The organism is Nocardia beijingensis NBRC 16342, from assembly GCF_001612785.1.
In the GTDB taxonomy this organism is placed as follows: domain Bacteria; phylum Actinomycetota; class Actinomycetes; order Mycobacteriales; family Mycobacteriaceae; genus Nocardia; species Nocardia beijingensis.
Genome location: NZ_BDBC01000066.1, coordinates 1 through 55083 on the forward strand (window position 1 = coordinate 1; position 55083 = coordinate 55083).

Sequence of the window (55083 nt, forward strand, 5' to 3'; positions counted from 1 at the left end):
GTCGAAGCGGCAGAAGCGGCAAGAGTACGACTCGATGCAGGCGCCCGCCGTCGGCGGCGTGCGGCTGCCGCGCGGCAACGGCGAGATCATCCGGCTCGCCCGCGGCGCGTCGCTGTCGGACTTCGCGGAGAAGATCGACGCGAACCCGGCCGCGCTGGTACAGGCCCTGTTCAACCTCGGCGAGATGGTCACCGCGACCCAGTCGGTGAACGACGAGACGCTCGAGCTGCTCGGCAGCGAGATGAACTACGTCGTGCACGTGGTCAGCCCCGAGGACGAGGACCGCGAGCTGCTGGAGTCGTTCGACCTCACCTACGGCGAGGACGAAGGCGGCGAGGAAGACCTCGAGCAGCGTCCGCCGGTGGTGACCGTCATGGGTCACGTCGACCACGGTAAGACCCGCTTGCTGGACACCATCCGCAAGGCGAACGTCCGCGAGGGCGAGGCGGGTGGCATCACCCAGCACATCGGCGCCTACCAGGTGCTCACCCACCTCGGCGACGAGGACCGGCTGATCACCTTCATCGACACCCCTGGTCACGAGGCGTTCACCGCCATGCGTGCCCGCGGTGCGAAGGCCACCGACATCGCGATCCTTGTGGTCGCCGCCGACGACGGCGTCATGCCGCAGACGGTGGAGGCGATCAACCACGCGCAGGCGGCGGACGTGCCGATCGTCGTCGCGGTGAACAAGATCGACAAGGAGGGCGCGAACCCGCAGAAGGTTCGTCAGCAGCTCACCGAGTACGGCTTGGTCGCCGAGGAATACGGCGGCGACACCATGTTCGTCGACATCTCCGCCAGGCAGAACATCAACATCGACGCGCTGCTCGAGGCGGTCCTGCTGACCGCGGACGCGGCGCTGGACCTGCGGGCGAACCCGGACATGGACGCGCAGGGCGTGGCCATCGAGGCGCACCTCGACCGCGGCCGCGGCCCGGTGGCGACCGTGCTCATCCAGCGCGGCACCCTGCGGGTCGGCGACTCGATCGTGGCGGGAGACGCCTACGGCCGGGTGCGCCGGATGGTGGACGAGCACGGCGAGGACGTCGACGCGGCGCTGCCGTCGCGGCCGGTCCAGGTCATCGGCTTCACGTCGGTGCCAGGCGCCGGTGACAACCTGCTCGTGGTCGACGAAGACCGGATCGCGCGGCAGATCGCCGACCGGCGCAACGCGCGCAAGCGCAACGCGCTGGCCGCACGCAGCCGCAAGCGGATCAGCCTGGAAGATCTGGATGCCGCGCTGAAGGAGACCAGCGAGCTGAACCTGATCCTCAAGGGCGACAACTCCGGTACGGTCGAGGCCCTCGAAGAGGCGCTGCTCGGGATCCAGGTGGGCGACGAGGTGCGCCTGCGGGTGATCGACCGTGGTGTCGGTGGCGTCACCGAGACCAACGTCAACCTGGCGTCGGCCTCGAACGCGATCATCATCGGCTTCAACGTCCGCGCGGAGGGCAAGGCCACCGAGCTGGCCAACCGCGAGGGCGTCGACATCCGGTACTACTCGGTGATCTACCAGGCCATCGACGAGATCGAGAAGGCCCTCAAGGGCATGCTCAAGCCGATCTACGAAGAGGTCGAGCTGGGCCGCGCCGAGATCAGGGCGATCTTCCGTTCGTCGAAGATCGGCAATATCGCCGGTTGCATGGTCACGTCGGGCTCGGTCAAGCGCAACGCCAAGGCGCGCCTGCTCCGGGACAACGTGGTGATCGCCGAGACGATGACGATCTCGTCGCTGCGCCGGGAGAAGGACGACGTCACCGAGGTCCGCGAGGGCTACGAATGCGGTATGACGGTCACCTACTCCGACATCAAGGAAGGCGACATCATCGAGGCCTACGAGCTGCGCGAGAAGCCGCGCGACTGATAGACCGAGACGAGACCGGACGCCGCGCGCCGAGCGCGGCGTCCGGCCGGTCTTCCTGAGCTGGGGAGGGTAAGGGTGTACCTGGGTGCACTGGAGTTCGACCTGCTGCTGGGTGATGTGCATTCACTGAAACAGAAGCGTTCGGTGATCCGGCCGATTCTGGCCGAATTACAGCGTTTCGGTGTGAGTGCCGCCGAAGGCGGGGAACACGATCTATACCGTCGCTCGCTGCTGGGCGTGGCCATGGTCAGTGCGGGCATGGATCACCTGACCGAGGTGCTGGACAAATGTGAACGGCACGTCGCGGCCCGCCCGGAGTTACAGTTGCTGGCGGTGCGCCGCCGAATCTTCGGGCCCGAGGACTGACGCGGCGCAGCGACGGAGCTCGGGTGGCGGCCCCGAGCCACACGACGACCGCCACCGAACAGAGTTGACAGTGAGGAGGAAACGGCCATGGTGGACCAAGCCAGGGCACGCCGACTCGCCAAGCGGATCTCCTCGATCGTCGCGACCGCGATCGAATACGAGGTCAAAGACCCGCGGCTGCGTTTCGTGACCATCACCGACGCCAAGGTCACCGGCGATCTCAGGGAGGCGACGGTGTACTACACCGTGATGGGTGAAACCCTCGACGCCGAACCGGATTACGAAGGCGCGGCGGCCGGACTGGAGAAGGCCAAGGGCGTCCTGCGCTCTAAGGTGGGCGCGGGAACCGCGGTGAAGTTCACCCCGACGCTGGCATTCGTACTCGACACCGTGCCCGACGCGGCACGGCAGATGGAGGAACTGCTCGCCAGGGCGCGGGCCGCGGACGACGAGGTCGCCAAGGTGGCGGCCACCGCAAGGCCCGCGGGCGACGCCGACCCCTACAAGGTCGAACGCGACGCCGACGAGTGACATGCGGTAGTCGATGACGACGATGCGGGAAACGGCCGGCTTGGACACGGCCGTGGCGGCGCTGGACGCCGCGCGCTCGGTGACCATCGTCTGCCATGTGCAGCCCGATGCGGACACCATAGGAAGTGGTCTGGCACTGGCGTTGGTGCTGCACGGGCGCGGCGTCGCGGTGCAGGTGTCCTTCGCCGAGCCGGCGGAACTGCCCGTGTCGATGCGGTCGTTGCCCGGCGTGCGGCACTTGGTGGCGCCCGCCGAGGTGCGCGCCGAGGTCGACCTGCTGGTCGCGGTCGATTGCGGCAGCGCGGGCCGGTTGGGGGCGCTGGCCGATCGATTGGCGGGCGCCGCAACGACATTGGTGATCGATCACCATCGATCGAACACGTGCTTCGGAGCGATCAATGTGGTCGACCCCGCCGCGGAGTCCACCACGAGCCTGATCGCCCGGTTGCTCGACGCGTGGGGTGTGCCGATCGATGCGGATGTGGCGCATTGCCTGTACGCCGGTCTGGTCACCGACACGGGTTCGTTCCGGTGGGTGCGGCCGGGTACCCACGAACTGGCGGAGCGGCTGCTTGCCACCGGCATCGACGGCGCGCACATCGCCAGGACCTTGATGGACACGCACCCGTTCGGCTGGCTGCCGATGCTGTCGCGTGTCCTCGGGACAGCGCAGCTCGTGCCGGAGGTGCGCGGCGGTGTCGGGTTGGTGTACGCGTTCGTGCGGCGCGACGACATCGACGACGTGCGCTCGGAGGAAATCGAGAGCGTCATAGATATCGTGCGCACGACCGCCGAAGCCGGAATCGCCGCGGTGTTCAAGCAATCCCGTGTGGTGCCGGATCGGTGGACGGTGTCGCTGCGCTCGCGCGACAGCGGAGCCTCCGCGGGTGACGGCGTGGACGTCGCCGAGGTCGCCACCTCACTGGGCGGCGGCGGGCACCGCTTCGCCGCCGGATACACCGCGCACGGCGCGCCCGAGGACTTGATCGGCGCGCTGCTGACCGCGCTCGGATGACCGTATGCCTCGACCTGGCGCATCCGTGTTCGTCGGTGAACCGTGCCGAGGTCGGAACGGCGGTGGTCTCGGAGGGAGCGACGTGTGGGGGAGGTGTTCGTGAGCGCGCAGAGTCCCGGCGACGCGGATATCGGTGATCCGGCCCTGCGAGTGAGTGAGCCGGGGCGCGTCAGCCGGGCTGCCGCTGCCGGTCCCGGGCGCATTCTCGGCCTCGCGTTGCCGACCCTCGGCGTGCTGGTCGCCGAACCGATCTACCTCTTGTTCGATCTGGCCGTGGTCGGCAGGCTCGGGGCGCTCGCGCTGGCCGGTCTCGCCGTCGGCGGGTTGATCCTGACGCAGACGAGTTCACAGCTGACCTTCCTGTCCTACGGCACGACCGCGCGCTCGGCGCGTCGCCACGGCGCGGGCGATCACCGGGGCGCCGTCGCCGAGGGTGTGCAGGCGACGTGGATCGCGGTGGCCGTCGGCGTCGCGATCCTGCTGCTGGTCCAGACCTTCGCCGTCCCGGTGACCAGCGCCATCGCCGGCGGCGGTGACATCGCGGCGGAGGCGATGGGCTGGGTGCGGATCGCGCTGTTCGGCGTGCCGCTGATCCTGATCTCTATGGCGGGCAACGGGTGGCTGCGCGGCGTCCAGGAGACCCGCAGGCCACTGGTCTACGTCGTCGCCGGACTCGTGGTGTCGGCGATCCTCTGCCCGGCGCTGGTGCACGGACTGCTGGGCGCGCCGCACCTGGGCCTGCCCGGCTCCGCCGTGGCGAACGTGGCCGGTCAGATCGTCACCGCGATCCTGTTCCTCAAAGCGCTGGCCCGCGAGGGGGTTTCCCTCGCACCGCACTGGTCGGTGATGCGCGCTCAGCTCGTGCTCGGGCGCGACCTGATCGTCCGCAGCTTCGCTTTCCAGGCCTGCTTCGTCTCGGCGGCGGCGGTGGCCGCGCGTTTCGGCGCCGCGTCGGTGGCGGCCCACCAGTTGGTGCTGCAACTGTGGAACTTCCTGGCGCTCGCGCTGGACGCGCTGGCCATCGCCGCGCAGACGCTCACCGGCGCGGCGCTCGGCGCGGGTGACGCCACCGGCGCCCGCGCCATCGCCAGGCGCGTCACCCGCTGGTCGGAGATCTTCAGCCTCGGGCTGGCCGCCTGCTTCGCGGCGGGAGCGGTGGCGGTGCCCGCGCTGTTCACCGACGATCCGGACGTACTCGAGCGCGCTCATGTGGTGTGGTGGTTCTTCGTCGCGCTCATTCCCGTGGCCGGTGTCGTGTTCGCGCTGGACGGCGTGCTGCTCGGCGCGGGCGACGCGGCGTATCTGCGCACCACCACGCTCGGTGCGGCGTTGCTCGGTTTCCTGCCCGCCATCTGGTTGTCGCTGATCTTCGACTGGGGCGTCGCCGGAATCTGGTCCGGCCTCGCCGCGTTCATGCTGTTGCGGCTGATCGCCGTCGCGGGGCGGGCGCTGTCGGGCCGGTGGGCCCTGGTCGGCGCCGAGCCGCCGAGGTGACCGACACCCGGCTCGGCCGGTGCGTGCGAATCCGAATCGATGTGCCAAGGTAGGTGTGGTGATACCCAAGTTGATGGCGGTGAGCGACATTCATGTCGGGCACCAGGGGAATCGGCCGGTCGTGGAGCAGATCAAGGCGGACTCGCCGGAGGACTGGCTCATCGTGGCCGGCGACGTGGGGGAGAAGACCGACGACATCCGCTGGGCGCTGCAACTGCTGCGCGGCCGGTTCGCCAAGGTGATCTGGGTGCCGGGCAATCACGAGCTGTGGACGACGGCGAAGGACCCGGTGCAGATGGTCGGGGCGGCGCGCTACGACTACTTGGTATCGATATGCCGCGATCTCGACGTGCTGACGCCCGAGGACCCCTTTCCGGTGTGGCAGGGCGCAGGCGCCGAGGAGCACGGCGGAGCGGTCACGCTGGTGCCGATGTTCCTGCTGTACGACTACTCGTTCCTGCCGGAGGGAGCCACCACCAAGGCGGAGGGGCTGGCGATCGCGCGTGAGCGCAACGTGGTGGCCACCGACGAATTCCTGCTCTCGCCGGATCCGTACCTGACCAGGGACGCTTGGTGCCACGCCAGGGTGCAGGCGACCAAACGCAAGCTCGACGCGCTGGCTCCCGGCACCCCACTGGTCCTGATCAACCACTTCCCGCTGGTGCGGCAGCCGACCGACGTGCTGTTCTATCCGGAGTTCGCGCTGTGGTGCGGCACCGAGCTGACCGCGGACTGGCACACGCGCTACAACGTGGTCTGCTCGGTCTACGGTCACCTGCACATTCCGCGGACCTCGCACTACGACGGCGTCCGGTTCGAGGAGGTGTCGCTGGGCTACCCGCGCGAATGGCAGCGCCGTGGTCTGCCGGAGCGATTGCTGCGCCAGATCCTGCCCACCCCGGAGTATCCGCCGGGCACGCTGAACAAGTGGGGCGGACATTTCCAGGTGACTCCCGAGATGGAGGCCGCAGCGGCGGAGATGCGCAGCAAGGCGCAGCAGCGGCGCGGGCTGGCGTAGTCCGGCGCATACGGCGCTGCGATCCGATCCGGTGCGCCTGCACTACGCTCGTCGGTGATGATCGAGAACATTCTGCCCGCGGGTGTGGCCTCGGCCGAGTTGCTGGCGTACCCGGAGGATCTGCGACCGCATCCGGCGGAGGAGCATCTCATCGCCAAGTCGGTGGAGAAGCGGCGCCGTGATTTCATCGGCGCGCGGCATTGCGCCCGGCTGGCGCTCGCCCAGCTCGGCGAGCAACCGGTCGCGATCGGCAAGGGCGAGCGCGGCGCTCCGGTGTGGCCGCGCGGAATCGTCGGCAGCCTGACCCACTGTGACGGCTATCAGGCCGCCGCGCTCGGGCACAAATTGCGCTTCCGGTCCATCGGCATCGATGCCGAGCCGCACGCCACGCTGCCGGACGGCGTGCTGGACTCGGTCAGCCTGCCGCCGGAGCGGGAATGGCTGAAGACGACCGATTCCGGATTGCACCTGGACCGCTTGCTGTTCTGCGCCAAGGAGGCCACCTACAAGGCGTGGTTCCCGCTGACGCTGCGCTGGCTCGGCTTCGAAGACGCGCACATCACCTTCGACATCGAGGACAGCTCCGCGGATTCCGGGCGCGGCAGCTTCCACACCGAACTGCTGGTGCCGGGCCAGACCACCGACGGCGGCACGCCGCTGCTGTCGTTCGACGGCCGCTGGCTGATCACCGACGGCTACATCCTGACCGCGATCGCGCACGTCTGATGGACGGACTCGGCGGGCTGCTCGTCATCGACAAGGCCGGTGGCTGGACCAGCCACGACGTCGTCGCGAAGTGCAGGAAGCTGCTGCGCACCAAGAAGATCGGCCACGCGGGCACGCTCGACCCGATGGCGACCGGCGTGCTGGTGCTCGGCGTGGAACGCGCGACCAAACTGCTCGGCCTGCTCACCCTGACCACCAAGGCGTACACCGCGACCGTCCGGCTGGGGCAGGCGACCAGCACCGACGACGCCGAGGGCGAGGTGCTGACCACGACTGCGGCCGGCCACCTCGCCGACGACGACATCGCCGCGTGCACGGCCGAACTGACCGGCGACATCGAACAGGTGCCCGCCACCGTGAGCGCGATCAAGGTCGACGGCGAACGCGCCTATGCCCGCCACCGGGCGGGTGAGCAGGTGCAACTGGCCGCCCGTCCGGTCACGGTGTCACGCTTCGATGTGCTCGCCCGGCGCGACGCAGGCGATTTCGTCGACCTGGACGTGGTGGTCGAGTGCTCCTCGGGCACCTACGTGCGTGCGCTCGCCCGTGACCTCGGCGCCGCGCTCGGCGTGGGCGGCCACTTGACCGCGTTGCGCCGCACCAGGGTCGGCCCCTTCACCCTCGAACACGCCCGCACCCTGGACGAATTGGCCGCCGCCGCGGAGTCCGGCACGCCGCGGCTGAGCCTCGACATCGATGCCGCGGTGCGAACGGCGTTCCCGCTGAGGGACATCGACGACAAGCAAGCCGACGACCTGCGCAACGGCCGCTGGCTCGAACCCGCCGGGATAGCCGGCGTGTATGCCGCCGTCGACCCGGAAGGCCGTGCGATCGCACTGCTGCGGGAAAGCGGCAAGCGAGCCGCATCGGTCATGGTGGTGCGTCCGTCCAATCTCTGAGGGTCCTCGGGTGGTCCGAGCCCGTCCGGCCTCCCGTGACGCCGACGGCGCGCGCTCCCGAACGGCAGTCGCCGCGTCGCTGCCGTCGTGTCGCCGCACGAGTCAGCTCGCGGGTCTTCCGGAGCTGTCCGCGCCGCTGATATCGATGACCGGACCCAACGCGCCCAGCAGCGCGCCGAGTGAGATCTCGCGCATCTGGGCACGGGTCGGTGTGCCGTGCTCGAGCCACTCGACGGTGAGCACCCGCACGAAGGTCAGCCAGCTCGTCAGGATCGCCGACACGGTGGCGCGCGGCGGTCCCTCCAGTCGCAGCGCGTCGAGTACGCGCTCGCGCAGTTCGCCGAGCTCGCCCGCGATGATCGCTTGGATGGACGGGTCGGTGGCCAGCACGCGGTTGGCCGCGAGCACGCTGTTGGCGTTGGCCTCGAAGTAGGCGAAGTGCGTGTCCAGGCCCGCGGCGAGCTGATCGACCAGGGGCGCTTCCGCGTCGAACGTGGTCGCGACCAGCAGTTGCTCGGAAGCGAGCTGGTAGACCGCCGCGAACAGGTCGCGTTTGCTCGGGAAGTGGCGGTAGAGGAGGGCACGGGACACGCCCGCCTCGGCGGCGACGTCCTCCATGAGCACCGTGTCGTAGGGCCGGTCGGCGAAGAGTTTCGCGCCCGCGTCGAGGAGTACGCGGCGGCGCTCATCCGGGGACAGTCGGCGGCGGGGCACCTCGTGAGCCTAGTTGACGCGTGTCTACTACAGGTCGTAGCATTCTTAGTAGACGAACGTCTACTAAGCGGGTGGGTCGGCCACGATCGGTGCGCTGTGCGCCCGCCGGAACGTCGCGTGCATCCGGGAGGCATGTATGTCCAATGCGCTCAAATGGCTGTCCATGGTGATGGGCGTCGCCTGCGTGGCGATCGGAATCCTGCATATCGCCCTCGGTGTCGACTCGGTGCCCGACATGGGTTCGGCCGGAGTGACCGCGGACAGTCAGAGCCGGTTCTTCGGCGCGATCTTCGTCGGATACGGCCTGGCGTGGATCCGGGCCGCGCGGCAGTCACCGATACCGGCGGCCGCGGTGCGGATGCTGGCCGGGATCTTCCTGCTCGGTGCGGTGGCCCGCTTCGTCTCGGTCGCCGTGCACGGCTGGCCGCACTGGTTCCAGATCGTCCTGACCGCTGTGGAACTCGTGCTGCCACCCGTCTACTTCTGGCTCGCCGCCGCCGACGAGAAGCGACTCGAGGGGACGCCTCCTGTACGGCGTGTTCTCGCCGCGGATTGAGCCCCGCACGCACACAACGTGATCCGTACGGTCAGGGAGGACGGCGACGGCTATCTCTCGCTGCCCGCCTTCCGCGGCCTGCTGGATTTCCCGTCCCGCCGGCGCACCGCGCTCAAGAGCCGATCTGGTGCCGGAGGCGCTGCACGGCGTCGTCCATGTGCTCGACGAGCAGAGCGCGGGGCCGCGCCGGCTCTCCGGCGCCGATCGCCTCGCGCAGGCCGACGTGTTCGCGAGCCTGTTCCCGCAGGTCCGGGTAGGTCGTCTGCAAAGCGCCCAAGCACATGCGCGTCTCGATCAGCAAGGTGCGCGCCGCCCGTACCAGCCGCGGACTGGCCGCGCTCTCCACCAGCGCCTCGTGGAAGGCCTGATCGGCATCCGACACTCCCACCGCGTCGCCGCGCTCGGCGCACGCGGTCATCTCCTCGACGCTGGAGCCGAGCGCCTGATAGGCGATCGGCCGGCGGCCGTCCAGGATCAGTTCCAGCGCGCCGCCTTCCAGCGCGGTCCTGGCCCGGTAGATGTCGACGACGTCATCGAGGCTCAGTTCGATGACGAAGATGCCGCGGTGGCGGATGCTGTGCAGCAGCCCCTCGGAGACCAGCCGCTGCATCGCTTCACGCACCGGGCCGCGCGAGACCGCGAACCGCGCGGCGAGATCGGCTTCGCCGAGCTGCGACCCGGGCGCGAGGCTGCCGCGCATGATCGCCTCGCGGAGCCGATCGGCGATCATCTCCGCGGTCGACTGCCGGTTCACCGGCTCGAAATCAACGACGGACATCGATCTGCCTTTCCGCGAACAAGCTCCCGAAGCCGGGAACGACCGGTTCGGCGCCGGCCAGCCGCAGCCCCGCCCAGATCGTGACCTGATTGGCCGTCAGCACCGGTTTGCCCAGCGTAGCCTCCAGGTCCGGCAGCACCGCCACGGTGTGCATCGCGGTGTCGGGAATGAGCAGCGCCTGCGCGTGGGGATGGTCGTTGTCCGCCGCCAGCCGCAGCACCTGGGCCGGGGTGAGGGTGCCCACCTCGGCGGCCGTGTCGATGCCGGCGCTGGACATGCGGACGACGTCGATCCCCGCGTCGGCGAGGAACTCCACGAACAGCCGCGCGACGTCGTCGGGATAGCTGGCGGCGACGGCGACGGTACGCGATCCGATGGCGTGCGCGGCGTCGGCGAACGCGATGCTGGTGCTGGTCGCCGGGACGCCCGCGACCTCGGCCAGCGCGCGCACTTGCTCGCGCGCGCCCGCGGGTCCGTAGACGAAACTGCCGGAGGTGCAGGCCCAGACGATCGCGTCGGGGCGGTGCCGGGCGAGCAGCGACGCGCCGAGCCGCAGTTTCTCCGGGCTGCCGAGCTCGAGCAGTTCGGGTACGGCGTGCAGATCGGTGCCGTAGATGTGGGCCACCGGAAGGTGCGCGCCGAGCGCCGCCGCCGCGAGCGGATAGTCGTCCTCGGCCGCGTGATCGGGATAGATGAAACCGACGGTGGGTGTGCGCATGGGATGTTCTTCCTTCAGAAAACGTTGAGCAGCCACTTGCCCGGACCCATCATGGGGAGCTTCATCCGGCCGAGACATGCCCACATGGTGAGCTGGTTGGCGGTGAGCACCGGCTTGCCGATGGCCTTCTCCAGCGGCTCTATCACGTCGTAGGTCGGCAGGTTGGTACAGCTGACGAAGACGGCCTGGGCCGCAGGATCGTCGGCGGCGACGATGCGTTCGGCGATCGTGCGGTAGGCGACCTTCCAGATGCCGCCGCCGAGCCCGAGATGGTCCGAGCGAACCACCGAGCACCCGGCTTCGGCGAGGAATTCGTGCAGCCGGTGGGTCAGGATCTCGTCGTACGGGGTCAGCACCGAGATTCGGGTGAGATCCAGATGGCGGATCGCTTCGAGCAACGCGCCCGAAGTGGTCACCGCGTCCTGCGCCCCGGCCCGGCAGATGGTGTCGCGCAAGGACTTCTCGTAGGCGAGGCCTTTGATGAAGCTGCCCGACGTGCACAAGTAGGCCACGACCTCGGGTTCCACGTGCAGCACATTGTGGGTGGCCGCGGTGAGATGCGCCGCGTCGGAGACCAATTCGGCCATCTCCAGCGACACCGGGACCGGTTCGTAGGGTGTGCGGGCCAGGTGCAGGCTCACCTCCAGCGGCGCCCAGCGCCAGAGCTCGCGTTCGAGGGCGAGGTCGAAGGGTGCGATGATCCCGATACCCCGTTGCGCGACGGGCCCATCGAGGTCGGGAAAGCTCAGATCCACTGCGGCCCCTCTCGCGCTCAGCCGGGACGACCTCCGAACACGATCGGATTGTTGACAATCATACGATGCCCTCTTACTGTGTCAATGTGGAACAGGGCCCGATTGTCGTCGTCCTGCACAGCGACAGTGTGCCCGACGCCGAACGAATGGACCGAGTAGCAAGCCGCGCCACCGTCCGGTACACCGAAGCACCCGGATTGGCGGACGCGCTGCGCGGAGCGGAGGTCTTGTTCGTCTACGACTTTCGCACCCGGGCGCTGCCCGGCGCCTGGCATGCCGCGGATCGCTTGCGCTGGGTGCACATGGGATCGACCGGTGTCGATCCCGCGATGTTCCCCGAGTTGCGGGCTGGCGACGTGGTGGTGACCAATACCCGAGGCGTCTTCGACACCGCCATCGCCGAGTACGTGCTCGGGCAGATCATCGGCTTCGCCAAGGACCTGTCCGGCTCGCTGCTGCTGCAACAGCGGCACGAGTGGCGGCATCGGGAATCCGAGCGGGTGGCGGGGGCAACGGCGCTGATCGTCGGCACCGGCTCGATCGGACGCGGGATCGCCCGATTGCTGCGCGCGGCCGGGATGACCGTGCGCGCCGTCGGCAGGCGCGAGCGCACGGCGGACCCGGATTTCGGCGAAGTGACCACCGATCTGCACGCCGAACTGGCGCGCGCCGATTACGTCGTGGCGATCGCGCCGCTGACCGAGCAGACCAGGAACATGTTCGACGCCGCCGCCTTCGCGGCGATGAAGCCGCACGCCAGGTTTGTCAACGTCGGCCGAGGGGAACTCGTTGTGACCGACGATCTCGTCGCCGCGCTGCGCACCGGATCGATCGCCGCGGCGGCGCTCGATGTGGTGGACCCCGAGCCGCTCCCCGCCGATCACCCCCTGTGGGATCTGCCGAACGTCCGGATCACCCCGCACAACTCCGGTGACTTCATCGGATGGCGCACCGAGATCGTCGACGCGTTCACCGAGAACTTCGACAACTGGATCGCCGGACGTCCGCTGGACAACGTGGTCGACAAAAGGCTGGGATACGTGCCCGGCTGAAGGAGTCCATCCATGAGCTACCCCGACAAGAACCACCCCACCGACCCGACCGCCATGACCGCGGTCGAGCTGGTCTCGGCCTACGCGGCGGGAGTGTTGTCGCCCGTCGAGGCGACCGAGGCGATGCTGCGCGCGATCGCCGACCGCGACGGCGCGCTCAACGCCTTCTGCCTGGTCGATGCCGATCGCGCCCTGGTGCAGGCGAAGGACTCCGAGGCGCGCTGGCAGTCCGGTCACGCCAAGGGTCTGCTCGACGGCGTGCCGATCTCGATCAAGGACGTCTTCCTGACCGAGGGCTGGCCCACCCGGCGCGGCTGCACGTCCATCGACCCGGCCGGGCCGTGGCCGGTGGACAGTCCGGTGGCGGCGCGGCTGCGCGAGGACGGCATGGTCTTCCTCGGCAAGACCACCACCCCCGAGATCGCGTGGAAGGCGGTCACCGACAGCGCCCTGACGGGTGTCACGCGGAATCCGGCCGACCCGGCCACCACCGCGGGCGGATCATCCGGCGGTAGCGCCGCGGCGGTCGCGGCGGGCATGGGCCCGGTCTCGGTGGGCACCGACGGCGGCGGCAGCGTGCGCATACCGGCCGCCTTCTGCGGCATCGTCGGGTTCAAACCCACCTACGGGCGGATTCCGCTGTTCCCGGCCAGCCCGTTCGGTCCGCTGGCGCACGCGGGCCCCATGACGCGCACGGTCGAGGACGCGGCGCTGCTGATGGACATCCTGTCGCTGCCCGATCCGCGCGACCCGACGGCGCTGGCTCCCACGCTCACCGCGTTCCGCGCCGAAATGCACCGGGACGTGCGGGGATTGCGCGTGGCCTACTCGCGGGCGCTCGGCTACGCCACGGTCGACCCCGAGGTCGCCGCGATCGTGGAGGCGGCGGTGGCCCGGCTGGCCGGCGCCGAACTCAGGGTCGACGCCGCCGATCCCGGATTCGACGATCCGCGTGCGGCGTTCGAAGTGCTGTGGGCGGCCGGCGCGGCCACCATGCTGTCCGGCTTCCCGGAAGGCACGCGCGAACGCGTCGACCCCGGCCTGCGCGCGGTGTGGGAGCGCGGTGAAACCCTCACCGCCGTCGACTATCTCGCCGCGCGCGACGTGGCCGCCCGGATCGGTATCACCATGGGTGCCTTCCACAACGACTACGACGTCCTGATCACCCCGACGGTGCCGATTCCGGCGTTCGAGGCGGGACACGACGTGCCGCCGGGCAGCGGCCTGCGTGACTGGCCCGAGTGGACGCCTTTCACCTACCCGTTCAATCTCACCCAGCAACCCGCGATCAGCATCCCGGCGGGCACAACCCGGGCGGGTCTGCCGGTCGGCTTGCAGATCGTCGGCCCGCGCCACTCGGATGATCTGATCCTCGCGGTGGCTCGCTACGCCGAATTCGTGCTGGCCTCCTGAACGCCGGTGGCCCCGCGGAAGACCGCGGGGCCACTGTGTCGCCGTCGCTCAGGCGCGGGCGAAAGCGAGTGTCTCGCCTTGCACGCCGTGCGACCACAGCGCGTTGCATGCCGCGGCCATTTCGGCGAGCCCTTCCTCGATGGTGGCGAACACATTGCCCGGCACCCACCCGAGGTCGCCGTTGATCAGCAGATTGTTGCGGCCGTAGAACAGCGCGAGATCGGTCGCGCCGCGTTCGTGTTCGGCCGCGGAACCGGGCTCGTAACCGTAGGCCGGGTTGCCGATCTCCCACGGCTCGAAATCGAACAGGCACACATCGCCCGGGATGGGCGTCACCGTCGGATTCTCCCGATGCGGCGCCGCGCCGATCCGGGGCAGCAAGGTGTACACCTCGTTGCGGGCGTACTTGGCGTGGAAGGCATCGCCTTCCAGCGGCAGCGCGTTCCACACCGCGGCACAGGTCTGCGGCGCTTCTTCGTCCAGCAGGCGAGCGCGGCAGGAGACGGCGGCCTTGGTGAGGGTGATGGTGATGTAGCGGGCCATGCGGTCCTGCTTCCTGATCGGGCCCGTGCGGCGGGCGCTGCGGACGGAGTGGTGAGCGCTACAGCTCGGCGAGCACCTCCGACCAGATCGCCAGAGCGTCCTCGATCTGCGTGTCGGTGACGATCAGCGGCGGGATCATCCGCACCACGTTCATGTGCGCGCCGCAGGTCAGCAGGAGCAGCCCTTTGTCCACCGCGGCGCGCTGAGCGGCCGCCGCGGTAGCGGTGTCGGGCTCGCCGGTGGCCGTGGTGAACTCGGCTCCCACGAGCAACCCGAGGCCGCGGACATCGCCGATCGCCTTCGTGGCGCGGGCGCGCAGCCCGCGCAGCAGTTGCTCCCCGCGGGCGGCCGCGTTGTCCACCAAGCCCTCGGATTCGATGACGTCGAGCGTGGCGATCGCCGCCGCGCACGCGACCGCGTTGCCGCCGTAGGTGCCGCCCTGCGAGCCCGGCCACGCCCGCGCCATCAGTTCGCGCGGCGCCGCGATGCCCGACAGCGGGAAGCCGCTGGCCAGACCCTTCGCGATGGTGATGACGTCGGGCCGGACGCCGAAGTGCTGATGGCCGAAGAACTTTCCGGTGCGCCCGAAACCGGTCTGGATCTCATCGAAGACCAGCAGGATGCCGTGCCGGTCCGCGCGTTCGCGCAGCCCTCGGAAGAACTCGGCGTTGCCGGGGACGTAACCGCCCTCACCGAGCATCGGCTCCACGACGAACGCGGCGGTCTCGGCGGGCGAGGTGAGCGTGGCGAACAGGTAGTCCAGTTCGCGCAGCGCGAAGGCGGTGGCTTCGCGCTCGCTCCAGCCATAGCGGTAGGCGGTGGGGAACGGCGCGACGTGCACGCCAGGCATGAGCGGGCTGAACCCGGCGGAGAAACGGGTGCCGGAGGTCGTCATGGTCGCGGCGGCCACGGTGCGGCCGTGGAAACCGCCGTGGAAGACGACGACGTTCGGCCGGCCCGTGGCCTGGCGCGCCAGGCGCAGCGCGGCCTCGACCGCCTCGCTGCCGGAGTTCGCGAAGAACAGCGTGTCCAGACCTTCCGGAAGCACCGCGCCGAGCCGTTCGGTCAGCTCCAGCAGCGGCCGGTGCAGCACGGTCGTGTACTGGCCGTGGATCAGTGAGGCCACCTGCGCCTGGGCGGCGGCGACCACTCTCGGGTGGCAGTGGCCGGTGCTGGTCACGCCGATGCCCGCGGTGAAGTCCAGATAGCGGCGGCCGTCGGTGCCGTAGAGGTAGCACCCCGCGCCGTGGTCGACGATCACCGGCGTGGCCTGTTTCAGGATCGGCGAGAGCTCGGTCATGGTCGTTCGCCTCCCGGTGCGGGTGGGTGTCTATTGTCGGATTGTCGACAATATGCATAACATGGCGGCACGGGTCGCAGCAATGGCCGGACGCTGCGCGGTGCCGAAAGGAGCCACCGATCATGCTCACCGACAGCGCGCTGAGCGCCGACGAGCGCGCCGCGATCGACACGGTGCCGCGCGGCTTGTTCATCCAGGGCCGGTGGCGGACGACCGCCGGGACGCTGCCGGTCTTCGATCCGGCGACCGGCGCGCTGCTGTGCGAGGTAGCCGACGCGTCCCCGGACGACGGACTCGCGGCGCTGGACGCGGCGTGCGCCGCGCAGCCGGACTGGGCGGCCACCGCACCGCGGGAGCGCAGCGATCTGCTGATGCGCGTGCATCGCGCGTTGCTGGCCGATACCGACCGGCTCGCGCTGATCGCGACCCTGGAGATGGGCAAGCCGCTGGCCGAGGCGCGCGGCGAGATCGCCTACGCCGCGGAGTTCTTCCGCTGGTTCGCCGAGGAGGCCGTGCGCCTGGACGGCGGATATATGCCCGCGCCGACCGGCGGATCGCGCTTCCTGGTGACCCGCCAACCGGTCGGTCCGAGCCTGCTCGTCACGCCATGGAACTTTCCCGTCGCCATGGGTGCGCGCAAGATCGCGCCCGCGCTCGCCGCGGGCTGCACCTGCGTGGTGAAACCGGCCGAGCAGACACCGCTTTCGATGCTGGCGCTGGCGCGGGTACTGGCGGACGAAGGGGTGCCCGCCGGGGTGGTCAACGTCGTCACGACGGCGGACCCCGCCGCGGTGATGACGCCGCTGATCCTCGACGACCGCTCGCGCAAGCTGTCGTTCACGGGCTCGACGGCGGTCGGCAAGCAGTTGCTCGCGCAGTGCGCGCACACCGTGATGCGCACCTCCATGGAACTCGGTGGCAACGCGCCGCTGCTGGTGTTCGACGACGCCGACCTCGACGAGGCGGTCGAGGGCGCGCTGGCGGCGAAGATGCGCAATATCGGCCAGGCGTGCACCGCCGCCAATCGCATCCTCGTCCAGCGCGGCGTCGCCGAGGTCTTCGCGCGCAGGCTCGCCGAGCGGATGGCGGCCCTGCCGATGGGCCGCGGCACCGAGCCGGGCGTCGTGGTCGGCCCGCTGATCGACGCGGAGGCCGTCGCCAAAGTGCGGCGGCTGGTCGACGACGCCCGCGCCCGCGGCGCGACGGCGTTGATCGGCGCGACCGCCGCGGACGGACCGGGCACCTTCTATCCCGCCACCGTCCTGGTCGACGTGCCCGACGACGCCGAGTTGTGCCGCACCGAGATCTTCGGACCGGTCGCCGCGATCGGCGTCTTCGATACCGAGGACGAAGCCGTGCGCCGGGCCAACGACACTCCCTACGGGCTGGTGAGCTACGTGTTCACCGAGAACCTCCGGCGGGGATTGCGGGTGTGCGAGGCGCTGGAGACCGGCATGGTCGGGCTCAACCAGGGCGTGGTGTCGAACCCGGCCGCACCGTTCGGCGGCGTCAAGGAATCCGGGCTCGGACGTGAAGGCGGACCGACCGGGATCGACGAATTCCTGGAGACCAAGTACATCGGAGTGCGACTGTGAAGGAGAGCCGGTGAGCGCGTACCGCCTTGCCGCCATCCCGGGGGACGGGATCGGAGTCGACGTCACCGCCGCGGCGGTGCGCGTGCTCGACGCCGTGCTGCCCGGCCTGACCTGGACCGAATTCGACTGGTCCTGCGCGAACTACGCGCGCACGGGCGCCATGATGCCGCCCGACGGCGCGCGGCGGCTCGCGGACTTCGACGCGATCCTGCTCGGCGCCGTCGGCTTTCCCGGTGTGCCCGACCACGTTTCGCTGTGGGGCCTGCTGATCCCGCTGCGCCGCGCGTTCGGCCAGTACGTCAACCTGCGCCCGGTGCGCCTGCTGCCGGGCACGGAGTCAGCGCTGCGCGGCCGGACCGCCGAGGATCTGGACATCCTCATCGTGCGGGAGAACTCCGAGGGCGAGTACTCCCGGATCGGCGGCATCCACAACGAGGGCCGCCCCGACGAATTCGTGCTCCAGGAATCGGTGTTCACCCGGACCGGATGCGAGCGGATCATCCGCTACGCCTTCGAGCGTGCCGCCGAACGATCCGGCCGCTTGTGCTCGGCGACCAAGTCGAACGGGCTCATCCACTCGATGCCCTACTGGGACAGCGTGTTCGAGCGCGTCGCGGCGGACTATCCCCATGTGCGGACGCGGCAGATGCACGTCGACGCGCTGGCCGCCGAAATCGTGCTGCACCCCGACCGGCTCGACGTGATCGTCGGCTCGAACCTGTTCGGCGACATCCTTTCCGACCTCGCCGCCGCGGTGACCGGCGGGCTCGGCCTGGCCGCGTCCGGCAACATCAATCCCGAGCGCACCGGCCCATCGATGTTCGAGGCCGTGCACGGCAGCGCCCCCGACATCGCCGGTCGAGGCATCGCGAACCCCGTCGCGCAGATCCTCGCGGGCGCGATGCTGCTGGATCATCTGGGCGAGTCCACCGCGGCCGCCGCGATCGACCGAGCGGTCTGCGACGTGCTCGCCGCCGGAGAGGTTCGCACCCCCGACCTCGGGGGCGCCGGCACCACCGCCGAACTCGGCGACGCCATCGCCACCCGAGCGGCCGAGCTCGCCCAGCGGGCCGCCACGGCCGACCGCGGCTGACTCGTCCTCGACAGGACGACGATGTCGCGGCAGCGAACGCGGCCTTCTGCTTCGACCGGGGAATGTGGCAATCGCCCCGGAGCCGGAGACCTGCCTCGCCCTCGAGATCTCGCCGACGGGACCGATCAGGCGGTGAGCCAGATGGCCTCGGCGGCGGGGCGTCCGAGGTCGGTTGGCGCGTCAGTGGCGCCGATGCGGATGGCGATGGTGCCCGCGAAGTCGCGGCGTTCGACGACCGCGATGGTGGTGTCCAAGGCGATGCCGACGGAGTCGAAGTAGCGCAGCATGTCGGGATCGGCGTCGGAGATGCGCGCGACCCGCCCGGATTCACCGGCGCGGAAGTCGCTGAGCTGGCGCGCGGGCGGGGTGGGCACCGCGCCGTCCACCGAGGGGATCGGGTCGCCGTGCGGGTCGCGATCGGGGTATCCGAGTTTGGCGTCGATCCGGGCCATCAGCAGCTCGGAGACCGCGTGCTCGAGCACCTCCGCCTCGTCGTGCACTTCGTCCCAGCCGTAGCCGAGCTCGTTCACCAGGAACGTCTCGAGGAGCCGATGCCTGCGCACCATCGCGACGGCCGCCCGGCGGCCCTCCGGGCTGAGGGTGATCGCGCCGTAGCGGGCATGCTCGACCAATCCCTGATCGGCGAGTTTGCGCACGGCTTCGGACACGGTCGAGGCCGACACGCCGATCCGTTCGGCGAGCAACTTGGTGGTCACCTTCTCCTGCGACCACTCCTGCGCGGTCCAGATGACCTTCAGGTAGTCCTGGGCGACCGAGGACAGCACAGGCGCGATCGTCGCGGTACCGCCGTGCGCATCGCCCGGCGCCGGTGCGTCGGCCAACTCGCGTCGAGTGGCGATATCTCGTTTACCTGGCACATACCCGAGCTTAGGCACTGGCGTGCCGATACACACATCCTCGACCTGTAGTCGGCAGGATCGACAACGAATCGCTATGCGCCGTTCACCCGCCGGGTCGTACCGTTCTCGACAGGTCGAGTGCGTTCCGATGCGCGGCCACGCCGTCGAATCGGCGACCGGTCAACCGGGCGGTCGCCGGTGCGCCCACCGGCTCGCCGGACAACTCGTAGAACGTCGCCGTGGCGAGCCCGGTGAACTCGTCGCCGGTCACGTCGAGGTCGAAGGCGACGATCCCTTTGCGCACAACGTCGGGATCGGCGCGATCGACGGTGAACTCCAGGAAGGCGCCGATGACCCGGTCGCCCGCGCAACGCCAGGTGCCCATGCCGTTGCTGTCGCTCGTCGTGCGATTGCCGTGGTCGGGGTTCGATTGCAGCATCGTCCCGTCGGAGTGGAACTGCATCACGTGGTAGCCGAACGGAGCGCCGTCGGCGTGCACCTCCCAGGTGCCGAGCACCGGATGCGGCTCGCTCATGCTGTGTCCCTTTCGGCATGAGCGGGGCCCTGCGTGGTGACGCTGCGCTGCCGCCTCCGGGCCTGACCACTCATGCCGTGTCCCCCGCAGACGGCCGCGAGCGCGGCGATGCCGCGATCGATGTCCTCGCGCGGTACGTTCGCGAAACTCAGCCGCATGGTGTTGCGGTGCTCCGCGACGTCGTCGGCGTAGAAGGCGCTGCCGGGCAGGAACGCGACCCCCTGCCGCAGTGCCCGCGCCAGCAGCGCGTCGGCATCGAAATCGGGCGGGCCCTCGACCCACAGGAACATCCCGCCCTCCGGCTCGATCCAGCGGAACCCAGCCGGGAAATGCCGCTCGAGCGCCACCGACAACGCGTCCAGCTTGGCCGAATAGGCGTCGACGACGTGAGCCAGGTGCTTCACCCCGGCCGCGCTGGCCAGGAATTCGGCGGCAATCGCCTGGCAGTACGTCGAGGTCTGCATATCAATGCCCTGCTTCAACGCGAGCACCGTCCGGAGGAGATCCGGGGGCATGACGGTGATTCCGACACGGATCGCGGGAGCGAGCGTTTTCGACAGTGACGTGATGTAGATCGAGTTGTCCGGGGCGAAAGACGACAGTGCGGGCTGTGCCGCGCCGCGGTAGCGCAGATCGGCGTAGACGTCGTCTTCGACGACCAGTGTGCCGTGCCGGATGACGATCTCGGCGATTCGTTCCCGTCGATCGGCGGGCATCGTCCGCCCGGTCGGATTCTGGAAAGTGGGCAGTAGATAGACGAATGCCGCGTCGAATCGGGCCAAGGCTTCCGCGAGCGCTTCGGGCACGATGCCGAATTCGTCGGAAGGCACCGCGACGACGGTCGCTCCGTGGCTGCGGAATTCCTTGACCGCCGGGCCGTAAGTGGGGGTTTCGACCAGAACGACGTCCTGCGGGTCGAGCAGCGCCAAACACACATTGTGCAATGCGCCGGAGCCGCCGGTCGAGATATGCAGGCGATCGGGTGTGCACCGAATAGCGCGGTTGTGCAAAAGGTTTCGCGCTTGGTCCAACAGCGGGGCGAATCCCTGGGTCATCCCGTACTGGAGCACGGCGCTGCCGTATCTGCCGACGACCGTCTGCGCCAGCGCGGCGACGAGTTCGCTCGGCAGGAGAGCGGGGTCGGGCGCACCGACGGCGAAGGACACCACGTCGGGGCGGCCGGCCAGCGCAGCGAAGATGTCGTCGATGGGCCCGCTGGTCACCTCGGCCGCGCCGCGGCTGCGTTTGCCGACAGCCATGTCAGCCGACCGGGTCGAGTCGCCGCAGGCGGGCGACCACTTCGGGTACGCCGGCGTCGTATTCCGGCGTCAGCACCACGTCGGCGTTGAACAGCGGATCGGTCCGCATTTCCACCGCGACCAGATCCTCGGCCTCGTCGAGGTTCACCGCCACGTGCACGACGCCTTCGGGGATGTAGATGAACTCGCCAGGACCGTGGAAATGAGGTGTCAGTTCCGGGCCGATCAGGGTGACCGCGCGCCCGCGCAGGCAGACGACCACGATCTCGCTGTGCGCGTGATAATGCGCTTTCGACATCGCACCCGGGGCCATGTTGACCATGCCCGCCGAGATACCGGTGGCGCCACAGGTTTCGGTGGTGACGCAAGGAATGAGGCGTTGTCGTTGCCTTCCGATTGTTTCGGCCGAATCGGACGGTTTGATCACACGCACGTGCTTGACTGCACTTTTCATGGCTACTCCGGGGCACTCCGTCACCGACGAATTGGACGCTAGACCATTCCCGCTGCTGGCGAGACGAGCTTGTGGGCCGGTGGAAAACCAGGGGTGTATCGGCTCTTTCGCGAATCCGTACGGTGCCTTTCCGGTGAGCGAAGATTTCCTCGGCGATGTCGTCGCCCCCGACGTCGCGGCGCAGCGACGCGCCGTCGTGCGGCGGGCACGGCCACATGCTGGTTACCCCGCGGCCGGTGTCGTGCCGCGGCTGAGGGTGGCCCGACCGATCGGCGCCCGGCCGCTCGCGCCTGCGCGTCGGCTCACGGGAGCGGAACCGTTGTGTGAGATCAGCACGCCCGAATACTGTTCGCTACCTGATTTGCGTAGGCTGCGCACTGTGCAGAGATGGCGAAGTCTCGACGAGGTGCCCGCGGACTGGGGGCGCTGTGTCCTCACGATCGGTGTGTTCGACGGTGTGCACCGCGGCCACGCGCAGCTGATCAGCCGGGCCGTGAAGTCCGCCGCCGCGCGCGGCGTGCCCGCGGTGCTGATGACGTTCGATCCGCACCCGATGGAAGTGGTCCGCCCCGGCTCACACCCCGCGCAACTGACCACCCTCACCCGTCGCGCCGAGCTGGCCGAGGAGCTGGGCGTCGACGTGTTCTGCGTCATGCCCTTCACTCAGGAGTTCATGAAGCTGACTCCGGCGCGTTATGTCCACGATCTGCTGGTGGAGCGGCTGCACGTGGTGGAAGTGGTGGTCGGCGACAACTTCACCTTCGGCAAGAAGGCCGCGGGCACCGTCGAGACCATGCGCGAACTCGGCAGGCGCTTCGGCTTCGAGGTCGACGGGGTGAGTCTGCTCGCCGAACACGCCGTGACCTTCTCCTCCACCTACATCCGCGCGTGCGTGGACGCGGGGGACATGGCGGCCGCGGCCGAGGCGCTCGGGCGCCCGCACCGGGTGGAAGGCGTCGTCGTGCACGGTGACGGCCGCGGCAAGCAGCTCGGTTTCCCCACCGCCAACGTCGCGCCGCCGATGCATGCCGCGATCCCGGCCGACGGCGTGTACGCCGGATGGTTCACTGTGCTCGGCCCCGGCCCCACCATCGGCACCGTCACCCCCGGCGAGCGGGCCATGGCGGCCGTCTCGGTGGGCACCAACCCGACCTTCTCCGGACGCGCCCGCACGGTGGAGGCGTACGTGCTCGACGGCGAGGCCGACCTCTACGGTCAGCACGTCGCGGTGGACTTCGTCGAGCACATCCGGGGCCAGCGCAAATTCGATTCGGTGGACGAGCTCATCGAGTGCATGGGCCGCGACGTGGAGACCGCGCGCAAGATCCTCACCGCCGTCGACGCCCGCTGAGCGGTCAGGACTTCATGAACTCGAGCAGGTCGTCGTTGAGCTGCTCGGCGTGCGTGACGTACAGGCCGTGCTCGGCGGTCGGGTACTCCTTGTAGACGCAATTCGGGATGAGTTTCGCGGTGCGCCTGCTCGGCGGGCCCGCGATTTCGGCGGATAGGTCCCGGTCCGGTAGGGTGGTCCCTCGGGTTTGCTGCGGTCCGCGGTGGCGCCCACACCCGGGTGACCGGAGATTCGAGCGCGGAACTGAGAAACAGGAGTGGATGCCCCATGGCACTGACCACCGAGCAGAAGTCGGCGATCCTCGCCGAGTACGGCCTGCACGAGAAGGACACCGGCTCGCCGGAGGCGCAGATCGCGCTGCTGTCCAAGCGCATCGCCGACATCACCGAGCACCTGAAGAAGCACAAGCACGACCACCACACCCGCCACGGTCTGATGGCGCTGATCGGTCGTCGCAAGCGGCTGTCGAAGTACCTGCAGGACAACGACATCAACCGCTACCGTTCGCTGATCGAGCGGCTCGGGCTGCGGCGCTGATTTCCAGCGCCTTCGGCGCTGGGTGTTCGCGGCCCTCTTATGGCTCGCGTCCGAGTGGCCGCCGCTGGCGACTTCGTCGCGGACGCGGCGGCCACTCGGACGCGAGCCGGGCCGCGAACGGCGGATGCTCGGTCTCGCTTCGCTCGAAAGACGTGGTCGAGGTGGGCTGGGCGCGTTCTGTTGTGAAGGCGCTACCGGGTGATTGCCTGTCGTAGCGAGGTCGCGGTGGCTGACCGTGTAGGCCACCGGCCCGCGCGCCAGAAGATTGCTAGGCCACTGCCGCGGTGTCGCCGGGTGCGGACGCCTCGTGCCCGCGCACGGTGACAGATTTGTGCACGTCTGTCGTAGCGGGGCCGCGGTGGTCGGGCTGGTCGGTCGATGAGGCCGCCTTGCCCAGGGTGTTCCGGAACTATCCGTTCGATCGAGCCGTGTAGCCCGGGGTTCGTGCGGGAACTGCTCGTCGGTGAGGCCGCGACTTCGGTTTGTTCACTGTCTGGCCCGCTTCGATTGGGAGTTGATCGACAGGGAGGTTCTGCCCTGTGGTGGCCGTCGCTCGTAGCGATTCCGGTCTGCCGGACCGGTGTGCTTCTACTGATCGTGACGGCGATTGCCGTGGTTCCACACGGACTGGACGTGCGCTAGGTGGTGGTCCGGCGCCTGTCGCGTCGAGTGACCGGCGATATCTCGGTTCGGCCGTGCGTTGCGTGGTTTCCGGCCGTGGTCACCGGCGTCCGGTGCGCCGACGGAGTGGTAGGTGGCCGCTCGACACGGGGGTGTCCGAGGCGGTCGCTGGTTCGGCCAATGGGGAGACGTACAATCGCACCGTTGGCTATATGTGGACAGGGGAGCGGATCGCCCCCGTCGCACGACAACATTGCACAGCCGTATGCACCCGTCGCGTGGCGTCGGTCTTCGGTAGTGGCCTATCGGCAGCGAGTTGCGCCGTCGGGCTTCGATCGATGACCGCCTCCGCGTCGCCGTATCCAAGGGGATTCGGCCGGGTGTGCGCGTCGCAGCCAGGAGGGTTGCCGCGCGTCCGTACCCGGTACGGCTGACGACAGCCGGATCGCGCCACCGTGCGCTCGAGCCGGCGAAGACGAGAGGTTGAGAAAGAAGAAATGACCGAAACAACTGAACGCAAGAGCTCTGCCGTCGAGGTCGAGCCGGGCGTGTTCGAATCCGTCGCGCTGATCGACAACGGCAGCTACGGCACCCGCACCATCCGGTTCGAGACCGGACGCCTCGCCCGGCAGGCCGCCGGTTCGGTCGTCGCCTATCTGGACGACGAGACCATGCTGCTGTCGGCCACCACCGCGGGCAAGCAGCCCAAGGACCAGTTCGACTTCTTTCCGCTGACGGTCGACGTCGAGGAGCGGATGTACGCCGCGGGCCGCATCCCCGGTTCGTTCTTCCGTCGCGAGGGCCGCCCCTCCACCGACGCGATCCTGACCTGCCGCCTGATCGACCGTCCGCTGCGTCCGTCGTTCGTCGACGGCCTGCGCAACGAGATCCAGGTCGTGGTCACCGTGCTGAGCCTGGACCCGAAGGACCTCTACGACGTGGTGGCGATCAACGCCGCCTCCGCGTCCACCCAGTTCGCCGGCCTGCCGTTCTCCGGCCCGGTCGGCGGCGTTCGCGTCGCGCTGATCGATGGCCAGTGGGTGGCCTTCCCGACCACCGAGCAGCTCGAGGGCGCCGTGTTCGACATGGTGGTCGCCGGCCGCGTGGTCGACTCCGGTGACGTCGCCATCATGATGGTCGAGGCGGAGGCCACCGAGAACGTCATCGCGCTGGTCGACGGCGGCGCGCAGGCGCCGACCGAGGCCGTGGTCGCCGAGGGGCTCGAGGCCGCGAAGCCGTTCATCGCCCGCCTGTGCCGCGCGCAGCAGGACCTCGCCGAACTGGCCGCCAAGCCCACCGAGGAGTTCCCGCTCTTCCCGCCGTACGGCCAGGACATCTACGAGGCCGTCGAGGGCACCGCGAAGCGCGAGCTGAGCGAGGCGCTGAGCATCTCCGGCAAGCAGGAGCGCGAGGAGAAGATCGACGAGATCAAGCTCGCCGTGCTCGACCGCCTCGCCGACGACTACGCCGGACGGGAGAAGGAGCTGGGCGCGGCGTTCCGCTCCGTCACCAAGAAGCTGGTCCGCCAGCGCATCCTGTCCGACGGTTTCCGCATCGACGGCCGTGGGCTGGCCGACATCCGCGCGCTGTCGGCCGAGGTGGCCGTGGTGCCGCGGGCGCACGGCTCGGCGCTGTTCGAGCGTGGCGAGACCCAGATCCTGGGCGTCACCACCCTGGACATGGTGAAGATGGCCCAGCAGGTCGACTCGCTCGGCCCGGAGACCAGCAAGCGCTACATGCACCACTACAACTTCCCGCCGTTCTCCACCGGCGAGACCGGCCGGGTCGGTTCGCCCAAGCGCCGCGAGATCGGCCACGGCGCGCTGGCCGAGCGGGCGCTGATCCCGGTGCTGCCCAGCCAGGAGGAGTTCCCGTACGCCATCCGCCAGGTGTCGGAGGCGCTGGGTTCCAACGGCTCCACCTCGATGGGTTCGGTGTGCGCCTCCACCCTGTCGCTGCTGAACGCCGGTGTGCCGCTGAAGGCGCCGGTCGCGGGCATCGCGATGGGCCTGGTGTCGGACACCGTCACCAACGATCAGGGTGAGCAAGAGGTCCGCTACGTCGCGCTGACCGACATCCTCGGCGCCGAGGACGCCTTCGGCGACATGGACTTCAAGGTCGCGGGCACCCGCGAGTTCGTCACGGCGTTGCAGCTGGACACCAAGCTCGACGGCATCCCGTCGCAGGTGCTGGCCGGTGCGCTGAGCCAGGCGCACGACGCGCGCACCACCATCCTGGACGTGATGGCCGAGGCCATCGCCACCCCGGACGAGATGAGCCCGTACGCGCCGCGCGTCACCGCGATCAAGATCCCGGTCGACAAGATCGGTGAGGTGATCGGCCCCAAGGGCAAGGTGATCAACCAGATCACCGAGGACACCGGCGCCAACATCTCCATCGAGGACGACGGCACCGTGTTCGTCGGCGCGACCGACGGCCCGTCCGCGCAGGCCGCGATCGACGCGATCAACGCCATCGCCAACCCGCAGCTGCCGAAGGTCGGCGAGCGCTTCCTCGGCACGGTCGTCAAGACCACCGCCTTCGGCGCGTTCGTCTCGCTGCTGCCCGGTCGCGACGGTCTGGTGCACATCTCCAAGCTGGGCAACGGCAAGCGCGTGGCCAAGGTCGAGGACGTGGTGAACGTCGGCGACAAGCTGCGCGTGGAGATCGCCGACATCGACAACCGCGGCAAGATCTCGCTCGTGCCGGTCGAGGAGAACGCCGAGGAGCCCGGCGACGACGCGGCCGATGCGGGTTCGGCCGGGACCGAGTAGTACTTGTCTCTGTGACGAAGAAGAAGACGACAACCCCTCTGCTCAGCACCGGGCAGGGGGGTTCGTCACTCGAGCTGCGGGCGGACTCGGACAGTGGCGTGCGGCGCACCGTATTGCCCGGTGGATTGCGCGTGGTCACCGAACATCTGCCCGGGGTGCGTTCGGCGTCCGTCGGCGTGTGGGTGGGCGTCGGGTCGCGCGACGAAGGCCCGACCGTCGCGGGGGCCGCGCACTTCCTGGAGCACCTGCTGTTCAAGGCGACGCCGACGCGGTCGGCCCTGGACATCGCCGAGGCGATGGACGCGGTTGGCGGCGAACTGAACGCGTTCACCGCGAAGGAGCAGACCTGCTACTACGCGCACGTCCTCGACGACGACCTGCCCTTGGCGGTCGACATGGTCTCCGACGTCGTGCTCAACGGCTTGTGCCGGGCTTCGGACGTGGACGTGGAGCGGCAGGTGGTGCTCGAGGAGATCGCGATGCGCGACGACGACCCCGAGGACTTGGTCGGCGATTCCTTCCTGTCCGCGCTGTTCGGCGATCATCCGATCGGGCGTCCGGTGATCGGCTCGATCGAATCCATCGAGGGGATGCGGGCCGCCCAGCTGCGGTCGTTCCACCTGCGGCGCTACCGGCCGGACCGGATGGTGGTCGCGGTCGCGGGCAACGTGGAGCACGACCACACCGTGGAATTGGTGCACCGGGCCTTCGAGAACCGGCTCGACCCGGCGGCCATGCCCGCCCCGCGGCGCGAGGGCCGCTTCCGCCCCCACGGCGACCCGCGGCTGCACTGGAGCCACCGCGACAGCGAACAGGCGCATCTCGCGTTCGGTGTGCGCGCCTTCGGGCGGCACGAAGGCGACCTGCGCTGGCCGCTGTCGGTGCTGAACACCGTCGTCGGCGGCGGGCTGAGTTCCCGGCTGTTCCAGCGCATCCGGGAGGAGCGCGGGCTGGCCTACTCGGTGTATTCCAGCGTCGACACCTTCGCCGACACCGGCGCGTTCTCGGTGTACATCGGCTGCCAGCCGGAGAACCTCGGGCAGGTGGCGGCGCTGGCGCGCGGCGTGCTGGAGGAAGTCGCCGCCGACGGCATCAGCGACGCCGAGTGCGCCCGCGCCAAGGGCTCGCTGCGCGGTGGACTGGTGCTCGGCCTGGAGGACTCCGCCTCGCGCATGAACCGGCTCGGGCGCAGCGAACTCAGCTACGGCAACCACCGCAGCGTCTCGGAGACCCTGGCGCGCATCGACGCCGTCACGACCGACGAAGTGTCGGCCGTCGCGCGGACGCTGCTGGCGCGGCCGTTCGCCGCGTCGGTCGCCGGACCGTACAAGCGCACCCGTGACCTGCCGGCCGCCGTCCGGCGGCTGGTGCCGAGCTGATCCGCGCGCGGGCGAGTCGCGGCTTGGCGCAGCATCGGCTGCCGCGATACTGTTTCGGCCGCCCGGCCGTCGGTCTTCGCCGGAGGGCGCTGAACTCGATTGTCCGGGCGTCGGATCCGGCGATCTCTGGCAAGGAGTCGAGATGAATCGAACGAGTCGTGCCCTTCGCCTGCTCGGCGCGGTGGCGCTGCCCGTCCTCGTGCTGGCCGGGTGCGGCGGGACGGACGCGGACGCGGGCAAGCCGGGTGAGCCGACCGAGGCGGCCCTGCGCGCGGACGCCGAGAAGATGAACGACGCGCTGGCCGATCACGACTACGCCGCCGCGTACCAGTTCCGTTCCGCGCGTTGCAGACTCACGCTCAACGAGGACGACTTCGCGGCATCCATGGCGCAGCTCTACGACGGCAGGGACCTGAAGTCGAAGCCGTCGGAGATCACCGTCACCGTCTCGGGGTCGACCGGGACGGTCACGGTCAAGAATTTCGACGCTCGCGCGTCCGTGGACGACGCGAAGCCGAAGACCTGGACCTTCGTCGACGGGCAGTGGCGCTTCGACGCCTGCTGACCAGGGAGCTGGCCGGCCGGATTGTTGCCGGACGAGCACCGGCGCTTCGACGCCTGACACCGGGGACCCGCTCGGCCGGGTCGCTGCCGGACGGGCAGTAGCGCTTCGACGCTGTCGACCGGGACCCGCTCGGCCGGGTCAGTCCCGGCGGGCGCGGTTGGCTGCCGCCACGATCGTCGGCAGCAGGCCGGGCAGGGCGGACTCGAGGTCGTCGGTGCGCAGACGCTGGCAGGTCTGGCCGTCGATGGTGAGGCGTTCGATCACGCCCGCCTCGCGCAGGATCTTGAAGTGATGGGTGGCGGTCGACTTGTTGATCACCTCGTAGAGCGCGCCGCAGCGCACCGCCGTTCCCGCATTGCTGAGCCTGCGCACCATCTCCAAGCGCACCGGGTCCTGCAGGGCGCTGAGCACCACGGGCAGCGCGGCGACCGGGGGCGCCTGCTGGTCCGCGTCTCGGACATCGGCCATGATCTGGCTCACTCTCGGGTTTGATGATTGTCGTACCGGAGGTATCGTCGATTGCTGTTCGATCATCATCAAACTTACCCGATCGGAGTTCCGATGGCAGCGACGATGGCGGTGGCCGTCGAGGAGCAGACCGCGCAGCGCTGGGCCTACGCCCTGGTGCTGTCGGCCAGCGGTGTGGCGCTGGGGGTTTCGGGCGTCCCCGCGCCGCTGTACGGCATCTATCAGAAGCAATGGCATCTCTCCCCGCTCACCACGACCATCGTGTTCGCGGTCTACGCGGTGGCCGCCCTCGGGGCGGTGCTGGTGTCAGGGCGGATCTCCGACGTGGTCGGCCGGAAGCCGGTGCTGCTCGGCGCTTTCGCCACCATGGTCGCCGGATTGCTGGTGTTCGTCCTCGCCGACAGTGTGCCGATGCTGCTGCTGGCGCGTGCGCTGCACGGCGTCGCGGTCGGCTCGACCGTGGTCGCGGGCGCGGCCGCGCTGCTCGACCTTCGCCCGCACCGTGGCGCGCGGTCCGGCCAGCTCAGCGGTGTCGCGTTCAACGTGGGCATGGCGGTGGCGATCCTCGGCTCGGCGCTGCTGGCGCAGTACGCGCCGCATCCGTTGCGCACGCCGTACGTCGTGATCACCGTCGTCTGCCTCGCGATCGGCGTCGGCGTGCTCGCCCTGCGCGAACCGCATTCGGCCCGGGTGGCCGGACGCATCCGGATCGCGAAACCCGCGGTGCCGCCGGAGATCCGGGCCGACTTCTGGTTCTCGGCGATCGGCGTGATGGCGGCCTGGTCGGTGCTGGGCGTACTGCTGTCGCTGTACCCCTCGCTGGCCACCCAGCAGACCGGCATCCACAACCTGGTCTTCGGCGGTGCCGTCGTCGCCTCGACCGCGCTCTCCGGCGCCACCGCGCAATTGTTCGCGACCGGAGTGCCGGCCCGGCGCGCCGCGATCCTCGGCGACACCGGCATGGCGCTGTCGCTGGTGCTGACGGTGCCCGCGCTGGCCACGCACAACTGGGTGGCGGTGCTCGCCGCTGGCGTCGCGCTCGGCGCGACCTTCGGTCTCGGTTTCGGTGGATCGCTGCGTCACCTGTCCGAAGTCGTGCCGCAACACAAGCGCGGCGAGACCATGTCGGCGTACTACTTGCTCGCCTACTCGGCCATGGCGCTGCCCACCATCCTCGCCGGTTGGGCGGCCACCACCTGGGGTCTGAGCACCGTGTTCCCGTGGTTCGTCGGTGTCGTGGCCGTCGCCTGCCTGATCGCGGCCGGTCTCGGCCTGCGCGGCGACCGGCGGGCGGCCGATCGGGCATGAGCGGCGATTGGCTTTTTGCCACGCGTGTCCGCTAATGTTCTGTGTCGCATCGCGGTCACCGCGATGCGAATGCGGATGTAGCGCAGCTGGTAGCGCATCACCTTGCCAAGGTGAGGGTCGCGGGTTCGAATCCCGTCATCCGCTCCACGAAATCACCCGATCGCCCGCGCTGATGGCCTTGTCGGACAAGCGCTTCCGGGTCACCCGCGATCACATCCCCTCGGCTTTCTCCGTAAGCCTCCTTCGGAGGGCGATCGAGCGCGAATCGGGTCTCCGTCACCTCCGGCGATCACCGCCGGTCGGTGGTCAGCGGTGGTCGAGCAGGTCATCGATATCGCGGCGCACGTCCGCGGTCCGCACGCCCGCGACGAACGACACGTCGTGCGGGCAGCGGGGCAGTTCTTCGTCGGTGCAGTCGCGGTGGCAGACCGGGCAGGCCGTGGTCCACGACATCAGCACGCGGTCGCGGGCGCGGCCGAGCGGCCCGGCGTTGATCACATTGCCGATCCAGAAGATGCCGACGGTCGGGGTACCGAACGCCCTCGCCAGATGGCGCGGCCCGCTGTCGTTGCCGACGAAGATCGCACTGCGGGCCAGGACACCGCACAGCGCGGGCAGCGGCGCGCCGATCACCGCGCGGACCTGTCGATCCCGGACCGCGCAGGGTACGCGCGCGCCGATGCGCGAGCGGAGGTCGTCCACGAGGTCGCGATCGGACTCCGAGCCCAGGATCACGACCGCCAGGTTCCGGTCCAGGCAGTGGGCGGCGACCTCGGCGAAGCGGTCAGGAGGCCAGCGGCGGCGAGGATCTCTCGCTCCGGGATGCATGGCCGCGATCGGTCCGCGCAGGCCGCGCAGCACCTGGTCGGCGGCGGACCGGTCCGACGGCGTCGACTCGAGGCGAGGTTCGAGCAGCACGGGCGCCGCGCCGGCCAGACCAACCACCTCGAGCGCGCGCAAGGTCTCGTGCTGGTAGTAACGGAACGGCAGCACGCGGGACAGGGGAGCCGCCCCCGCGGCGCGCGAACCCACCGTCCACCGTGGTCGCAAGCTGGTGAGGAACGGATTCGACCACGCGCCTCCGCCGTGCAGCTGCACACCCAGATCGATCCGACCCAGCCGCTGCTCGACCTCGCTGTCTGCGCTGCCCTGCTCGGCGACGACCACCACCTCGTGGACCGGGCCCGGCCGGTTGCCCAGAAGTTCGGCGTGCTCCGCCGACCCGAGCAGGACGATGCGAGCGCCTGGATACGTCGCGGCCAGCGCGTGGATCGCGGGGAGAGCGAACAGCAGATCGCCGAGACCGCCGCCGCGCAGTACCGCGATGCGCCGCACATCGGGAAAGACCTCGCCGAGCGGGCCGAGCGCCGGACGAGAAGCGAGTTCCGCGCGGGCGGTCGTGCCGCTCGGCGGTGCCATACGACCTCCTGCGGGGATGATCAGACGGCCAGGAACGAAATGTCGTCGTTCTACCCGGGAGCCGACGGCGCAAACCACGCCGCCTCCGGGGTCGGATGTTTCGGCCCGGTCGGTCCGGGCATGTCCGCAGGTGCGGGCTTCGCCGCGAGGCCCGGATCGTTACCGCGTTCGATCCAATCGTCCTCGGCGAACGGAGCCGGCAGTGCAGATCGCCACGGTGACCGAGCACGCGAGCCCGCTGATCGAGCGCGGTGGTGTGGACGCCGGTGGCCGGAATCGTCATACTGCCGAGTGTGCGGCCACGGCCCGGCACGGGCACGACGGCAGGCACCGCGGGCGGCGGATGCCGACCGGCGCGATGGCGATGACCGGGCCGTCGCCGACTTCGCCCGCGTCGCCGTGCCACGACGCGATCGGCATCCGGCCCTATGCCGTGGTGGCGACGCGGCAGCCCCGTCGGAAGCCCGCCCACGGGCCCGCCCGAGGATCGGAACCGCGGTGACGGCAGCGGGCGGTCCGCTCGTCGTGGTCGGCGACGCGCTGCTCGACATCGACCTCGACGGCCGCGCCGACCGCTGCAGCGCGGGGTCGGCGGCTCCCGTCGTCGACGTCGCGCACCGGACGTTCCGCCCCGGTGGCGCGGGATTGGCGGCCCGGCTCGCCGCGGCGGACGGCGCGGAAGTCGTGCTGATCGCGGGCTTCGCCGCCGACGAGGCCGCCGCCCGGCTGCGCGGGCTGCTCGACCGGCACGTGCGGGTCGTCACCCTTCCGCTCCGTGGTTCCACGATCTGCAAACAGCGGGTGCGGGCGATCGGGCCCTGGGCCGCCCCGAACGGCCACACCCGGGCCCGGCAGTCCCGCAGGCCCGTCCTGATCACCAGAATCGACTCCGGCGCCGGGCGGATCCGCGCCGACCCGCTTCCCGAGGAAGCGGTCGCCGTGCTGACGACGGCGCGCGCCGTCCTGGTCTCGGACCACGGTGGCGGAGCCGCGGCCCACCCGCAGATCCGCAAGCTGCTGCGCGCTCACGCCGACCACGTCCCGACCGTCTGGGATCCCCACCCGCGCGGTCCCGTTCCGGTCCCGGGCGCGGCCCTGGTCACCCCCGATCACGCGACAGCGCTCACCCTGCTGTCCGGGCGGCTCGACGACGGGCCTGACCTGTGGAAACTCGCCAAAGGGTGGGCCGTCGACGCCATCGCGGTGACCCTCGGAACGGAAGGCGCCCTGCTCTGCCTGCGTGCGTCGGGCAAGCGGCTGCGCATTCCGCTTCCGTCCGTGGCGAGGGCGCCGGATGGCGGTGACACCTGCGGTGCGGGCGACAGCTTCGCCGTCGCCGCCGCCGTTCGCTTGGCCGAGGGTCGCGGACCGGAGAGCGCGGTGCGTCGTGCGGTGCTCGCGGCAGCCGAGTTCGTCGGGGCAGGCGGCGCCGCGGCGTACTCGGAGACGGAACCCGTGGCGGTTCGCGAAGCGACTGCCGACTGGGACCCGCTGCGGACCTGATCAGGGCTCGTCCCCGCAGTTTCGCCCGCACCGCGCAGCGGCTCGTGGCTGCGACCCATCGGTTTGTCGGAGCGGACCGGAACCGACCTCCACCGTTGTCCGCGCGCTGGAAACCGTTGTGTGCCAGGAGATCACCTCGAAGCACCAAGGCATGGCCCTGCCTGGCTTCTACGGCGGTAACCGAGCCTCTTCGCGTCCGTGTCTGACCCGGGTGACATACTGGATCGCAGGTCACCGGCTACCGCCACGAAGGTGTGCGCGCGCCGGCCGTTGAGTCAACAGCGGATTCTCGGCCGTACACGCCCGCGTACGCGTGATCCCGACGACGGGATGGCGGTGATCCGGGTAGTGTCGCGGCCGCAAGCCCCTTGTATCTCGGAGAGGCATTGCACTCATGACTCAGCACATGCAACCCCATGTGTCCGACGTGCCCGCCGAGGGCTCCGTACTGCCCGATCAGCCCGCGGTGGGGAGTTTCCGGTTCTGGTTCGCTACTCGTCGCTGGGAATGGTCGGCCGAGGTGTATCGCATGCACGGCTACCGGCCCGGCGAGATCGAGCCCACCACGGAGTTGTTGCTCGCGCACAAACACCCGGACGACCGCACGCACGTCGCGGAGATCATCGAGCGGGCCGTCGAGCACGGGGAGACCTTCTCCAGCAGGCATCGGTTCATCGACCTGTCCGGCCACGAACACACTGTGCTCGTCGTCGCCGACCGCATCCTGGACGACACCGGCGCCGCGGTCGGTACCTCCGGCTTCTACGTCGACCTCTCCGACACCATTGCCGAGGCGCACCAAGCCATGCTCGCGGCGACCCTGCCGGGGCTCTACGAGAATCGCGCGGTGATCGAGCAGGCTAAGGGTGTGCTCATGCGCATCTACCAGATCAGCGCGGATCAGGCGTTCCAGGTCCTGCGCTGGCGTTCCCAGGAGACCAACACCAAGCTGCGCGCCCTCGCCCAGCAATTGATCGCCGAACTCCCGCTCGTGCCGCCGCCATCCGCGGATCTGGTCGCGGCGTTCGATCACATCCTGCTCACCGTCCACCACCGCATCCCCAGCGAGTGACCGGGTGCGGTGCGTCGGTGCGGCGCGGGCACTTCGTTTTCCGGATACCCGCCGCGTCGGACTTCGTCTATCGCGCTGACATCCACGCCGATGCCTGTCAGGCTCAAGCATGCGGTCTTGTGCCGACACCGGCCGCCGGAGGTGCGCATGACCCGTCAGCACGGCGTGGAAGGCATCCCAACCGCGGACGGCCTCCTTCTCCTCACACACGGTGAACTGGATGCGGCGACCGCCGACGAGTACTTCACCGCCATCACCGATGTCGTCGAAAACTACTGCGACACAACACTGAAACCCACTTCGGTCGTCATCGACCTCTGCGGCGTGCGTTTCCTGTCCTGCGCGGGCGTGCGCACGGTGCTTCGGCTGGCGCGATGGGGCGCGAGAGCGGGCGTCCCGGTCGGCATGACCGTGCCCGACCACGGTCCTGTACGGCGCATCGTGGACGTTCTCGACGTGGGAAGGAACGTGCCGGTCGTCGCGTGCCGCGCGCACGGCGGCATCCCCGCCCGGAGCGCGTGCCGATCGCCGGGAGTGCAGCCCCGGCGGCGTTCCCTCGAGGCGAACGGTCCCGAGAACGCACACCAGGGCCGTCGGCCGTCCGAAATACGAACAAGACCGCCCGCGAGCGCTTGAGGCAGCCGTAGCGGCGGTATCCGGCGATCATCGCTTCGCTCACCTGCTGGTGAGCGCGCCGATCGCAGAACGGAATCGAGGAAGCTCATGTCATTGGCGACCGCGAACCACAGGACCGCCACGCCCCGGCGGACACGACGCGGAACCGACAGCTACGACGGCATCGAGCCGTGGCTGGAGAAATTGTCCGCGATGGAGGAGAACGATCCGCGACGCCCGCGGTTGCGGGAGGAGATCCTGCGCCGGTGTCTGCCGCTCGCCGAGCACATCGCCCGCCGCTTCGTCGGCAGGGGGGAGAACTACGACGATCTGTACCAGATCGCCGCGGTGGGGCTGGTGCTCGCGGTCGATCGGTTCGACCCGGCGCGGGGGCCGTCGTTCCTGTCGTTCGCGGTCCCTACGATCATGGGCGAGGTGCGCCGCCACTTCCGCGACCACAGCTGGGCGGTTCGGGTGCCGCGCCGCATCAAGGAGATCCAGCTGACCATCGGCCCTGCCGTGGAACGGCTCTCCCAGCGCTTGGAACGGATGCCCACGGCCATGGAGATCGCCGTCGAGCTGAACCTGGACCTGACCGAGGTCACGCAAGCGCTGTTGGCGGGCAACGCCTATTCCACGAACTCGATCGACGCCGTCGTCGAGGACGACGACACCGGAAGCACATCGCTGCGGGTCACGGAGACCTTGGGCCAAGAGGACCCGTCCTTCCAACTGACCGACGAGGCCCTCGCGATCGCTCCGTTGCTCGCCGAACTGCCCGAGCGGGAGCGGCGCGTGCTGCACATGCGCTTCTTCCAGGGGCGGACGCAGGCGCAGATCGCCGCCGTGCTCGGCGTCTCGCAGATGCACGTCTCCCGGGTCCTGTCCCGGACGCTCGCGGACCTGCGCGAGCGCGCCATGCGGGACTGACCGCGAACACGCTCGGAGAATCCGTCGCGGTCGCTCCGCGTCACGCGTTGAGCGTGGTGTGTGGGGATCGTCCGTACGCGCCGCGATAGGCGGTCGCGAACCGCCCGGGGTGCGCGAAGCCCCAAGCCGCGGCGATCGAGGTCACGGTGTGGCCGTCGTCGGGCGAATAGTCGCGCAGCTGTTCGTGCGCCCCGCGCAGGCGAAGCCGCCGTAGATACGCCATGGGCGTGGTGTCCAGATGGCGGCGGAACGCCAGTTGCAGCGCGCGAACGGTGACATAGGAAGCCGCGGCGACATCGGCCACGCTGATGTCGTCGCGCACGTGCGCCTCGAGATACGCCAGCGCGCGCCGCACGGTGTCGGGGTGGGCGTCGTTGCGGTCGCTCGCCGTCGGTTCCAGGTGCGCGGTGCTCGGCAGGGTGTGCAGCACGGTGGCGGCGAGGTACTGCACGGCGGTGGAAGCGATCAGCGGCGCCTCGCCGGCGACGCCATCAGCGGCGAGACCGCGCAGGTGCCCCAGCACGCCGGACAGCTGCCGCGCCGCGACCGCGGAGACCGGGCGGTACCCCGTCAGGCGGACCGGTTCCAGGTCGTGCTGAGGGGCCGAAGCCGCGACCCTGGTCAGTAGCGCGGGGTCGAACATCGTGATGCGATAGCGAGCGTGGTGGATCACCCCGGAATACGGCAGGTCCGGGGGAGTGAGCAGCCCTAGTTCGCCGGGGCCGAAGATGTCGGTGGTGCCGTCGGTGTAGTTCTCCTCGATCGATCCGGAGTCCACCTCGCACAGGCAGATCTTGCCCAGCGGCTGGGCGTCGTAGTTCATGTCGAAGCTCAAGTCGAGATCGTCGAGGCTGACCGGACCGAGCATGGTGCGGGTGATGTCCGTCCGCACCGGTGCGCCCGTGCTGTTGCCGATCCGCATCCTGGTGTAGTTGAGGTTGAGGAAGTCCTCGGTGTCGCCCAAACTGTCGCTGTGGAAGGCCAATGACTCCATCGCCGCGACGCTCCTGCTTTTTCGGATACGGCATCCCGCCCAGCACGTCGTAGAGGTTTGTCGAGCCACTCTGCTCGCGTACGGACTGGTCACAACCGTTGTCACGAGGACAGGGAGGTGCGGTTGGTACCACTCGGCGCGGCGAGATCGCGATCCCGCGGCACACTGCAACAGGGGTTACCCACCCCGGCTCGGATTCAACCGGCAGGTGATCCCACTCTACCGCGCGGCCGAATCGCAAAACCGGTCGAGCGGTCCGCGCGGCCGGGCCGGGTACGTCTCGCGTGTTTCGTCCGCACCCGAGCGGCCACCCTGAGCACGAGGGGCGAAACGCCGTCCCTCCACGGAAACGTCGAACAGACGAGGGAGGTCCTATGGTCTCGCAGGACACGATCGCGCAGTTGCGCCAGGACATCACCACCGCCGCCGACGCGGGTGACGAGGCGAATGCCGAGCGCCTGCGCCGTGAACTCGCCGAAGCGCTCCGGGAAGCCGAGCAGAGCGGTGACACCGAGCGGCAGTGACCGATCGGCGGGAGCGCAGGCCGGCGCCACCGGCCTGCGCGCCGATCACCCTGCGCTCTCCCGGTTCTCGAGCCCGACGGCGTCGGCGAGTTCGCGGCGGTGACGCAGCAGCTCGGGATGCTCGGAACTCATCTCACGCATCAGATCGGCCAGTCCGTCGGCGATGGCGTTGAGCTTCTGCTGGACGGCGGCGTCGGAGCGGCTCTGGGTGTTCTGCAGCAACGCGACGAGCAGGAACGTGATGATCGTCGTCGCGGTGTTGATGACCAATTGCCAGGTGTCGACGCTCGGCAGGACGAAAATCGTCGGCGCCCACACCAGGACCAGGATCACGCAGAAGACGAAGAAGCCCGCTTTGGAGGCCAGCGCGCTGGCCGCTGTCGCGAAGCGGTCGAACACCGACAATTTCCCCTTGATATCCGACGGCATGGTGGGGGGCCTTCCGGCGGTGCGCTTTTCGGTGTGCTGAGCCATGCGAGTCCTCTCGAAAATGCCGATCCAGACGGGTTTCGAGTACCGCGAGCGGTCCCGCCGAAACGCCCCGGCCGGTCGAGGGGGCGCCGTAGCCGCGGCGCTGCCCGCGGAACCGTTGTGGTCGTTGGTTATTCGTCGGGCTCGTCGCGCGGCGGCAAGTAGGGCTCGTCGTCCTCGGGGTGGCCGTGGGCCATGCTGCGCGCTCGCGCGAGTTCGGCGTCGAGTTCGGCGCCGAGCAGCACCGCGATGTTCGAGATCCACAGCCACACCAGGAACACGACGACGCCACCCAAAGAGCCGTAGACCCGGTTGTAGGAACCGAAGTGGCCGACGTAGAACGCGAATCCCCAGGACGCGCCTGCCCAGACCAGGACGGCCAGCGCGCTACCGGGAGTCAGCCAGCGGAATCCCGGTTGCCGCACGTTCGGCGCCGCCCAGTACAGCAGGGCGAAGACCAGAGCGATCAACACCATCATCACCGGCCATTTGACGATGCCCCAGACCGTGATCGTGGCGTGCCCCAACCCCAGCCACCGGCCGATCTGCTCGGCCAGCGAACCGCTGACGACGACGCCTACCGTGCAGACACCCAGCAGCACCACCACCGCGGCGGTCAGGGCGACCCGCACCGGAACGGTCTTCCAGACCGGCCGCCCCTCCGCGATGTCGTAGATGGCGTTGGTCGCGCGCATGAACGCGCCGATGTAGGCCGATGCGGTCCACAGCGCCGACGCCAGACCGAGCAACGCCAGCGGCCCGGCCGGGGTCTGCGCTTCCTCGATGTTGTTCACCGCGTCGACGAGCAGATCGGTACCGCTGCCCGGCGCGATCTCGCGCATGGTGTCCACCAGCGCCCTCGTGTCGTCGCGTCCCAGCATGCCGAGCCCGGCGGTCAACACGATCAACCCGGGAAACAGCGACAGCACGCTGTAGTAGGTCAACGCCGCGGCCCAGTCGGTGAGATTGTCCCTTTGGAACTCGCCGACCGATCGTGTGACCACGCCCCACCACGATCGCCACGGCAGATCCGCCGGCCCGCGCAACCGGTGCCGCGCCGCGAACGTCTTCTGTGTCTCTTCCGCCACCCTCACACCTCCGCATGCGGCGGATACCCGGCGGGCCGGTCACGAAACAGCTTCGCGGGCAGCGCTGTTCGGTCCTGCCGGGTCCCACGGCGGGTGCTGCGCACGGGGCGCGGAGGGCGGAAAATCCGTTGTTCCCCGCACCGCGCAACCGTAAGGTCTCTCGGGTTTGTCCACCGATCGACCGAAGGAGAACCATCGTGGAACCCGTCACCGAGCGCGACATCAGGTCGTCGTTCGTCAATTGTTCGAAAGGCGACGCCAAACGGCTGCCGGTGCCCAAGGACCTGGACGAGCGGCCCTGGGCGGACCTGGACTTCCTCGGCTGGAGCGATCCGTCCTTGCCGGGGCGTGGCTACCTGGTCGTCCCGCAGGACGATCGCCTGGTCGGTGTGGCGCTGCGCTATGCCACCGGCGGCACCGGCCGGGCGCAGATGTGCACGATCTGCCTGACCACCCACACCGGCGGCGGCGTCTCGCTGATGACCGCGCACAAGGCGGGTGAATCCGGGCGCAGGGGCAACTCGGTCGGCACCTACATGTGCACCGATCTCGCCTGCTCGCTGTACGCGCGCAACAAGAAGCGGCCTGCGCTCGGGAGCCGGTACCGGGAGGACCTCACGCCTGAGGAGAAGGTCGAGCGGGTGCGCGACAACCTGAACATCTTCCTGGCGAAGCTCTACGCCTGATCGCTTCGCCCATCCACCGCAGCCGCCGCGCTGCCCGTCAGAACGGAGGTAGATGCCATGTGCCGACATTCGACAACCGCACGAACGAGCCACCCCGAGTCGCTCGGACCGCAACCGAACTCGGGGTGGTCGTGATTCCTCGCCGGTCGAGTCGGCCCGGACCGGCCGGGTCGTCCCGTCCGGCGAGGAATCACGGCGCCGGGTGTCGCGTCTCGGTCTGCGGTTCGTCCCGCGCTGGGTCCCACACCGCCCGCAAGCTGGGGGCGCCGGGGACCAGATCGGGCAGGTCGGGTATCGCGTCGGCTTCCGCGACCATGGGCGCGATGATCGCCGCGTGCCGGTCACGGGCCAGCCGAGCCGCCTGCCTGCCCGCTTCGGTGACCGAACGGCCCAGTTGCTCCGGCGTGCTCCGCAGCGCGGTCGGCGCGAATCGCACGTCCAGGAGGACGCCCGCCGCGTCCACCGTGACCGCCACCAGTTTGTCCGCCGATTCGGCCGTGCATCGCACGGCGGCCAGCTTGTCGCGCACCTCCGCCAGGTGGTGGCGCTGCTCGGCGAGCGCGTCCAGGATGTGATCGACCTGGTTGCGGATTCCGCTGTTGGCGGAGCGCAGCCCGTCGCGTTCCCACCGGTCCACCGGCACCGACCTCCTCGAGTCCACGTCGTTCCCGACCGTCGAATCGGGGGCGGGAACGCGGCAGGAATTGTGCGGCACACAGGGCGCTGCCGCACCGCGAACATCCCGGTGCTGGGAAGGATCAGGCAGGTGCGGCGTCGGTCTCGTGCACCGTCAGCCAGCGCGGTCCGCCGGGGTCGTCGGTCGTCAGCACGGCGGTCACCCGGCGACGAGTGACGCTCGCGTCCGTCCGATGTATCTCCAGGAACCGCACCACCGCGGTGCCGCCGGACCGCAGGAGTTCCTCGATCTCGGACACTTCGATCGCCAATCCTGGCAAGGCGTTTCGCGCACCGCGCAGACCCGCGAGCAACGCGTCGCGCCCGAGCACCTCGCCATCGGTCGTCACCATGCTGAACCGCTCGTGCTGCGCTGTCGCGAACCGGTCGAACACCTCCGCGGGCGCCTGCGAGCCGAGCCACGTCGCGAGGTCGGCGTGCAACCGCACGACCGCGCCGGCCAGATCCACCGCCATGTGCGGCATCGTACGCGGGCCGCGTGCGGCGCCCGATGTGCTCGAATCGCGGGGCGCGGTAGCGTCGGCGGCATGAAGATTCGTGGAGCGGTCCTGGAGCGGATCGCGGCGCCGGCGCCGTTCGCCGAGTCGGCGCCGATCACCGTATGCGACCTGGAGCTGCGCGAGCCTGGGCCGGGAGAGCTGCTGGTGCGGATCGAGGCGGCGGGGATCTGCCATTCGGACCTGTCCGTGGTCGACGGCAACCGGGTGCGGCCGGTGCCCATGCTGCTCGGCCACGAGGCCGCGGGCAGGGTGGAAGCGGTCGGTCCCGGCGACGGCGACATCGCGGTCGGGCAGCGCGTGGTCATGACGTTCCTGCCGCGGTGCGGCGAGTGCGCGGGGTGCGCGACCGACGGTCGCACGCCCTGCGTGCCCGGTAGCGTCGCCAACAACGCGGGCGAATTGCTCAACGGCGGGCGGCGGTTGTCCCGTGCCGGCGCCGACGTGCACCACCACCTGGGTGTCTCCGCTTTCGCCACGCACGCGGTGGTGGATCGCAGGTCGGTGGTGCCGGTCGAGGACGACGTGCCCCCCGAGGTGGCCGCCGTGCTCGGTTGCGCCGTGCTGACCGGCGGTGGCGCGCTGCTCAATTCGGCGCGGCCCGGCGCGGGCGACCGGGTGATGGTCGTCGGCCTCGGCGGCGTCGGTATGGCGGCGGTGCTGGTCGCGGTGTCGCTCGCCGCCGAGGGGCACGAGGTGATCGCGGTCGACACCGTGCCGGAGAAGCTGGCGCTGGCCAGGGAGTTGGGCGCGCACGCGGCGTACACCCCGGCCGAGGTCGCCGAACTCGGCGTGCAGGCCGAGGTGGTGGTCGAGGCCGCGGGCAACGTTCGCGCCTTCGAGACCGCCGTCGCCGCGACGGCTCCCGGCGGCACCACCGTCACGGTCGGGCTGCCCGCTCCCGACGCGCGGGCGAGCATTTCGCCGCTGGCCCTGGTCGCGCAGGGGCGCTCGATCGTCGGCAGCTACCTCGGCTCCGCGGTGCCGTCGCGCGACATCCCCGAGTACGTCCGCATGTGGCGGGCGGGCCGCCTGCCGGTGGAGCGGCTCGTCTCGGCGCATGTCGGGCTCGACGAGATCAACCGCGCCATGGACGAACTCGCCGCGGGTCACGCTTTGCGCCAGGTCATCGTCTTCGACTGACCCGAAGCGCGTCCGGCGCGAGCCGCTCAGTCGGCGGGCCGGTCCATCCGGTCGACGAATCGCTCGAGCAGGCGGGCGAACTCCGCGCGCTCGGCGGGGGTCCAGTCCGCCATGGCGGCGGCCATGGCGGTGCGCCTGCCCGCTCTGGCCGCGGCCACCGCCCGGTTCCCCGCGGCGGTCAGGCGCAGGACCGAACGCCGTCCGTCGCGCTGATCGGCGACGCGTTCCAGCAGGCCGGAGGACACCGCCTGGGCGGCAAGGCGACTGGCCCTCGGCTGATCGACGCCGAGCGCCGGAGCGAGCGCGCCGACCGTCTCGGCAGCGCCGTCGGCCACGGCGTCCAGCGCGCGGAACACGGCGACGGGAATCGCCCCGTCGCTCAGCGCACCGCGCGTCTGCCTGCGCCGGATCCGAACCATCGCCGCTTCGACGGCGACGGTGATCGCGTCGTGCTCGTCCATGTGCCCACTCTGTCATGCCCGGGATTCATATGTAAGAATACATGTAATTGTTTCTCAACATGTATAGGAGTGGCGATGGCCATCCACCGTGGCATCGGGTACTGGCTGGTGGAACTCGATCGACTGATCAACGAGCGCTTCGACGAAGACCTCGCCTCCGGCGGGTTCAGCCGCAGGCGCTGGCAGGTCACGCACTCGCTGGCCGACGGGCCGCAGCGCGCCGACGACATCCGCGACGCGCTCGACACCTTCTGGACCGACGACTCCGAATGGCCCGCCGAACTGGCCGCCCTCGTCGCCGACGGACTGGTCCGCGACGACGCGGGCCTGCTGTCGCTGACCGAGCGGGGCCGCCGCACCCACGACGAAGCCTTCGTCCGGATCGCCCGGCGCAGAAAGCAATTGGCGGAAGGGATCAGCGATGAGCAGTTCACCGAGACCATGCGGATCCTGCAACGAATGGTCGCGAACCTCGGCGGCGTTCCCGAGGCGGAGGTCGGTGAGCCGCGGGGGGCGGCGCAATAGGCGGCTGCCTCGCCTTCGCTCGGCCCGGCGCGGATCAGAGACGGACTATGTCCGGCGGTGTCCATGGAGCGGCTGCCTCGCCTTCGCTCGGTCCGGCGCGGATCAGAGACGGACTATGTCCGGCGGTGTTCATGGGGCGGCTGCTTCGCCTTCGCTCGGTCCGGCGCGGATCAGAGACGGACTATGTCCGGCGGTGTTCATGGGGCGGCTGCTTCGCCTTCGCTCGGTCCGGCGCGGATCAAAGGCGGACCGGGTTCGGCGGTGTTCATGGGGCGGCTGCCTCGGCTGTGTTCTGACCGGCGTGGGTCGAGGCTGAAGTCGGGTTGCCGCCCCTTCGCCGGTCACCGTCGGGCGGCGGGATCGCGGTCGGCCCGGCCCATTAGGCTGATTCCCGACCGGGAACGGAACGAGGAGGTGCGGTGACCATTCGGGTCGGAGTGCTCGGAGCGCGGGGCAAAGTCGGACAGGCGATCTGCGCGGCGGTGACGGCGGCGGACGATCTGGAACTCGTCGCGGCCGTCGACAAGGACGATCCGCTCGACCGGTTCACCGCGGCGGACACCCAGGTGGTCGTCGACTTCACCCACCCGGACGTGGTGATGGGGAACCTGAAGTTCCTGGTCGAGCACGGCATCCACGCGGTGGTCGGCACCACCGGTTTCGACGAGGCCCGGTTGGCGGAGGTTCGCGGCTGGCTGACCGGTCGCCCGGAGGTCGGCGTGCTGATCGCGCCCAACTTCGCCATCGGCGCGGTGCTGTCCATGCGTTTCGCCGAGCAGGCCGCCCGGTTCTTCGAATCGGTGGAGGTCATCGAGCTGCACCACCCCAACAAGGCGGACGCGCCGTCGGGCACCGCCTACCGCACCGCGGGGCTGATCGCCGCCGCCAGGGACAAGGCGGGCCGCGACCGCAGCCCCGACGCCACGACGACCGAGCTGGAGGGTGCGCGCGGCGCCGACGTGGACGGGGTGCGCGTGCACTCGGTGCGCCTCGCCGGTCTGGTCGCCCACCAAGAGGTGCTGTTCGGCACACAAGGTGAGACGCTCACCATCCGGCACGACTCCATCGACCGTTCCTCCTTCGCCCCCGGTGTGCTGCTCGGCGTACGGGAGATCGCGAACCGCCCCGGTCTCACCGTCGGACTCGACCCGTTCCTCGACCTGTGAGCGCCCGGCAGCCGGGTCGCGCCGGAGCGCGACCGTGAGCGGCTCGGAGCCGGACGACCGGAAGGGCGGCGGGGAGATCGTCAAGGTTGTAGCGCCGATCGCGGCGCTCGTCCTGGTGCTCGTCTTCTACTTCCTGCTGCTGGGCCGGATCGCGTTCAGCCTGATCGGTTCCGGCGAGGTGGCCGCGATCGTCATCGGCGTCGGCGTGCTGATCCTGCCGTTGCTCGGCGTCTGGATCGTGGTGGCCACGGTGCGCGCCGCCTTGGCGCATCAGCACCTGGCGCGGCGCATCCACGACGAGGGGCTCGAACTCGACACTTCCGCGCTGCCGCGCCTGCCGTCCGGCCGCATCGAACGCGGGGCCGCCGACGAGCTGTTCGCGACGGTCAAGGCGGAGTGGGAGGCCGACCCGGACAACTGGCGCGTCTCCTACCGCCTCGCCCGCGCCTACGACTACGCGGGCGACCGCACCCGAGCCCGCGAGACCATGCGCCGCGCGGTCGCGCTGGAACGGCACGAGCGCGGCGCCGACTGACGATCGCGCGGGCCGATACCATCGCACGGTGGCCCGGTTGCTGATCATCCATCACACGCCGTCCCCGTACATGCAGGCGATGTTCGAGGCCGTCGTCTCCGGGGCCACCGACCCCGAGATCGAAGACGTGGAGGTGGTGCGCCGCGCCGCGCTGGCCGTCACCGCCACCGATGTGCTGGCCGCCGACGGATATCTGCTCGGCAGCCCCGCGAACCTGGGCTACATGAGCGGTGCGCTCAAGCACGCGTTCGACACGTTCTACTATCCGTGCCTCGACTCCACGCGCGGGCGTCCGTACGGCTTGTACCTGCACGGCAACGAAGGCACCGAGGGCGCGGAGAAGGGCGTCACCTCCATTACAACCGGGCTGGGGTGGGTGAAAGCCGCAGAATACGTAGTGGTCTCGGGTAAGCCGTCCAAAGGCGACCTTGAAGGGTGCTGGGAACTCGGGGCAACGGTGGCGGCCCAGCTCATGGAATGAGCAGATCGTTTCAGGCGAGTTGGCTGGAGCTCATCGCGTCGCGCTCTGCGTCCGCCGCCTCGTGGCGATATGAAGGCCGCACGCTCCCGAGACGACGCCGTAAGACTGATTGGCGATTCTCCAGCGGTCCGCCAGGCTCACCCAGCCCCCGCACGCCGCTCCAGCGCTCGCACGATGAGCGCTCGGGCGGCGTCGCCGTAGACGGCCTGGTTGTGTAGCCCGTCCCAGAGCCGTTCGTACAGCTCTAGCTCACTCGGTGCGGTGATGGTGAGTTCGGCGCTGGCGGTTTCGATCAGCGCTTGCCGACGATCGAACAGGTGGAAGCTGCCGGAGAGGTAGACGAACCCGGCTCGCAGCGGGACGACGCCGAAGCCCAGGCGCGGATTCCCGAACGCCACGTCGAGCAGGTGCCGCAGTTGCCCGGCGGTCACCTTGTCGTCTCCGAGCGTGGTGTGTAGCGCCGCCTCGTGGACCAGCACGACCACCCGCGTGCCGCCGCTGCGCAAGATGTCCTGCCGTGCCATCCGCGCTGCAACGGCGGTGTCCAGATCGTCGAGAGTGCCGAGAAATCCGATGCACTGCGCCAGCACCGCACGGGCGTACGGCTCGGTCTGGAGCAGGCCCGGCACGATCGTCGGGTTGTAGATGCGAAGCTGGCGCGTCTCGGATTCGAGTTCCTGACCGCGCTGTTGTCGGCGGGTGTGCCCGGTCGCGGTGATCCGCCGCCACTCGGCCCACTGCGCCCGGACGTTGCGCAACGACGCGACCAGATCGGGGAGCACGAGCTTCGCGTCACACACCCGGCACCACACCGCCAGGTCCGATTCGCTCGGCATCTGCTTGCCGTGCTCGATGCGGGATGTCTTGGACCAGTGCCACCCGGCAGCGGTGGACAACTGCCGCCCGTCCAGCCCGGCATCTTTGCGCAGTTCTCGAAGTCGTGCTCCAAGAGCCACTTTCGCCCGTGCCGCCCCGTTCATCGGTCCGCGTACTCCTCGAACGGAGTCGCCGCCGACCACACCCGGTCGCGGATCGCGACCGCGTGCGCGACGATCACGGGCTCGTCGGTCAGAGCTGCCCCCACCCAGAACCCGCGCGCATCGAACAGGGAGAACGCCACCGCCCGCTCATCGAACAACCAGAAATCCTCCGTGGCCGAGTCGGACGAATCGGCGTCATGACGTGCCAGATAGCGGATGTCCTCACCGGCCGCGACATTGTGGCGGCTCAGCGCGAGCAGATACCGCGTGTAGAGCGTGTGCGGCTCGGTGACGATACGGGCACGCCGCACCGCCACCCCGCGCGCCACCGTGGCGGCAACGTGGTTGGTCCAGCCCGAGAACCATTCCCCTCCGGGGTCGGTGGTCTCGTCGGCACGGAAAGCGGACAGCGACTCGGATTCCGACTCGCTGGCGTAGTCGTCGTGCGTTTCAAGGTGGAAGGCGGAATGCTGCGCGGTGGCGAACACCGGTCGCAGCTCACCAGCGCCGTGAAGCAGGCGCATCCGGGCGCACCTCCTGACCGATCGGCACCAGCACGGCCGTCTCATGGGCGGGAATCTGCATGATCGCCAGTGCTTCCGGGTCGGTGACAGGCTCGCCCGTCAGCAGGAATGTCCCGTGCCCCGTGTCGCGCACACCCGATATGCAGGTGCCCGGCTCGGTGAACCACAGCAACTTGTGCGGGATCTCGACGGTGCCCGGGTCGTCGGTCAGCCAACCCTGCGCCGCGTAGCGCGGCGGATCGGTTTCGGTGACGTAGAGCCGGGGCGATCCGTCGCCACCGGATTCACCGCCGATGAATCGAACCTTCATGGTGCTGTCCTCTCGTGGCGCGTGTGTGGGCCGAAGTGTGCAGCCGTGCGTTGATTCTTCTGTCTTGCTCAGTCTTCGACAACACTTGCGCACTCACGCGCACTTTTCTATCGGTATGGCGCTTCGCACGCTTAGCGTGCATTTCCAAGCCCCGCCGCCGGGTCGATGTCGAGGCGACAGTCTCGGCACGCTGCCCCTGCTGTGGTGCTGGGGTCCGTGACTACCTCCCCGGCGGCGGGTGCCACTGGACGACGGGAAGGGGCGGCCGTGGACCTACCGATGCGACGACGGACCGATGAGGACATGCGGAAGCGGGCGCTCGCGCCGATTGACGGCCCACGCTGCTACCTCCACCACGACGACGCCTCGTGGTCGCTCGTCGGTGGCGATGGACGGCCGGTCAGCCCGGAGGCGTACTACGCCGAGCTGGATGCCGACGTGGCGGCCGCCCTCGGGGCCGCGGAGAGCACGGCCGTGGACGCGGAGCTTCTGACCGCCGTCCTTCGTGGCCTGACCGCGATCGGCGGGGAGCCGATCTCGGTGCGGGACTCGGAGGTCTGAGGATGTGGATCACGCTCGGATGGGTGCTGGTCTTCGCGCTGCCCGGCGCCGTGCTGGTGGCGGTCGTCTGCTGGCCGGAGCGCCTCCCGAAGGACCGGACAGTGGAGGCGATCCGGCAGCGCATCGAGGACGAAGACGGCTGACGCGCAGCGCCGCCGTCCACGCGGTACTCGGCATTCCCCTCGACGCACCGGCCGCCTGCGCCGTCGAGCTGAGACCGGTGTGGACGAGGGTGCGGAGCGGGGTCGGCGCCGAGCGTGGGCGGCATCGCGACGGCTGGGAACAGGCGGCCGCCGCGGTCGTGGTCTCCGGTCCGCCCGCCAAGGACGATCTGCGGCGGTGCTGGGAACTCGGCGCCACGCTCGCGGCCGGGCTCATGCCGTGACCCCCCGAATTCTGGTGTCTGACCACGGCACGCCATTGCCCGGCATACTGTCTGCGATGTTGTCGCGGTGGGGATGTGTACGAGTAGCTCGGGATGGGAGAACCAGGTGACCTGGGCCGAAGGCAGCGAGAACGCGCCGCGTCGAATCGGATTGGTCGAGGACCACGAGTCTGTGGCGATCGGTCTCGCCGCGATGCTCGCACCGGAAACGGATCTCGATCTGGTGCTGACCGCGGGCACCGTGCCGGAACTGCTGGCCGCCGCCGACGGCGCGCCGCAGCTGGATCTGGTGGTGCTCGACCTGCGGCTGGCCGACGGGTCCTCGCCCGAGGACAATGTGCGCGCCCTGCGTGACCGCGGCATCGAGGTACTGGTCTTCACCGGCGCGGACAACGCGTTCCTGGTGCGCTCCGCCGCGCGCGCCGGGGTGCTCGGTGTGGTGCGCAAGTCCGAGGACGTGCCGACCGTCGTCGCCGCCGTGCGTCGCGCGGCCAGCGGCGAGCAGGTGGTCACCACCGACTGGGCCGCCGCCATCGACGGGGATCCGCAGTTGTCGAACGTGGGCCTGAGCCCGCGTCAGGAGGAAGTGCTCACGCTGTACGCGTCCGGGGAGAAGGCCTCCCGGGTCGCGCGGCTGACCGGTCTGTCCGAGCAGACGGTCAACGACTATCTCGGCCGGATCCGCCAGAAGTACGCCGACGCCGGTCGGCCGGCGCCGACCAAGACCGACCTGTACAAGCGGGCGGTGGAGGACGGGTGGCTCCCCGTGCCAGAGCGGCAGCCGCGCGGATGACCGCGTCCAGCATGCTGGACACCCCGTCGCATCCTCGCTCCCTCCCACTCGAACGGCCACGTGCGAGCCGTTGGCGTCGCGGCGTCCTCGCGTTGTCCCGGGAGAAGGTCTCCGAGGGCGCCGCCGATCGGATCCTGCGTCGGTTCGGCTTCGCCATCGGCATCGCGGGCGTGATCGCCGCGGTCGTGGAACTGCCCGAGATCGCCGATCAGAGCCGGTTCGTGCCCGTCCGGTGGACGGCCGTCGAGGTGGCGCTGGCGTTCGGGCTCTTCCCGGTGCTCGCGGTCGTCTCGGTCGGAATGAGTACGCGTGTGATCCAGCGGGTGGCCGGTGCTGCGGCGGTGAGCTTTCTCGGGGCCATGGCGGTGGTTCCGCTGGCGTACGCGGTGCCGAATGCCGAAGAGGCGGCCTCGGTGTGGCTGTACCGGGTGCTGGCGTTGGGTGTTCTCGCGGCCGTGCTCGCCTGGCGTCCGCCGCTGGCCGTGGCCTACCTGGTGGTGGGCGCGGCGTTCAGCGCGCTGGTCAATCTGATCGTGCTGCGCGAGACCACCGCGCTCGCGCTGCTCGGCGATTTCGCCAGGGCTGCCGGACTGAGCGCGCTGTTCCTGTGGTGCGTGATCTATGCCAGGGCGGCTGCGGCCCGAGTGGATCGCGAGTCGGCGATCGAGAGCAGCCGCGCCGCGGCGGTCGCCGGTGCGGCGGCCAGGGAACGGGAACGCGCGCGGTTCGCCGCGCTGATCCACGACGCGGTGCTGTCCACGCTGCTGGACGCCTCGCGGGCGGGGACCGAATCTCCGGTGCTGCGCCGCCAGGCCGAACGAACCCTCGAACAACTCGACGAGTGCCGGGTCGCCGAGACCGAACCCGACCGCTTGGACGCGCAATCCGCCATCGGGTTCCTGCGTTCGGCCGTACACGAGGTGAATCCCGGCATCCGGTTCACCACGCGGCGCTGGGCCGGATTCGACGATCTGCACCTGCCGGTGGACGCCGCGAGCACGATCGCGGCCGCGCTGGCCGAAGCCGCGCGCAACAGTCTGCGGCACGCCACCGTCGCCGGGCGGGAGGTGCGCAGGACCGTCACGGTGACGATCAGCGCCGGTGGTATTCGCGTGGTGTTCCGCGACGACGGCGCGGGTTTCGACCTGAGCGAGGTGCCGGTCGATCGGCTCGGCATCTCGGTGAGCATCCTGGGCCGCATGCGTCAACTGGCCGGTGGCGCCGGGTTCGTGGAGTCGGAGCCGGGTGAGGGGACGACCGTGACGCTGGTGTGGGGCGGAAATGGCTGAGCCGGAAACCGAATTCGGTTTGCGTGATCTGCTCGGGCTCCGCGACCGCGCGGCCTGGTTGTTCCTGGCCGTGCTGGAAGCGACCATCGCGCTGTACATGATCAGGAACTTCTCGGAATCGCCTGTGGCCGCCGCGATCGCGGCGCTGATCGTGCTGGCGCTGGCCGGTGTCGTGGTGGTGGCGGCGCCGACCGATCCGCTGCCGTGGCAGGCGACGGTGTTCGTCGCCGCCTCCGGTCCGCTGGCCACCGCGCTGACCTCGTTCGATGTCGAGCACGGTTGGTCGAAGCAGGTGTGGACGGCGTTCGCCGCCTCCTATGTGCTGGCGGTGCTGGTGCTGCGCGGACGCTTGGCCGCGGCCTGGCTCGGTGTCGCGGGCATCGGCGTGGTGATCGCCGTGGTCGGCGTGGTGGCCGGTCTGCGGGCGGGCGTCGTCGTCGGTTCGATCGTGCCGGTCGCCACGGTGGCCGGCGTCTCCCTGTTCGCGGCGATCATGCGGCCCACCCAGCGATCGCTGCGGCTGCTGCGCGAGGAAGCGGCCATGCGCGCGGCCGCGGAGGCCGCGATGGCCGCGGAGAACTCCGAACGCACCCGGCAGCTGGCGCGGCTGGACGCGGTCGCGCGCCCGATCCTGGAACGCATCGCCGACGGCGACGAACTCACCGCGGCCGAGCGGGAACAGTGCAGGCTCCTGGAAGCCGAACTCCGCGACGGGCTGCGGGCCCCGCAGCTGGCCACCGACCAGCTCAGCAGCGCCGCCCGCGGCGCCCGTTCTCGCGGCGTCGAGGTGATCCTGCTCGACGACGGCGGTTTCACCGGCGTCCCGCATCGGGTGCGCCAGCAGGTGATCGACGCGGCCACCAGGGAACTGGACGCCGCCAACGACGGTTCGGTCACCGTCCGCATCCTCCCGACCGGCCGCCGCATCCTGGCCACCGTCCTGGCCACCGCGTCCGACCGCGACCGCCGCACCGAGATAGATGCCACCGGCGCGATCACGGTATCCACCTGACGCCCCAACCCTGTCGGTGCCTCGTGGCATCGTTGTGCGTCATGCGGAAGATGGGTGCGGCGGCGGCGCGGCGAACGGCATTGGCGGCGCAGGGTTTCGGGGCGCGCAGGCCCGGCCGGATCACGCGGCGGACGGTGCTCGGAGTCTTGGACCGGACGCAACTGCTGCAACTGGATTCGGTGTCGGCGGTGGTGCGGGCGCATTACGCGCCGGTGTTCAGCCGGATCGGCCCCTACGACCGCACGATCCTGGATCAGGCCGCTTGGAGCAACGGCTCGCGGCGGCCACGGTCGCTCGTCGAGTATTGGGCGCACGAGGCGGCGCTCATCCCGGTCGAGGACTGGCCGCTGCTGCGCTGGCGGATGCGGCGGTACGAGCACGGGCGTTGGTCGGGCATGCGCAAGGTGGTCGAGCGCAATCCCACCTTGGGCAAGGACATTTTGGACGTGATCACCGCGGTGGGCCCGGCCACCGCGGGTGAGGTGGAGCGCCACCTGGAGCTGGACAAGCCACGTCCGAAGGGCTCCTGGTGGAATCTGAGCGATACGAAGATGCTCTGCGAGCAGCTCTTCGCGGCGGGCGCGCTGTCGGTGGCCACGCGCGTCGGCTTCGCCAGGCACTACGACCTGACCGAGCGGGTGCTGCCCGCCGAGGTGCTGGCGCGCGACGTCGCCGAGCGGGACGCCGTGCGTGAGCTCGTGCTGCGCGCCGCCACCGCACACGGCATCGGCACCGAAGCCGACCTGCGGGACTACTACCGGCTCCAGCGCGCCCAGACCGAACCGGCCATCGCCGATCTGGTGGACGCGGGGGAGCTGATCCCGGTGGAGGTGGCGGGCTGGGGGAAACCGGCTTATCTGCGGGCGGGCGCTCCCACGCCGCGCCGCGTGGAAGGCGCTGCGCTGCTGTGCCCGTTCGACCCGCTCATCTTCTTCCGTGCCCGCACCGAGCGGATCTTCGACTTCCACTACCGCATCGAGATCTACACCCCCGAACACAAGCGGGTGCACGGGTATTACGTCTTCCCGTTCCTGCTCGACGGCGAACTCGTCGGTCGCGTCGATCTGCGGGCGGAACGCGCGAACGGCCGGTTGTGGGTGCCCGCCGCGTTCGCCGAGCCCGGGTACGACACCGCGGCCACCGCACACGCCCTCGGCGGCGCGCTGCGCGAGATGGCCGACTGGCTGGAACTGGACGACGTGGTCGTCGGCGATCGCGGCAATCTCGCCGCGCTGCTGTAGCGCGTCCGGGTCAGATGTCTCGTTTGGGCCCGTACCCGCGCATCTGGTCGCGCAAGGCTCCGTGGACGGCGCTCGACAGCCACGAGTTCAGGGACTGACCGCTCTGTGCGGCAGCCTCTTCCGCCCGCGCCTTCATCTGCTCCACCAGCCGCAGCGTGACCCGGCTGATGTCTCCGGTCATCTCCTCGAAGCTGGGGGTCTCGTCGCCCGTCGTGCTCTTGCGCACATCGATGGAGGCGTCGGTGCCGTCGACCGAGACGTGCACCGTTCGGTCGCCGAGCGCGGCGCTGACCTCGGCCGCGAGCTCCGACAGTGCGGCCAGCAGCACCAAGCGGGCCGGGCCTTCGGTGGCCGCCGCCAGTGCGGCGGCCGTGGCCTGCGTCTTCTCGTCACCGAGTGCCGCGGCGGCGACCAGGTTCTCGCCGAGCCTGCTGGTGTACTTGTTCAAGTCCATGATGTCAGTGTGACGCCATTCATGACATCAAGCAAGCGCCAAAATGACATCATCCATCGGTCGGTGATATGGATTCGCGTCCTTGTTGCGGCCTGATCGCCGACGACGGTGTCGAGGGTGTGTCCCGGACCGGGTAGCCTTTCTGACCATGACGAACGGTGAATCGACGCCAACGGAGCTGCGTGCGTCCGGCACGGTAGGTGTCGCGATGGTGACCCCCTTCAGTGCCGACGGCAAGCTCGACGTCGATGCCGGGGTCGCGCTGGCGGCCCGCCTGGTCGACCGCGGCGTCGACCTGCTCGCGATCTCGGGGACCACCGGTGAATCGCCGACCACCACCGAATCGGAGAAGGCGGATCTGCTGCGTGCCGTCGTCGACGCCGTCGGCACGCGCGCGACCGTGATCGCGGGGGCGGGCACCTACGACACCGCGCATTCGATCGAACTCGCGCGCAACGCGCAGCGGGCGGGTGCGCACGGTTTGCTCGTGGTGACGCCGTACTATTCCCGGCCCTCGCAGGAGGGGCTGGTCGCTCATTTCACCGCCGTCGCTGATGCCACCGACCTGCCGGTCACCCTCTACGACATTCCAGGACGATCGGTGGTGCCGATCGCCAGCGACACCATCCGCAAGCTCGCCGAGCATCCGCGCATCGTCGCGGTCAAGGACGCCAAGGGCGACCTGAACATGGGCGCCGACCTCATCGCGAGCACCGGCCTGACGTTCTACTCCGGCGACGACGCGCTCAACCTGCCCTGGCTGTCGGTGGGCGCGGCCGGATTCATCAGCGTCATCGGGCATCTCGCGCCCGAGCAGCTGCGCGCGCTGCTGGAGGCGTACACCGCGGGCGAAGTCGTGCGCGCCCGCGAGATCAACGTGACGCTGCTGCCGCTGCACGCCGCGATGGCGCGGCTGGGCGGCGTCGCGATGAGCAAAGGCGGACTGCGGCTGCTCGGCATCGAGGTCGGCGAGCCGCGGCTGCCCCAGCTGATGCCGACCGGCGACCAGTTGGAGGCGCTGGCCGCGGACCTGCGAGCGGTCGGAGTGCTGTCGTGAGCGAGTCCCTACCCCGTCGTCGCCGCAGCGCGTCCCGCCCCGCGGGAGCGCCCGCACCCGCCGCGCCGGCACCGCAGGCGGCGCCGCCGGAGACCGTCGCGCTGCCCGAGCCCCCGCTGGCCGAAACGTCGGTTTCCGCCGCACCGGCCGAGCAGCCGGCAGCACCCGCGCAGACGCGCCGAGCGGCCAGATCGCAGGATTCCGGGTCCCGCCGAGCGGGTCGTGGACGGGGACAGTCCGGTGCACGACGGGCCGAAGAGCCTCCGGCGAAAGCGGATCCGATCGCGGCGCACGACCGGCTCGGCGCCCCGCCCGCCCTGCCCGAGAACGGCCTGCGCGTGGTCGCACTCGGCGGCATCGGTGAAATCGGCCGCAACATGACGGTTTTCGAGTACGGCGGCAAACTGCTCGTCGTCGACTGCGGTGTGCTGTTCCCGGAGGACCAGCAGCCGGGTGTCGATCTGATCCTCCCGGATTTCCGCCCCATCGAGGACCGGATCGACGACGTGGTGGCCGTCGTGCTCACCCACGGACACGAGGACCACATCGGCGCGGTGCCGTTCCTGCTGCGGCTGCGGCCCGATATCCCGGTCGTCGGCTCGAAGTTCACCCTCGCGCTGGTCGCCGCGAAATGCCGGGAACACCGCTTGCACCCGAAGCTGATCGAAGTGACCGAGGGGCAGCAGACCAGCCACGGCCCGTTCGGCTGCGAGTACTTCGCGGTCAACCATTCCATTCCCGACGCGCTCGCGGTCGCCATCCGCACGCCCGCGGGCGTCGCCCTGCACACCGGTGACATCAAGCTCGACCAGCTCCCGCTGGATGGACGGCTCACCGATCTGGCGGGGTTCTCCCGGCTCGGTGACGAGGGCGTCGACCTGTTCCTGGTGGACTCGACCAACGCCGAGGTGCCCGGTTTCGTCACGCCGGAGCGGGAGATCGGCGGCGTGCTGGACTCGGTCATCGGCAAGGCGAGCGGCCGGGTCATCGTCGCGTCCTTCGCCAGTCACGTGCACCGCATCCAGCAGGTCGTCGACGTGGCCCAGAAGTACGGGCGGCGGGTGTGCTTCGTGGGCCGCTCCATGGTCCGCAATATGCAGATCGCCCAGGATCTGGGTTATCTCACC

At 69.8% G+C, this 55083-nt stretch carries 60 protein-coding genes, 1 tRNA gene and 1 pseudogene (1 of these 62 only partly in view); 40 read left to right on the top strand and 22 right to left on the bottom strand.

What is annotated here, in order from left to right:
* From infB to truB, 8 genes are all read left to right on the top strand, one after another.
* Positions 1–1867: translation initiation factor IF-2 (gene infB, locus NB3_RS30050; RefSeq protein ID WP_218020667.1), on the top strand; the 1867-nt coding region annotated here is incomplete at its 5' end.
* 75 nt (positions 1868–1942) lie between these two features.
* Positions 1943–2233: a DUF503 domain-containing protein gene (locus NB3_RS30055; RefSeq protein WP_067810001.1), complete on the top strand. Its 291-nt coding sequence runs from the start codon at positions 1943–1945 to the stop codon at positions 2231–2233.
* 87 nt (positions 2234–2320) lie between these two features.
* Complete coding sequence (rbfA, locus tag NB3_RS30060) at positions 2321–2764, top strand: 30S ribosome-binding factor RbfA (RefSeq protein ID WP_067810004.1); 444 nt, start codon at positions 2321–2323, stop codon at positions 2762–2764.
* Positions 2765–2777: 13 nt separating this feature from the next.
* The gene (locus NB3_RS30065; protein WP_067810005.1) at positions 2778–3779 is read left to right on the top strand and encodes a DHH family phosphoesterase; all 1002 of its coding nucleotides are present in this window, start codon (positions 2778–2780) and stop codon (positions 3777–3779) included.
* Positions 3780–3929: 150 nt separating this feature from the next.
* A complete protein-coding gene (locus NB3_RS30070; RefSeq protein ID WP_067810096.1) occupies positions 3930–5273 on the top strand; it encodes an MATE family efflux transporter in 1344 nt (447 codons plus the stop codon).
* A gap of 58 nt (positions 5274–5331) precedes the next feature.
* Positions 5332–6291 carry a metallophosphoesterase family protein gene (locus tag NB3_RS30075; protein ID WP_157112090.1) on the top strand — a complete coding sequence of 320 codons (960 nt, stop codon included), beginning with the start codon at positions 5332–5334 and terminating at the stop codon, positions 6289–6291.
* A 57-nt stretch (positions 6292–6348) separates the two neighbouring features.
* A complete protein-coding gene (gene npt / locus NB3_RS30080) occupies positions 6349–7017 on the top strand; it encodes a 4'-phosphopantetheinyl transferase Npt (RefSeq protein WP_067810007.1) in 669 nt (222 codons plus the stop codon).
* On the top strand, positions 7017–7916 hold the full coding sequence (truB, locus tag NB3_RS30085) for a tRNA pseudouridine(55) synthase TruB (RefSeq protein WP_067810009.1): 900 nt from the start codon (positions 7017–7019) through the stop codon (positions 7914–7916). The genes npt and truB overlap by 1 nt, the downstream gene beginning before the upstream one ends.
* A 102-nt stretch (positions 7917–8018) precedes the next feature.
* Here the strand turns inward: truB and NB3_RS30090 are convergent, their stop codons facing one another.
* A complete protein-coding gene (locus tag NB3_RS30090) occupies positions 8019–8630 on the bottom strand; it encodes a TetR/AcrR family transcriptional regulator (protein WP_067810011.1) in 612 nt (203 codons plus the stop codon).
* Positions 8631–8766: 136 nt separating this feature from the next.
* On the opposite strand from NB3_RS30090, the gene NB3_RS30095 reads away from it, so the two are divergent.
* Positions 8767–9186, top strand: a complete 420-nt coding sequence (locus NB3_RS30095; RefSeq protein ID WP_067810012.1) for a DUF4345 domain-containing protein — start codon at positions 8767–8769, stop codon at positions 9184–9186.
* Between the two features lie 112 nt (positions 9187–9298).
* On the opposite strand, the gene NB3_RS30100 is transcribed toward NB3_RS30095, so the two are convergent.
* The 3 genes from NB3_RS30100 to NB3_RS30110 are packed head-to-tail and all read right to left on the bottom strand — an operon-like array spanning position 9299 to position 11437.
* On the bottom strand, positions 9299–9964 hold the full coding sequence (locus tag NB3_RS30100; RefSeq protein WP_067810014.1) for a GntR family transcriptional regulator: 666 nt from the start codon (positions 9962–9964) through the stop codon (positions 9299–9301).
* Positions 9951–10682: a maleate cis-trans isomerase family protein gene (locus NB3_RS30105; RefSeq protein WP_067810016.1), complete on the bottom strand. Its 732-nt coding sequence runs from the start codon at positions 10680–10682 to the stop codon at positions 9951–9953. The genes NB3_RS30100 and NB3_RS30105 overlap by 14 nt, the downstream gene beginning before the upstream one ends.
* Before the next feature lie 14 nt (positions 10683–10696).
* A complete protein-coding gene (locus NB3_RS30110; RefSeq protein WP_067810018.1) occupies positions 10697–11437 on the bottom strand; it encodes a maleate cis-trans isomerase family protein in 741 nt (246 codons plus the stop codon).
* An 86-nt stretch (positions 11438–11523) separates the two neighbouring features.
* Here NB3_RS30110 and NB3_RS30115 point away from each other — a divergent pair, with 86 nt between their 5' ends.
* Together NB3_RS30115 and NB3_RS30120 are read left to right on the top strand one after the other, a co-directional pair.
* Complete coding sequence (locus tag NB3_RS30115; RefSeq protein WP_174553265.1) at positions 11524–12489, top strand: D-2-hydroxyacid dehydrogenase; 966 nt, start codon at positions 11524–11526, stop codon at positions 12487–12489.
* A gap of 12 nt (positions 12490–12501) precedes the next feature.
* A complete protein-coding gene (locus tag NB3_RS30120) occupies positions 12502–13902 on the top strand; it encodes an amidase (protein WP_084823794.1) in 1401 nt (466 codons plus the stop codon).
* A 48-nt stretch (positions 13903–13950) separates the two neighbouring features.
* Here the strand turns inward: NB3_RS30120 and NB3_RS30125 are convergent, their stop codons facing one another.
* The gene (locus tag NB3_RS30125) at positions 13951–14445 is read right to left on the bottom strand and encodes a DUF3830 family protein (RefSeq protein WP_067810022.1); all 495 of its coding nucleotides are present in this window, start codon (positions 14443–14445) and stop codon (positions 13951–13953) included.
* Positions 14446–14503: 58 nt separating this feature from the next.
* A complete protein-coding gene (locus NB3_RS30130; RefSeq protein ID WP_067810023.1) occupies positions 14504–15745 on the bottom strand; it encodes an aspartate aminotransferase family protein in 1242 nt (413 codons plus the stop codon).
* 122 nt (positions 15746–15867) lie between these two features.
* Between NB3_RS30130 and NB3_RS30135 the strand changes: the two genes are divergently transcribed.
* A complete protein-coding gene (locus tag NB3_RS30135) occupies positions 15868–17340 on the top strand; it encodes an NAD-dependent succinate-semialdehyde dehydrogenase (protein ID WP_174553261.1) in 1473 nt (490 codons plus the stop codon).
* 10 nt (positions 17341–17350) lie between these two features.
* A complete protein-coding gene (locus NB3_RS30140) occupies positions 17351–18433 on the top strand; it encodes a tartrate dehydrogenase (protein WP_067810025.1) in 1083 nt (360 codons plus the stop codon).
* Between the two features lie 125 nt (positions 18434–18558).
* Here NB3_RS30140 and NB3_RS30145 read toward each other — a convergent pair whose 3' ends face one another.
* From NB3_RS30145 to NB3_RS30160, 4 genes are all read right to left on the bottom strand, one after another.
* Entirely contained in the window at positions 18559–19227 is a 669-nt protein-coding gene (locus NB3_RS30145; protein ID WP_174553266.1) for a metal-dependent transcriptional regulator, read from the bottom strand.
* Positions 19228–19396: 169 nt separating this feature from the next.
* The gene (locus NB3_RS30150; RefSeq protein ID WP_067810029.1) at positions 19397–19828 is read right to left on the bottom strand and encodes a hypothetical protein; all 432 of its coding nucleotides are present in this window, start codon (positions 19826–19828) and stop codon (positions 19397–19399) included.
* The gene (locus tag NB3_RS30155; RefSeq protein ID WP_067810030.1) at positions 19825–21087 is read right to left on the bottom strand and encodes an aminotransferase-like domain-containing protein; all 1263 of its coding nucleotides are present in this window, start codon (positions 21085–21087) and stop codon (positions 19825–19827) included. The genes NB3_RS30150 and NB3_RS30155 overlap by 4 nt, the downstream gene beginning before the upstream one ends.
* 1 nt (position 21088) lies before the next feature.
* Positions 21089–21541 (bottom strand): cupin domain-containing protein, encoded by a 453-nt coding sequence (locus tag NB3_RS30160; RefSeq protein WP_067810032.1) that lies wholly within the window; start codon positions 21539–21541, stop codon positions 21089–21091.
* A gap of 379 nt (positions 21542–21920) precedes the next feature.
* On the opposite strand from NB3_RS30160, the gene NB3_RS30165 reads away from it, so the two are divergent.
* The 5 genes from NB3_RS30165 to NB3_RS30190 all read left to right on the top strand — a co-directional run bounded on the left by NB3_RS30165 (position 21921) and on the right by NB3_RS30190 (position 28768).
* Complete coding sequence (locus tag NB3_RS30165) at positions 21921–22892, top strand: bifunctional riboflavin kinase/FAD synthetase (protein ID WP_067810101.1); 972 nt, start codon at positions 21921–21923, stop codon at positions 22890–22892.
* 267 nt (positions 22893–23159) lie between these two features.
* Entirely contained in the window at positions 23160–23429 is a 270-nt protein-coding gene (rpsO, locus tag NB3_RS30175) for a 30S ribosomal protein S15 (RefSeq protein WP_039799352.1), read from the top strand.
* A gap of 1118 nt (positions 23430–24547) precedes the next feature.
* Positions 24548–26824 carry a polyribonucleotide nucleotidyltransferase gene (locus tag NB3_RS30180; RefSeq protein ID WP_067810036.1) on the top strand — a complete coding sequence of 759 codons (2277 nt, stop codon included), beginning with the start codon at positions 24548–24550 and terminating at the stop codon, positions 26822–26824.
* A gap of 38 nt (positions 26825–26862) precedes the next feature.
* Entirely contained in the window at positions 26863–28203 is a 1341-nt protein-coding gene (locus NB3_RS30185; RefSeq protein WP_067810103.1) for a M16 family metallopeptidase, read from the top strand.
* A 142-nt stretch (positions 28204–28345) separates the two neighbouring features.
* Positions 28346–28768 (top strand): Rv0361 family membrane protein, encoded by a 423-nt coding sequence (locus NB3_RS30190; RefSeq protein WP_157112091.1) that lies wholly within the window; start codon positions 28346–28348, stop codon positions 28766–28768.
* A 138-nt stretch (positions 28769–28906) separates the two neighbouring features.
* Here the strand turns inward: NB3_RS30190 and NB3_RS30195 are convergent, their stop codons facing one another.
* Positions 28907–29236 carry an ArsR/SmtB family transcription factor gene (locus NB3_RS30195; protein ID WP_067810105.1) on the bottom strand — a complete coding sequence of 110 codons (330 nt, stop codon included), beginning with the start codon at positions 29234–29236 and terminating at the stop codon, positions 28907–28909.
* Between the two features lie 93 nt (positions 29237–29329).
* On the opposite strand from NB3_RS30195, the gene NB3_RS30200 reads away from it, so the two are divergent.
* Positions 29330–30544: an MFS transporter gene (locus tag NB3_RS30200; protein WP_084823795.1), complete on the top strand. Its 1215-nt coding sequence runs from the start codon at positions 29330–29332 to the stop codon at positions 30542–30544.
* A 71-nt stretch (positions 30545–30615) separates the two neighbouring features.
* A tRNA-Gly gene (locus tag NB3_RS30205) sits at positions 30616–30691 on the top strand.
* A gap of 159 nt (positions 30692–30850) precedes the next feature.
* Here the strand turns inward: NB3_RS30205 and NB3_RS30210 are convergent.
* Complete coding sequence (locus NB3_RS30210; protein WP_067810040.1) at positions 30851–31963, bottom strand: glycosyltransferase family 9 protein; 1113 nt, start codon at positions 31961–31963, stop codon at positions 30851–30853.
* Between the two features lie 498 nt (positions 31964–32461).
* Between NB3_RS30210 and NB3_RS30220 the strand changes: the two genes are divergently transcribed.
* The 4 genes from NB3_RS30220 (at position 32462) to NB3_RS30235 (ending at position 36083) form a co-directional block, all read left to right on the top strand.
* Positions 32462–33466, top strand: coding sequence for a PfkB family carbohydrate kinase (locus tag NB3_RS30220; protein WP_067810043.1), 1005 nt, complete (start codon positions 32462–32464; stop codon positions 33464–33466).
* Between the two features lie 406 nt (positions 33467–33872).
* Positions 33873–34538 carry a PAS and ANTAR domain-containing protein gene (locus NB3_RS30225; protein WP_084823797.1) on the top strand — a complete coding sequence of 222 codons (666 nt, stop codon included), beginning with the start codon at positions 33873–33875 and terminating at the stop codon, positions 34536–34538.
* Positions 34539–34685: 147 nt separating this feature from the next.
* The gene (locus NB3_RS30230; protein ID WP_067810044.1) at positions 34686–35174 is read left to right on the top strand and encodes an STAS domain-containing protein; all 489 of its coding nucleotides are present in this window, start codon (positions 34686–34688) and stop codon (positions 35172–35174) included.
* Between the two features lie 87 nt (positions 35175–35261).
* Complete coding sequence (locus NB3_RS30235; protein ID WP_067810046.1) at positions 35262–36083, top strand: RNA polymerase sigma factor SigF; 822 nt, start codon at positions 35262–35264, stop codon at positions 36081–36083.
* 40 nt (positions 36084–36123) lie between these two features.
* Here the strand turns inward: NB3_RS30235 and NB3_RS30240 are convergent, their stop codons facing one another.
* Entirely contained in the window at positions 36124–37077 is a 954-nt protein-coding gene (locus NB3_RS30240; RefSeq protein WP_067810048.1) for a helix-turn-helix transcriptional regulator, read from the bottom strand.
* Positions 37078–37451: 374 nt separating this feature from the next.
* On the opposite strand from NB3_RS30240, the gene NB3_RS35365 reads away from it, so the two are divergent.
* The gene (locus NB3_RS35365) at positions 37452–37601 is read left to right on the top strand and encodes a hypothetical protein (RefSeq protein WP_157112093.1); all 150 of its coding nucleotides are present in this window, start codon (positions 37452–37454) and stop codon (positions 37599–37601) included.
* Between the two features lie 45 nt (positions 37602–37646).
* Here NB3_RS35365 and NB3_RS30245 read toward each other — a convergent pair whose 3' ends face one another.
* A complete protein-coding gene (locus tag NB3_RS30245; RefSeq protein ID WP_067810050.1) occupies positions 37647–38075 on the bottom strand; it encodes a low affinity iron permease family protein in 429 nt (142 codons plus the stop codon).
* 128 nt (positions 38076–38203) lie between these two features.
* Positions 38204–39160, bottom strand: coding sequence for a YihY/virulence factor BrkB family protein (locus NB3_RS30250; protein ID WP_157112094.1), 957 nt, complete (start codon positions 39158–39160; stop codon positions 38204–38206).
* 197 nt (positions 39161–39357) lie between these two features.
* Between NB3_RS30250 and NB3_RS30255 the strand changes: the two genes are divergently transcribed.
* The gene (locus tag NB3_RS30255) at positions 39358–39846 is read left to right on the top strand and encodes an FBP domain-containing protein (RefSeq protein WP_067810054.1); all 489 of its coding nucleotides are present in this window, start codon (positions 39358–39360) and stop codon (positions 39844–39846) included.
* Between the two features lie 190 nt (positions 39847–40036).
* Here NB3_RS30255 and NB3_RS30260 read toward each other — a convergent pair whose 3' ends face one another.
* Positions 40037–40489: a YbaB/EbfC family nucleoid-associated protein gene (locus NB3_RS30260; RefSeq protein WP_067810056.1), complete on the bottom strand. Its 453-nt coding sequence runs from the start codon at positions 40487–40489 to the stop codon at positions 40037–40039.
* A 115-nt stretch (positions 40490–40604) separates the two neighbouring features.
* Positions 40605–40997 (bottom strand): DUF4440 domain-containing protein, encoded by a 393-nt coding sequence (locus NB3_RS30265; RefSeq protein ID WP_067810111.1) that lies wholly within the window; start codon positions 40995–40997, stop codon positions 40605–40607.
* Between the two features lie 72 nt (positions 40998–41069).
* On the opposite strand from NB3_RS30265, the gene NB3_RS30270 reads away from it, so the two are divergent.
* Entirely contained in the window at positions 41070–42182 is a 1113-nt protein-coding gene (locus tag NB3_RS30270; protein ID WP_067810058.1) for an alcohol dehydrogenase catalytic domain-containing protein, read from the top strand.
* A 26-nt stretch (positions 42183–42208) separates the two neighbouring features.
* Here the strand turns inward: NB3_RS30270 and NB3_RS30275 are convergent, their stop codons facing one another.
* Entirely contained in the window at positions 42209–42643 is a 435-nt protein-coding gene (locus NB3_RS30275; protein WP_067810060.1) for a MarR family winged helix-turn-helix transcriptional regulator, read from the bottom strand.
* Between the two features lie 75 nt (positions 42644–42718).
* Between NB3_RS30275 and NB3_RS30280 the strand changes: the two genes are divergently transcribed.
* From NB3_RS30280 to NB3_RS30295, 4 genes are all read left to right on the top strand, one after another.
* Positions 42719–43168, top strand: a complete 450-nt coding sequence (locus NB3_RS30280; RefSeq protein ID WP_067810061.1) for a winged helix DNA-binding protein — start codon at positions 42719–42721, stop codon at positions 43166–43168.
* 419 nt (positions 43169–43587) lie between these two features.
* A complete protein-coding gene (dapB, locus tag NB3_RS30285; protein ID WP_067810063.1) occupies positions 43588–44334 on the top strand; it encodes a 4-hydroxy-tetrahydrodipicolinate reductase in 747 nt (248 codons plus the stop codon).
* 34 nt (positions 44335–44368) lie between these two features.
* Positions 44369–44869: a hypothetical protein gene (locus NB3_RS30290; RefSeq protein WP_084823799.1), complete on the top strand. Its 501-nt coding sequence runs from the start codon at positions 44369–44371 to the stop codon at positions 44867–44869.
* A 28-nt stretch (positions 44870–44897) separates the two neighbouring features.
* On the top strand, positions 44898–45350 hold the full coding sequence (locus NB3_RS30295) for a flavodoxin family protein (protein WP_174553262.1): 453 nt from the start codon (positions 44898–44900) through the stop codon (positions 45348–45350).
* Between the two features lie 137 nt (positions 45351–45487).
* Here NB3_RS30295 and NB3_RS30300 read toward each other — a convergent pair whose 3' ends face one another.
* Genes NB3_RS30300 through NB3_RS30310 form a run of 3 tightly spaced genes read right to left on the bottom strand, consistent with a single transcriptional unit; the run spans position 45488 to position 47164 of the window.
* Positions 45488–46330, bottom strand: a complete 843-nt coding sequence (locus NB3_RS30300; RefSeq protein WP_067810065.1) for a helix-turn-helix domain-containing protein — start codon at positions 46328–46330, stop codon at positions 45488–45490.
* Positions 46327–46854 (bottom strand): DUF6879 family protein, encoded by a 528-nt coding sequence (locus NB3_RS30305; RefSeq protein WP_067810067.1) that lies wholly within the window; start codon positions 46852–46854, stop codon positions 46327–46329. The genes NB3_RS30300 and NB3_RS30305 overlap by 4 nt, the downstream gene beginning before the upstream one ends.
* Entirely contained in the window at positions 46829–47164 is a 336-nt protein-coding gene (locus NB3_RS30310; protein WP_067810068.1) for a hypothetical protein, read from the bottom strand. The genes NB3_RS30305 and NB3_RS30310 overlap by 26 nt, the downstream gene beginning before the upstream one ends.
* A 279-nt stretch (positions 47165–47443) precedes the next feature.
* Between NB3_RS30310 and NB3_RS30315 the strand changes: the two genes are divergently transcribed.
* The 7 genes and pseudogenes from NB3_RS30315 (at position 47444) to NB3_RS30335 (ending at position 52445) form a co-directional block, all read left to right on the top strand.
* Positions 47444–47725 carry a hypothetical protein gene (locus tag NB3_RS30315; protein ID WP_157112095.1) on the top strand — a complete coding sequence of 94 codons (282 nt, stop codon included), beginning with the start codon at positions 47444–47446 and terminating at the stop codon, positions 47723–47725.
* Positions 47726–47727: 2 nt separating this feature from the next.
* Positions 47728–47868 (top strand): hypothetical protein, encoded by a 141-nt coding sequence (locus tag NB3_RS35370; protein WP_157112096.1) that lies wholly within the window; start codon positions 47728–47730, stop codon positions 47866–47868.
* A gap of 131 nt (positions 47869–47999) precedes the next feature.
* Positions 48000–48110, top strand: a pseudogene (locus NB3_RS34585) (flavodoxin family protein); the annotation flags it as partial.
* A 73-nt stretch (positions 48111–48183) separates the two neighbouring features.
* Positions 48184–48903, top strand: a complete 720-nt coding sequence (locus tag NB3_RS30320) for a DNA-binding response regulator (RefSeq protein ID WP_067810071.1) — start codon at positions 48184–48186, stop codon at positions 48901–48903.
* Positions 48900–50192: an ATP-binding protein gene (locus NB3_RS30325; protein ID WP_067810116.1), complete on the top strand. Its 1293-nt coding sequence runs from the start codon at positions 48900–48902 to the stop codon at positions 50190–50192. Before NB3_RS30320 ends, NB3_RS30325 begins: the two co-directional genes overlap by 4 nt.
* The gene (locus NB3_RS30330; RefSeq protein WP_067810073.1) at positions 50185–51204 is read left to right on the top strand and encodes a DUF8320 family protein; all 1020 of its coding nucleotides are present in this window, start codon (positions 50185–50187) and stop codon (positions 51202–51204) included. Before NB3_RS30325 ends, NB3_RS30330 begins: the two co-directional genes overlap by 8 nt.
* 41 nt (positions 51205–51245) lie before the next feature.
* On the top strand, positions 51246–52445 hold the full coding sequence (locus NB3_RS30335) for a winged helix-turn-helix domain-containing protein (protein ID WP_067810075.1): 1200 nt from the start codon (positions 51246–51248) through the stop codon (positions 52443–52445).
* Between the two features lie 10 nt (positions 52446–52455).
* On the opposite strand, the gene NB3_RS30340 is transcribed toward NB3_RS30335, so the two are convergent.
* Positions 52456–52899 (bottom strand): hypothetical protein, encoded by a 444-nt coding sequence (locus NB3_RS30340; protein ID WP_067810076.1) that lies wholly within the window; start codon positions 52897–52899, stop codon positions 52456–52458.
* A 148-nt stretch (positions 52900–53047) separates the two neighbouring features.
* On the opposite strand from NB3_RS30340, the gene dapA reads away from it, so the two are divergent.
* Positions 53048–53956 (top strand): 4-hydroxy-tetrahydrodipicolinate synthase, encoded by a 909-nt coding sequence (gene dapA / locus NB3_RS30345; RefSeq protein ID WP_067810077.1) that lies wholly within the window; start codon positions 53048–53050, stop codon positions 53954–53956.
* Positions 53953–55083 carry the 5' portion of a ribonuclease J gene (locus NB3_RS30350; protein WP_067810078.1) on the top strand. It continues 840 nt past the right edge of the window, so 1131 of the gene's 1971 nt are visible here — the first part of the coding sequence; it begins with the start codon at positions 53953–53955; the stop codon falls past the right edge of the window. The genes dapA and NB3_RS30350 overlap by 4 nt, the downstream gene beginning before the upstream one ends.

Coding starts and splice junctions, on each gene's coding strand:
- NB3_RS30125 (WP_067810022.1), bottom strand. CDS start 14,445: ATGGCCCGCTACATCACCATCACCCTCACCAAGGCCGCCGTCTCCTGC.
- NB3_RS30240 (WP_067810048.1), bottom strand. CDS start 37,077: ATGGAGTCATTGGCCTTCCACAGCGACAGTTTGGGCGACACCGAGGAC.
- NB3_RS30230 (WP_067810044.1), top strand. CDS start 34,686: ATGACCCGTCAGCACGGCGTGGAAGGCATCCCAACCGCGGACGGCCTC.
- NB3_RS30245 (WP_067810050.1), bottom strand. CDS start 38,075: ATGGCTCAGCACACCGAAAAGCGCACCGCCGGAAGGCCCCCCACCATG.
- NB3_RS30325 (WP_067810116.1), top strand. CDS start 48,900: ATGACCGCGTCCAGCATGCTGGACACCCCGTCGCATCCTCGCTCCCTC.
- NB3_RS30340 (WP_067810076.1), bottom strand. CDS start 52,899: ATGGACTTGAACAAGTACACCAGCAGGCTCGGCGAGAACCTGGTCGCC.
- NB3_RS35365 (WP_157112093.1), top strand. CDS start 37,452: ATGGTCTCGCAGGACACGATCGCGCAGTTGCGCCAGGACATCACCACC.
- NB3_RS30180 (WP_067810036.1), top strand. CDS start 24,548: ATGACCGAAACAACTGAACGCAAGAGCTCTGCCGTCGAGGTCGAGCCG.
- NB3_RS30265 (WP_067810111.1), bottom strand. CDS start 40,997: ATGGCGGTGGATCTGGCCGGCGCGGTCGTGCGGTTGCACGCCGACCTC.
- NB3_RS30320 (WP_067810071.1), top strand. CDS start 48,184: ATGTGTACGAGTAGCTCGGGATGGGAGAACCAGGTGACCTGGGCCGAA.
- NB3_RS30160 (WP_067810032.1), bottom strand. CDS start 21,541: ATGAAAAGTGCAGTCAAGCACGTGCGTGTGATCAAACCGTCCGATTCG.
- NB3_RS30190 (WP_157112091.1), top strand. CDS start 28,346: ATGAATCGAACGAGTCGTGCCCTTCGCCTGCTCGGCGCGGTGGCGCTG.
- NB3_RS30225 (WP_084823797.1), top strand. CDS start 33,873: ATGCAACCCCATGTGTCCGACGTGCCCGCCGAGGGCTCCGTACTGCCC.
- NB3_RS30195 (WP_067810105.1), bottom strand. CDS start 29,236: ATGGCCGATGTCCGAGACGCGGACCAGCAGGCGCCCCCGGTCGCCGCG.
- NB3_RS30330 (WP_067810073.1), top strand. CDS start 50,185: ATGGCTGAGCCGGAAACCGAATTCGGTTTGCGTGATCTGCTCGGGCTC.
- NB3_RS30335 (WP_067810075.1), top strand. CDS start 51,246: ATGCGGAAGATGGGTGCGGCGGCGGCGCGGCGAACGGCATTGGCGGCG.
- NB3_RS30065 (WP_067810005.1), top strand. CDS start 2,778: ATGACGACGATGCGGGAAACGGCCGGCTTGGACACGGCCGTGGCGGCG.
- rpsO (WP_039799352.1), top strand. CDS start 23,160: ATGGCACTGACCACCGAGCAGAAGTCGGCGATCCTCGCCGAGTACGGC.
- NB3_RS30305 (WP_067810067.1), bottom strand. CDS start 46,854: ATGCGCCTGCTTCACGGCGCTGGTGAGCTGCGACCGGTGTTCGCCACC.
- NB3_RS30270 (WP_067810058.1), top strand. CDS start 41,070: ATGAAGATTCGTGGAGCGGTCCTGGAGCGGATCGCGGCGCCGGCGCCG.
- truB (WP_067810009.1), top strand. CDS start 7,017: ATGGACGGACTCGGCGGGCTGCTCGTCATCGACAAGGCCGGTGGCTGG.
- NB3_RS30150 (WP_067810029.1), bottom strand. CDS start 19,828: ATGAGCGAGCCGCATCCGGTGCTCGGCACCTGGGAGGTGCACGCCGAC.
- npt (WP_067810007.1), top strand. CDS start 6,349: ATGATCGAGAACATTCTGCCCGCGGGTGTGGCCTCGGCCGAGTTGCTG.
- NB3_RS30105 (WP_067810016.1), bottom strand. CDS start 10,682: ATGCGCACACCCACCGTCGGTTTCATCTATCCCGATCACGCGGCCGAG.
- NB3_RS30130 (WP_067810023.1), bottom strand. CDS start 15,745: ATGACCGAGCTCTCGCCGATCCTGAAACAGGCCACGCCGGTGATCGTC.
- NB3_RS30210 (WP_067810040.1), bottom strand. CDS start 31,963: ATGGCACCGCCGAGCGGCACGACCGCCCGCGCGGAACTCGCTTCTCGT.
- NB3_RS30275 (WP_067810060.1), bottom strand. CDS start 42,643: ATGGACGAGCACGACGCGATCACCGTCGCCGTCGAAGCGGCGATGGTT.
- NB3_RS30315 (WP_157112095.1), top strand. CDS start 47,444: ATGCGACGACGGACCGATGAGGACATGCGGAAGCGGGCGCTCGCGCCG.
- NB3_RS30095 (WP_067810012.1), top strand. CDS start 8,767: ATGTCCAATGCGCTCAAATGGCTGTCCATGGTGATGGGCGTCGCCTGC.
- NB3_RS30120 (WP_084823794.1), top strand. CDS start 12,502: ATGAGCTACCCCGACAAGAACCACCCCACCGACCCGACCGCCATGACC.
- NB3_RS30200 (WP_084823795.1), top strand. CDS start 29,330: ATGGCAGCGACGATGGCGGTGGCCGTCGAGGAGCAGACCGCGCAGCGC.
- NB3_RS30135 (WP_174553261.1), top strand. CDS start 15,868: ATGCTCACCGACAGCGCGCTGAGCGCCGACGAGCGCGCCGCGATCGAC.
- NB3_RS30310 (WP_067810068.1), bottom strand. CDS start 47,164: ATGAAGGTTCGATTCATCGGCGGTGAATCCGGTGGCGACGGATCGCCC.
- NB3_RS30235 (WP_067810046.1), top strand. CDS start 35,262: ATGTCATTGGCGACCGCGAACCACAGGACCGCCACGCCCCGGCGGACA.
- NB3_RS30280 (WP_067810061.1), top strand. CDS start 42,719: ATGGCCATCCACCGTGGCATCGGGTACTGGCTGGTGGAACTCGATCGA.
- NB3_RS30300 (WP_067810065.1), bottom strand. CDS start 46,330: ATGAACGGGGCGGCACGGGCGAAAGTGGCTCTTGGAGCACGACTTCGA.
- NB3_RS30155 (WP_067810030.1), bottom strand. CDS start 21,087: ATGGCTGTCGGCAAACGCAGCCGCGGCGCGGCCGAGGTGACCAGCGGG.
- NB3_RS35370 (WP_157112096.1), top strand. CDS start 47,728: ATGTGGATCACGCTCGGATGGGTGCTGGTCTTCGCGCTGCCCGGCGCC.
- NB3_RS30100 (WP_067810014.1), bottom strand. CDS start 9,964: ATGTCCGTCGTTGATTTCGAGCCGGTGAACCGGCAGTCGACCGCGGAG.
- rbfA (WP_067810004.1), top strand. CDS start 2,321: ATGGTGGACCAAGCCAGGGCACGCCGACTCGCCAAGCGGATCTCCTCG.
- dapA (WP_067810077.1), top strand. CDS start 53,048: ATGACGAACGGTGAATCGACGCCAACGGAGCTGCGTGCGTCCGGCACG.